Below are 55,414 nucleotides of genomic sequence, written 5' to 3'. Positions count from 1 at the left end.
ACAAGATGGCCCTGGAGATGCCGAATCACGGCGTCTTCGTCGCGGCCAAGCTGCCCGAGCGGGAGAAGCTGTTCAAGTGGGTCGGCCCGATCGGCCCGGACGACTGGGTGATGCTGGCACGGGCCGACAGCACCATCAACCTGATCAGCCTGGAGCAGGCCAAGTCCTACAAGGTCGGCGCCTACAAGGGTGATGCCATCGAGGAGCACCTGCTCAAGCAGGGGCTGCAGCCGATCAGCTCGTTCCGCGACCAGGAGAACGCGCACAAGCTGCAGGCAGGTAAGATCGACCTGTGGGCCACCGGCGACCCCGCCGGCCGCTATCTGGCCAAGCAGGAGGGCGTCACCGGCCTGAAGACCGTACTGCGCTTCGACAGTGCCCAGCTGTACCTGGCGCTGAACCCGGAGACCCCGGACGAGGTGGTTGAGCGTCTGCAGAAGGCGCTCGACGGGCTGCGCGCCAGCGGCCGGGTGGAGCAGATCTTCCAGAGCTACGTGCAGTAAGCGGGCTGCGCAAAGAAGGCCCGGAGGGCAGTGCTGCCGTCCGGGCCCGGTAGCGCTCGTCGGGCTCAGTGCGCGGGCTGGCGCCGGTACTCGGTGGTGGTGATGCCGGCCACACCCCAGTTATCGGTGTCGACCTCCTCGATGACGATATGGGTCAGCTCGGGGCGCTTGTTCAGCACCCGTTGCAGGGTCTCGGTGAACTCGGCGATGACCTGGGCTTTCTGCTCGCGGGTGACGCCGTCCTTGGTGATGCGCAGGCTGATGAAGGGCATGTCGTTGACTCCTGTGGGTTGGGGGAAGGGTTACCAGGCGCCGCTGCTCATACCGCCGTCCACCGGCAGCACGGCGCCGGTGGTGAAGGCGGCCTCGCTGAGGTGCAGCACCGCCTCGGCGATCTCCTGCGGCGTGCCGATGCGTCCGGCCGGCTGCAGGTCGGCGAGGAAGGCATGGCTTTCGGGGGCATGCATGGGCGTGTCGATCAGCCCCGGCGCCACGGCATTGACCTGCACGTTGTGCGGGGCGAGTTCCAGGGCCAGGGCGCGGGTCATCTGGTTGAGGCCGCCCTTGATCAGCACCGGCAGCGCCGCCGGCACCTTGAGCAGGGGCTGCAGGGCGATGCTGGCGGTGATGTTGACGATATGCCCGCTGCGCCGTTCGATCATGTGGGCGGCGACCGCCTGGCTGGCGTACACCACGCCCTTGAGGTTGGTGGCGAGCAGCCGTTCCAGCTCCTCCGCGGCGTAGTCGGCGAAGGGTTTGGCGATGAACACGCCGGCGTTGTTGACCAGCACGTCGATGCGGCCGAAGCGTTGCAACGTGCGCTCGACCAGCAGGTCGGCGGTGGCCGGCTCGGCGATATCGCCGGCGACGCCGAGAAAGCGCTCGCCCAGGCGGGCGGCGGCCTGCTCCAGGCGCATGGCATTGCGCGCGTTGCCGACCACGTTGTAACCGCGGGCCAGGAAGGTTTCGGCGATGGCCAGGCCGATGCCGCTGGAGGCACCGGTGACGATCGCCGTTTTCGCTGTGTCGTGCATGACAGACTCCTCGGGATGGGGCACCGGGGAGCCGGTGCGCTGTCGGGCACTGTATTCAGGACGAAAATGTGGATAAATCTGGCTTAGATCACTTCACTTGATACATGGTGTAATTAATGCAGCGCAGCTTCGACGACATTCAGCTCGGCAGCATCGAGCTGTTCTGCCTGGCGGCGGAACTGGGTGGCTTCACCGCGGCGGCGCGCGCCGCCGGCGTCACGCCGGCCGCCGTCAGCCGCTCGGTGGCGCGGCTGGAGGCGCGCCTGGGCGTGCGCCTGTTCGTGCGCAGCACCCGACACATCCGCCTGACCGAGGGCGGTCGCGGCTACTTCGAGCAGTGCCGCCAGGCGCTGGCGCAACTGGTGGAGGCCGAGCGCCAGGTTAGCGGGCAGCAGCAGGAGGCCCTGGGCACCCTGCGCGTCAGCCTGCCCACCACCTACGGCCACCACCGCGTGCTGCCGCTGTTGCCGCGCTTTCGCCAGCGCTACCCGGGAGTCCAGGTGGAGGTGCACCTGAGCAACCGCAATATCGATTTCATCGAGGAGGGCTACGACCTGGCCGTGCGGGTGCGTGCCCAGCCGGACTCGGGGCTGATCGCCCGCCACCTGGAGCATGCCGCGCTGGTGGTGGTGGCGGCGCCCGACTACCTGCGCCGCGCCGGCGTGCCGAGCGAGCTGGAGCAGCTGGTCGAGCACGAGTGCATCCAGTTCGAGCTGCCCAGCAGCGGCCGGCGCATCCCCTGGCTGTTTCGCGAGCAGGGCCGCGAGCGCGAGCTGTTCACAGCGGGGGGTTACTGCTGCTCCGCCGATGTGCTCGGCGGGGTGACCCTGGCGCGCAGCGGCGCCGGCCTGTTCCAGGCCTATCGTTTCACCGTCGAGCCGCTGCTGGCCAGTGGCGAGCTGGTGGAGGTGCTGCAGCCCTATGCGGGGGCCTCGCGGCCCTTCACCCTGCTCTATCCACATGCCCGTCATGTGCCGATCCGTGTGCGCGTGTTCGTCGACTTCCTGCTCGCCGCCGCGCGTGAGTGGGAGTCTTGAGCGGCGCTGTCCGTGTCGGTCGCCGCCGACACCCGGCGGCGACTTGTGCTTGTCTTTCTCTGCAAGACTCCGAGCTATGGGGGTATTAGACTCCTGACATCACGACAAGGAGATGTGGATGCGCGCAGCGATCTTGCTTGGCCTGCTGCTGGGCGTGGCCTCGCATGTAACCGCCGATCCCCTGCAGGAGGCCATGGCCGAACTGCAGCCCAGTTCATTGAACCAGGCCGCCCAGCGCGCCGAGCTGGCCTGGTTCGCCGAGGCCGGCAAGGCGTTCGCCGGCATGCAGGTGCGGGTGATCAGCGAGCGTATCGACACCCATTGGTACGAGGCCAACGTGCTGGCCCCGCTGTTCGGTCGCCTCACCGGCATCCGTGTGATCCACGAGATCAGCGGCGAGGACGACGTGGTCAACAAGCTGCGCACCCAGCAGGAGACCGGCCTGCCGCTGTACGACGCCTATATCAGCGACAGCGATCTGCTCGGCCAGCACTTCCGTGACGGCCAGGTACTGGTGCTCTCCGACTTCATCGCCGGCGAGGGCGCGAGCGTGACCCTGCCGACCCTCGATCTGGCCGACTTCATCGGCCTGCCCTTCGTCACCGCCCCCGACGGCAAGCTCTATCAGCTGCCGGACCAGCAGTTCGCCAATCTCTACTGGTATCGCCAGGACTGGTTCGAGCGCCCCGAGCTGCGCCGGGATTTCCGCCGCCGCTATGGTTACGAGCTGGACGTGCCGCAGAACTGGAGCGCCTACGAGGACATCGCCGCCTTCTTCACCGAACAGGTGGGCGAGATCGACGGGCAGCGCGTGTACGGTCACATGGACTACGGCGGCTTCGACCCCTCTCTCGGCTGGCGCCTGTCCGACGCCTGGCTGGGCATGGCCGGGGTGGCCGATCCGGGCTTGCCCAACGGCCTGCCGGTGGACGACTGGGGCATCCGCGTGGAAGGCTGTCGCCCGGCCGGCGCCAGCATGGCACGTGGCGGTGCACTGGACAGCCCGGCGGCGGTCTACGCCGTGCAGCGCTATGTCGACTGGCTGCAGCGCTACGCGCCGCCTGAGGCGCAGCGGATGAGCTTCAATCAGGCCGGCAATGTCGCCGCCCAGGGACACATCGCCCAGCAGATCTTCTGGTACACCGCCTTCACCGCCGATTACACCAAGCCGGGCAGCCCGGTGGTGGATGCCGAGGGCAAACCCAGGTGGCGCATCGCGCCCTCGCCGCGCGGCGCTTACTGGCGCGAGGGCATGAAGTCCGGCTACCAGGACGTCGGCGCCTGGACCCTGCTCAAGGCCACGCCCCTGCGCCAGCGCCAGGCCGCCTGGCTGTACGCCCAGTTCGTCACCGCCAAGAGCGTGTCGTTGCGCAAGACCCTGGTCGGGCTGACGCCGATCCGCCGCTCCGACCTGGACTCGCCGGCCCTGCTGGCCGAGGCGCCGCGCCTGGGCGGACTGGTGGAGTTCTACCGCAGCCCGGCGGCGCGGCGCTGGACGCCGACCGGCTCCAATGTGCCGGACTACAGCGGCATGGCCAGCCTTTGGTGGCGCCAGCTGCACCCGGCGGTCTCCGGCCGGCTCAGCGCGGCCCAGGCGCTGAGCAACCTGGCGCAGGCCTTCGACGGTCACCTGGAGCGGCTCGGCCGGCGTCAGGCGCATCCCTGCGCGCCGCGACTGAACTCGCCGCGCGAGGCCGGCTACTGGCTCAGTCAGCCAGGTGCGCCCTGGCCGCAACTGGACGACGAGCGACCGGCGGGGCGTACCCTGCCCTATCAGGAGGCCCTGCGTGCGTGGGATTAGTCTGCTGCTGACACTGTTGTGCAGCCTGCCGCTGGCCGCCGCCGAACTGCGCCTGTACGCCTGGGAGCGCCCGCCGCTGGTGCAGCAGCGCGCGGAGGGGGGCGCCTCGGGACTGGTCGTCGAGCTGACCGCCGAGCTGTTTCGCCGAGCCGATATTCCCTATCGCCTGGAGTTCCTGCCGCTGCAGCGTGCCCTGCTGCATGTGCGTCAGGAGCAGGACAGCTGCGTGCTACTGGTGGAGCGCCAGCAGGAGCGCGAGCCCTACTTCGCCTGGGTCGGCCCGCTGCTGGTATCGCGCCTGGGCCTGTACGCCAAGGCCGACGACGACCTGCAGCTGCGCAGCCTGGCGCAGGCGGGTGGCCTGGGCATTCTCAGTCACCAGGGCTCGGGCGCCGGCGAGTATCTGCAGACGGTAGGCCTGCAGGTGATCTACTCGAACAAGGAGTCGCTCAATCTGAGCATGCTGCAGCGCAGCCGGGCGCGTCTGTGGGCCACCAGCTCGGCGGTGGTCGCCTCGCTCGGGGTCCAGCCGGCGCCGCGCGAGGTGCTACCCTTCCTCACCCTGATGGAAGACATCGCCTGTAACCCCGGGTTGCCGCCCGCCCGCCTGCAGCGCCTGCGCGAGACGCTGCTGCAACTCTATCGTGAGGGCTGGGTGCAGGCGCGCTATCGCCAGCACGGCCTCGACCTGCACTGAGCTGCAGTCAATTCCCCGAGGATGAGCGCAGCTAGGCCTCGTTCGCCAAGTCGCCGGGCGGCGCAGGCAGATCGGTCTGTGTCGCCTGCTCGCGCAGCAGCTCGCACAGGCGCTGCGCGGCGGGCGACAGGCTGTGCCCGGCGCGGCTGACGATGCCGTAGGCGGAGTGCGCGGCCTGTTCCGGCAGCTGCAGTGGCAGCAGGGCCAGGCGGCCGGCGGCGATGTCCTGGGCCACCACGTCCCAGGGCGCCATGCTCAGCGCCGTGCTGTCCGAGACCAGTTCCTTGAGTACCATGAAGTTGTCGCAGGCGATGCTCAGGGGCTGCTCGCGGCCGCTGATCCGACTCAGCATCTCGGCCACCTGCGTGGGCAGCTGGGTGCCGGCCAGGGGATAGTCGAGCAGGTCTTGTGGCTGTAGTTGCCGGCGCTGCAGCAATGGGTGGCGGGGGTGGCAGAACAGCACGCCGGGGTAGCTGGGCAGGGCCTCCACTCGCAGCTGCGGGTCGCCTTGCAGCTCGCGGCAGTCGGCGATGAACAGCTCGACCTCGCCGTTCAGCAGGCGCTCGTGCAGTTGCTGCCAGTTGTCGATCAGCAGTTGCAGATGCACGCCGGGGTGCTGCCTGGCGAAGGCGCCCAGCGCCCTGGGCACCAGGCGCGCGGCTGGGTAGGGGCCGGCGCCGAGGCGCAGCTCGCCGCTGGCCAGGTTGCCCAACTGGCTCACCGCATTGCTCAGCGCCCGGCTGCCGGCGAGCAGGCGCCGGGCATGCTCCAGCACCAGCCGGCCATGGGCGGTGAGGCTGATGCCACGGCTGTGACGATCGACCAGGCGGCATCCGAGGCCGTTCTCCAGCGCCTGGATGCTGCGGCTCAGCGCCGGCTGGCTGAGGTGTACGGCCTCGGCGGCGCGGGCGAAGTGGCCCTGTTCGGCCAGGGCGACGAAGTGACGGAGTTGGCGCAGATCATTCATGCGTTAAGTGCATCTATCCATGAAAAAGAATGCATTGGAATTATTGCACGGGCTGGGTCAGCCTGCGGGCATTCCAACAAGCACAGCGAGCCGCATCATGAACCTGTCCTGCCGTTTCGCCGGGCTGCTGCTGGCCGCCAGCCTGCCGCTCTCGACCACTGCCGCGCTGCCCGAGGAGCGTATCGAGCCGAGCATCCATCCGGAGCTGAAACGGCACAGCGAGCACTTCGCCCAGAAACTGTACAAGGTCGCCGACAACGTCTGGTCGGCGGTCGGCTGGCAGCTCGCCAACGTGGTGGCGATCGAGGCGCCCGAGGGGCTGATCATCGTCGACACCGGCGAGTCGGTGAGCGAGTCGCGCAAGATCATGGAGGAGCTGCGCAGGGTCAGCGACAAGCCGGTCAGGGCGGTGGTCTACACCCATTTCCACCCCGACCACATCAACGGCGTGCAGGCCTTTGCCAGCCCCGAGCAGGTGGCCAGCGGCGAGGTGCGGATCTACGCCCACGAGACCCTGCTGGCCAACGTGGTGGCCCAGGGCGCGCAGGTCGGGCCGATTCTCGGCGTGCGCTCGGCCTACAGCTTCGGCACCTTTCTCGATGCGGCGGACAAGCGCGACATGAACGGCGGCATCGGTCCGCAGGCCAAGGCCGAGCCCTCGACCTTCATCGCCCCGACCCACACCTTCAAGGACCGGCTGGACACCACCATCGCCGGCCTGCCGGTGCAGTTCCTTCATGCGCCCAGCGAGGCGCCGGACGAGATCGTCCTGTACCTGCCGGACAACCGCGTGCTGATCAGCGCCGAGGTCGACCAGGGGCCGACCCTGCCGAACATCCACACCCTGCGTGGCACCAAGTTCCGCGACCCGGTGCAGTGGGTCGCCAGCCTCGACCTGCTGCGCTCGCTGCGGGCCGAGCACATGGTGCCGCTGCACGGGCGCCCGGTGAGCGGTGCGGCGCAGGTCGAGGAGGTGCTGCGCATGACCCGCGACGGCATCGCCTACATCCATGACCAGACCGTGCGCTGGATGAACAAGGGCCTGACCCCGGACGAGCTGGTGGAGAAGGTCAAGCTGCCGCCGCACCTGGCCGGCTACACCCCCTACCTGCGCGAGTACTATGGCACGGTCAAGCACAGCGTGCGGCAGATCTACAACGGCTACCTGGGCTGGTTCCAGGGCGACCCGGTCGATCTCGACCCGGTCCCGCCCAAGGACAAGGCCGAGCGCCTGATCGCCCTGCTGGGTGGGCGCGACAAGCTGCTGCTGGCCGCCGGCGAGGCCTATCTGCAGGGCGATTACCAGTGGGCCGCCGAGCTGGCCGGCTACGCCATTCGCGTGGACAACAGCGATCGTCTGGCCCGCGACATCAAGGCGCGCAGCCTGCGCAAGCTGGGCTACGCCAGCATGAACATCAACTGGCGCAACTGGTACCTGACCAGTGCCATGGAGCTGGAGGGCAAGTTCGACGGTGACGACGTGCGCGCGCAGGCCAAGGTGCTGCGCGGCGTGTTCCTCTCGCCGCAGATGGTGAAGAACTTCACCCCGCAGGCCTTCCTCGGCAACTGGGTGACACGCATCGACCCGGAAAAGTCGGCCGAGGTGCAACTGACCCTGGGCTTCGAGTTTCCCGATGTCGGCGAGCGCTGGGCGTTGGAGGTGCGTCGCGGCGTGGCCCAGCTGCACCGCGGCATTCCCGAGGGTACCGGGCTCAAGCTGAGCATGGACAAGCGCTTCATGGACAGCCTGCTGACCGGTGAGGGCGGTTTGCTCAAGGGCATGCTGCTGGGCGATGTCGAGGTCGAAGGCAACCTGCTGGACATCAAGACCTTCCTCGCCTGCTTCGACTTCGGTGAAGAGCCTTTTGGTTTGACCGTTCGCTGAGCAGTGCCAGGGCGGTAGGGGTGAGTGTGAGGATCAGTACGTCGATGAATAGATGCTTACGACCCCAGCAAGAAGATCGTGGCCTGCTCTTAGCTGCTCTTCTATCTTATCTGCCCAGCCAGCGCGGAATACGCCGCTCCAGATAGAAGTCCGGGCGCCGTGGCGAGCCGCCGATAAAGCCGACATGGCCGCCCCTGGCGTGCAGCTCCAGGCGGGTGCTGGCGGACAGTTCGTGGGCCTCGGGCAGGCTGTGGGGGAAGACGAAGGGGTCGTCGCTGGACTGGATGATCAGGGTGCGGGTGCGGATCTCGCCCAGGTAGAAGCGGCTGGAGGCGCGCCGGTAGTAGTCGTCGACATCGGCGTAGCCGTGCAGTGGCGCGGTGAAGCGGCCGTCGAAGTCCCAGAAGGTGCGCATGCCCTCCAGCGGCCCCAGTTCGCGCAGGGCGGCCAGGCGCTCGTGGTGGCCCTCGTCGGTGAAGCGCTGCTGCTTGTCGCGCACGTAGGCGACCAGCTCGCGCATGAAATGCGCCTGGTAGACCTTGGAGAAGCCGCGGTCGATGCGCTCGGCGCAGTGGTCCAGGCGAAAGGGCACCGACACCGCCACCGCCGCCTGCAGGCCGGAGTCGGCGGCGGTCTCGCCTAGGTACTTGAGCAGCACGTTGCCGCCCAGCGAGTAGCCCACCGCGTACAGCGGCGCCAGCGGCCGCTGCGCCTGCAGATGGCGCAGCACATGCCCGACGTCCTCGCTGACGCCGGAGTGGTAGCCGCGCGGCAGCAGGTTGGGCTCGCCGGAGCAGCCGCGCCAGTTCAGCGCCACGCTGGCCCAGCCGCGCGCCGCCAGCTGCTGCTGCAGGCCGAGCACATAGTGCGAGCTGGACGAGCCGGTCAGCCCGTGCAACACCAGCACCAGCGGCGTGCGCGCCTCGTGCGGGCCGTGCCAGTCGAGGTCGAGGAAGTCGCCATCCTCCAGCCACAGGCGCTCGCGGCGCCGTTCGAGGCGCGGCGGCGTGCGGCACAGCGAGCCGAACAGGGTCTGCAGGTGCGGGCCGGGCAGCCACCAGGCGGGTTGGAAATCGGGCGTCATGCAGGCAAGGATAGCGGGCAAAGCGCCAGGCTAGAGCGTCGGGCGATAAAGCGAAAGCATCATTGGCCGGGCGAATGTGGGGGTTGTTGGAGCGAGCTCTGCCCGCGAAGCTTCTGCGGAGATGGGTTCGCGAGCAGAGCTCGCTCCTGTCTCATGCATCCGGGCTGCGTGAGTGGTTTCAGCGCCGAGGAGTCGCGCGCCATGTCAGCCGCGCTGCCACAGCGAGTAATGCACCTGCCCGGCCTGTTTCTCGCGGTGCAGCCGCCAGTTGCCCGGCGGGCCCAGGGTCGAGGGGGCGGCCTCGCTCTCGCAGTAGATCCAGGCGCGCGGCGCCAGCCAGCCGCGCTCCTCCAGCAGGTGGCAGGCCGGGGCCAGCAGGTTCTGGTGGAAGGGCGGATCGAGGAACACCAGGTCGAAGGGCATAGGCGCCTGGTTCTCCAGGTAGCGCAGGGCGTCGACCTGTTGCACCTGGCCGCTGTCGCAGCGCAGGGTGGCGAGGTGACCGCGCAGGGCGGCCACCGACTGCGGGTTGAGGTCCAGGCCCAGGGCGCCGGCGGCGCCGCGCGACAGCGACTCCAGCAGCATGGCGCCGCTGCCGGCGAAGCAGTCCAGCACGCGGGCGCCTTGCACATGGGGCGCCAGCCAGTTGAACAGGGTCTCGCGTACCCGGTCCGGGGTCGGGCGCAGGCTCGGACCATCGGGGAAGGCGAAGCGCCGCGAGCGCCACTGGCCGGCGATGATGCGCAGCTGGCCGCCGCCTTGCTTGGCCTGGGGGTTGGGTTTGCCGCTGGACTTGCGCATCAGTGCTCCGGAGGGCCGGCGGGGCGCTCGGCGGGCTTGTCGGTGGGGGGCGGCAGCGGCTGCTGGGCGACGCTGGGGCCGGCGCTGACGATCACCAGCTTGTCGGTGTCCAGGTGCTTGGCCATGGCCGTTTTTACCTGCTCGACCGTCAGCCCCTGCAGCTCGGCCATGAAGTCGTCGAGGTAGCTCAGCGGCAGGTCGTAGAAGCCCATGGCGCCGAGTTGGCCGACTATGTCGGCGTTGCTCGCGGTGCTCAGCGGGAAGCTGCCGAGCATCTCGCGCTTGGCCTGGGCCAGCTCCTGCTGGGTCGGGCCATTGGCCAGGTAGTCGCGCAGTATGCCCTGCACCAGCTCTAGGGTGCCCTGGCTCAGCTCGGCGCGGGTCTGCAGGTTGATCATGAACGGCCCGCGCGCCTGCATGGCGCTGAAGCCGGAGTAGACGCCGTAGGTCAGACCGCGCTTCTCGCGCACCTCTTCCATCAGGCGGGTGCCAAAGCCGCCGCCGCCGAGGATCTGGTTGCCCAGGATCAGCGCGGCGTAGTCCGGCTCGCGGCGGTCGACGCCGAGCTGGGCCAGCAGCAGGTGGGTCTGGTTGGAGGGGTACTCGATATGGCTGAGGCCGGCCTCGGGCTGCTCGGGCTGGGCGATGGGCGGCAGCGCCGGGCCCTTGGGCAGGGCGGCGGAGACGCGCGCGGCCATGGCCTCGGCCTCGGCGCGCGAGAGGTCGCCGACCAGGGCGATCACCACATTGCCGGCGGCGTAGGCCTTCTGGTGGAAGGCGCGCAGCTGGGCGCTGTCGATGCCCGGCACCGACTGCTCGTTGCCCTCGCTGGAGTGGGCGTAGGGGTGGTCGCCGTAGAGGCGCTCGAACAGGGCGATGCCGGCCAGCTTGCCGGGGTTCTGCTTCTGGTACTGGAAGCCGGCCAGCAGCTGGTTCTTGATCCGCGCCAGGGCCTCCTCGGGGAAGCTCGGCTGGCCGACCACCTGCTCGAACAGGGCCAGGGCCGCTTCGCGCTGCTGCGCGTCGCTGAGGCTGCGCAGGCTGGCGACGGCCATGTCGCGATAGGCGCCGTTGCCGAACTCGGCGCCCAGGCTCTCGAAGCCCTCGGCGATGGCGGTGGAGTCCTTGCCGGGCACGCCTTCGTTGAGCATGGCATTGGTCAGGGTGGCCAGGCCGGGCACGCCCTCGTCGCGGCTGCTGCCGGCGGCGAAGGTCAGGCGCAGGTCGAACATCGGCAGCTGGCGCGCCTCGACGAACAGCACCTTGGCGCCCTCGGCGGTCTGCCATTGCTGGATGTCCAGTGGGCGCTTGCTCGGCGCCTGGCCGTTGATGGCGGCCAGCGATTCCAGGCCGGTGGCGGGCGGCGGCGCCTGCTCGGTGCGCTGGGCGATCAGCGCCAGCAGGCCGATCAGCAGGATCAGGCCGAGGCCGAGCAGGCCGTGATTGAGGGTGTTGCGCGCGCTCATGGCTGCACTCCTTCTGCGGTCTGTTCGGGCAGGACATGGGCGACGGCCAGGCGCGAGCGGGTGAAGAAGGTCTGCGCGGCCTTCTGGATGTCCGCGGGGGTCACCGCCTCCAGGGCGGCCAGGTCCTGGTCCATCAGGCGCCAGGACAGGCCGACGCTCTCCAGCGAGCCGATGGTGGTGGCCTGGCTGGTGATCGAGTCGCGCTCGTAGACCAGCCCGGCGATCACCTGGGCGCGCACCCGGGCCAGTTCGTCGGCGCTCGGCGGGGTGCGCTGCAGGTCCTCCAGCTCCGCCCACAGGCCGGCCTCGGCCTGCTCCAGGGTCTTGCCCTTCTGCACATTGGGCGTGGCGCTGAGCAGGAACAGGCTGTCGCCGCGCTCGAAGGCGTCGTAGCTGGCCGAGGCGCCGGAGACCAGCTCCCGGCCACGCTCCAGGCGTGCCGGCAGGCGGGCGCTGGAGCCGCCGTCGAGCAGCGCGGCGGTCAGGCGCAGGGCATGCACCTGGCGGGCGTCGGCGCTGGTGGCCAGGCCAGGCACGTTGAAGCCCATCAGCAGGGTCGGCAGCTGGGTCTTCACGTGCAGGCGCAGGCGCCGCTCGCCGGGCTCGGCCAGCTCGCGGGGGGCCTTGGCCGGCGCCACTGGGCGCCGGGCGATGGCGCCGAAGTACTTCTCGGCCAGGGCTTGCACTTCGTCTTTGCTGACGTCGCCGACCACCACCAGGGTGGCGTTGTTCGGCGCGTACCAGGCCTGGTACCAGGCGCGCAGATCCTCGATGGTCATGCGCTCGAGGTCGGCCATCCAGCCGATGGTCGGGGTGTGGTAGCCGCTGGCCGGGTAGGCCATGGCCTTGAAGCGCTCGTAGGCCAGCGACGTCGGCTTGTCGTCGGTGCGCAGGCGGCGCTCCTCCTTGATCACCTCGATCTCGCGGGCGAACTCGTCGGCCGGCAGCTTGAGGCTGGCCAGGCGGTCGGCCTCCAGCTCGAAGGCCACGGCCAGGCGGTCGCGCGACAGCACCTGGTAATAGGCGGTGTAGTCGGCGCTGGTGAAGGCGTTCTCCTCGGCGCCGAGGTCGCGCAGGATGCGCGAGGCCTCGCCGGGGCCGAGCTTGCGGCTGCCCTTGAACATCATGTGCTCGAGGGCGTGGGACAGGCCGGTGGCGCCGGGCGCCTCGTAGCTGGAGCCGACCTTGTACCAGAGCTGGGAGACCACCACCGGGGCGCGGTGATCCTCGCGGACTATGACCTTGAGGCCGTTGTCCAGCTGGAATTCGTGGGTCGGCTGGGGTTCGGCGGCGAGGGCCGCCAGGGGCATGCAGAGCGCAGTGAGGAGCAGGCCGGCGCAGCGGCGGGCAAGTGGTGTCATAAGATGTCTCGACCTGGCGGGCGGCCCGGGCGGTCGTACCGCCGGCGGGCGAAGAGGTGCTAGGATACCGCATCCTTTTCCGGGGCGGCGCGCGACCCGTGCGGTCCCTCTGAGATGCCTTAGACCCATGTTTGGTTCCAACGACGACAAGCAGTCGCCGGAGCAGTCCGGCGAGAAGAAATCCCTGTTCGGCTGGCTGCGCAAGAAGCCGCAGGACGAGCAGGCGACGCCCGAGCAGGCAGCCCCCGCGCCGGCGGTCGAGCCAGTCGGGCCGGCGAGTCCGGTGACGAGCGAAGCTCCGGCCGCGCCCACGGTCGAGCCCGCGCCGGCGCCCGCTGAGGCGGCAGCGGTCCCCGTTGCGCCCACCGAATCGGTAACCGGCGCGCCGCCCGCGCCCGTCGCTTCTGCGGCCAGTGCCGAGCCGGTCGCCGAGGGCCCCGTGGCCCCCGAGACTCGGCCCGAGGTCGCGGCTCAGTCCGAGGCCGAGGCGCCGCGCCCGGCCTTCTCGCGCTTTCGCATCAACGCCGGCAGCGAAGTCACCCATCCGGTGCACGAGCAGCCGCTGCCGGTCGAGGTGCTCCCCGAGCCGCAGCCGCTCGCGGCGGCGCCGGTGCAGGTCGAGCAGAGCAAGCCCGGCGACAACCAGGGCGGCTGGTTCGCCCGCCTCAAGCAGAGCCTGAGCAAGACCAGCGCCAGCCTGGGCGAGGGCATGGCCAGCCTGTTCCTCGGCAAGAAGGCGATCGACGACGAGCTGCTCGAGGAGCTGGAGACCCGCCTGCTGACCGCCGACGTCGGCGTCGAGGCCACCGGCGCCATCATCGGCAGCCTGACCAAGCGCGTGGCGCGCAAGGAGCTGGCCGACAGCGGCGCGCTGTACCTGGCCCTGCAGGAAGAGCTCGGTGGCCTGCTCAAGCCGGTCGAACAGCCGCTGCTGGTCAATGCCGAGAAGCAGCCCTATGTGATCCTGGTGGTCGGGGTGAACGGCGTCGGCAAGACCACCACCATCGGCAAGCTGGCCAAGAAGCTGCAGGGCGAGGGCAAGAAGGTCATGCTCGCCGCCGGCGACACCTTCCGCGCCGCCGCCGTCGAGCAGCTGCAGGTATGGGGCGAGCGCAACCAGATCGCGGTGATCGCCCAGCACACCGGCGCCGACTCCGCCTCGGTGATCTTCGATGCGGTGCAGGCGGCCAAGGCCCGCGGCGTCGACGTGCTGATCGCCGATACGGCCGGGCGCCTGCACACCAAGGACAACCTGATGGAGGAACTGAAGAAGGTCCGTCGGGTGATCGGTAAGCTGGACGAGACCGCGCCGCACGAAGTGCTGCTGGTGCTGGACGCCGGCACCGGGCAGAACGCGATCAACCAGACCAAGCAGTTCAACCAGGCCGTGGCCCTCACCGGCCTGGCCCTGACCAAGCTGGATGGCACCGCCAAGGGCGGGGTGATCTTCGCCCTGGCCAAGCAGTTCGGCCTGCCGATTCGCTACATCGGCGTCGGCGAAGGCATCGACGACCTACGCACCTTCGTCGCCACGGACTTCGTCCAGGCGCTCTTCGCGGAGAAGGAACAGGGATGATTCGATTCGAGCAGGTCGGCAAGCGGTATCCCAATGGCCATGTCGGGTTGCACGAACTGAGTTTCCGCGTGCGCCGCGGCGAGTTCCTCTTCGTCACCGGCCACTCCGGTGCCGGCAAGTCCACCCTGCTGCGCCTGCTGCTGGCGATGGAGCGGCCGACCAGCGGCAAGCTGCTGCTGGCCGGGCAGGACCTGGCGAGCATCACCAGCGCGCAGATTCCCTTCCTGCGCCGGCAGATAGGCGTGGTATTCCAGAACCACCAGCTGCTGTTCGATCGCAGCGTGTTCGACAATGTCGCCCTGCCGCTGCAGATCCTCGGCCTGGCCAAGGCGGATATCGCCAAGCGCGTTGGTGCCGCCTTGGAGCGCGTCTCGCTGTCGGACAAGGCCGAGCAGTTCCCCGCCGACCTGTCCACCGGCCAGCAGCAGCGCGTCGGCATCGCCCGCGCCGTGGTGCATCGCCCGGCCCTGCTGCTGGCGGACGAGCCCACCGGCAACCTCGACCCGCGCCTGGCCGCCGAGATCATGGGCGTGTTCGAGGACATCAACCGCCTCGGCACCACGGTGCTGATCGCCAGCCACGACCTGGCGCTGATCGCGCGCATGCGCCACCGCATGCTCACCCTGCAACGCGGCCGCCTGATCGGCGACGGGGAGGCCGGCTGATGAGCGACAGCCAGCGCAACATCAAGGCCGCCGAGCGGGTCGGCGCCGTGCAGAGCAAGGCCGACAAGCCGATCAAGCAGGGCCCGGACTTCGCCACCCTGTTCCGCGCCTGGGTCGAGAGCCACCGCGCCAGCCTGGTCGACAGCCTCGGCCGCCTGGTCGGCCAGCCGATCGGCAGCTTCTTCACCTGCCTGGTGATGGCCGTGGCGCTGTCGCTGCCCATGGGCCTGGCCCTGCTGCTGGACAACCTCGAGCGGCTCGGCGGCTCCTGGCAGAAGGCCGCGCAGATTTCCCTGTACCTGAAACTGGAGGCCGGCGATGACGCCGGTCTGCAGCTGCGCGACGAGGTCGCCGCCATGGCCGACGTGGCCGAGGCCGAGTTCATCGGCCGTGAGGCCGGCCTGGCGGCGTTCGAGCAGCAGTCCGGCCTCGGCCAGGCGCTGCGCGAGCTGCCGGAGAATCCGCTGCCCGCCGTGGTGGTGGTGACGCCCAAGGAGATCGACAAGCCGAGGCTGGAGGCCCTGCGCCAGCAGCTCGGCGAGATGCCCGGGGTCGACCAGGCGCAGCTCGACCTGCAGTGGGTGGAGCGGCTCTCCGCCATCCTCGGCCTGGGCGACCGTTTCGTCTTCGGCCTGACCCTGCTGCTGGTCATGGCCCTGCTGCTGGTGATCGGCAACACCATTCGCCTGCATATCGAAAACCGCCGCAGCGAGATCGAGGTGATCAAGCTGGTCGGCGGCACCGATGGCTATGTGCGCCGGCCCTTCCTCTATATGGGCGCGTTGTACGGCCTCGGCGCCGGCCTGCTGGCCTGGGGACTGCTGGCCTTCGGCCTGGACTGGCTGAACGACGCGGTGGTGCGTCTGGCCGGGCTGTACGGCAGCGACTTCGCCCTGGCCGGAGTGCCCGGCGCCGATGGTCTGTCGCTACTGTTAGGCGCGGTTTTCCTCGGCTATATTGGCGCCTGGCTGGCCGTGGCGCGGCATCTGAGCGAGCTCGCCCCGCGCTAGCAATTGGTTGATTTGGATCATTTTCTGAGCAACTGTAAGGGAACTTTTCCACAGGTTCCCGGCTCAGAATGGGCGGTGCTAGACTGCACTGCCCCGCAATACCGGAGGTTTCCGATGACCACTGCCCTGCAACCCGTACATGCCTTAGTCCCAGGCGCCAACCTGGAGGCTTATGTGCACGCGGTGAACAGCATTCCGCTGCTGACCGCCGAGCAGGAGCGCGAGCTGGCCGAGAGTCTCTACTACGAGCAGGACCTGGAAGCCGCGCGCCAGCTGGTGCTGGCCCACCTGCGCTTCGTCGTGCATATCGCCCGCAGCTATGCCGGCTACGGCCTGTCCCAGGCCGACCTGATCCAGGAAGGCAACGTCGGCCTGATGAAGGCGGTCAAGCGTTTCAACCCCGAGATGGGGGTACGCCTGGTGTCCTTCGCCGTGCACTGGGTCAAGGCCGAGATCCACGAGTTCATCCTGCGCAACTGGCGCATCGTCAAGGTCGCTACCACCAAGGCGCAGCGCAAGCTGTTCTTCAACCTGCGCAGCCAGAAGAAGCGCCTGGCCTGGCTGAACAATGACGAAGTGCACGCCGTGGCCGAGAGCCTGGGCGTGGAGCCGCACGAAGTGCGCGAGATGGAGAGCCGCCTGACCGGCCACGACATGGCCTTCGACCCGGCAGCCGATGCCGACGACGATGCCGCCTACCAGTCGCCGGCCCACTATCTGGAAGACCATCGCTACGACCCGGCCCGCCAGCTGGAAGACGCCGACTGGAGCGACAGCGCCAACGCCAGCCTGCACGAGGCGCTGGAAGGCCTGGACGAGCGCAGCCGCGACATCCTCTACCAGCGCTGGCTGGCCGAAGAGAAGGCGACCCTGCACGACCTGGCCGCCAAGTACAACGTCTCCGCCGAGCGCATCCGCCAGCTGGAGAAGAACGCCATGAACAAGCTGAAAGGCTCGATTCAGGCCTGATCAGCGCCATTCCGAAAAGCCGCACCCAGGTGCGGCTTTTTTCTGCCCGGAGATTGCCTTGAACCGCCGCCCACCCGCCCTGCTGTTCACCCTGGTGGCCCTGGCCAGCTGCCTGCTCGGCTACTGGTGGCTGGTGCCGCAGCAAGACAAGCCCGCCACGCTGCCTTGGCTGCAGCAGTGGGATGCCGAGGTGCTGCGGCCGCTGGCCGAGGAGCGCCTGAGCCTGGGCCGGCTGCACGAGCGCCTGCCCGATGCCGAGCTGTGGCTGCAGCCGGGGCCGCGCCTGTTGTTGCGTGGCGCGCTGGAGGGCTGGCGGGTGGAGGCCGAGCCGGCGCTGAGCGAGGCGCAGCGCGCCAGCCTGGCCGCGGCCAGCGGCATCGGGCCCGACGAGCCGGAGCGGCCGCAGTCCGCACAGATGCTGGCGCAACTGGCCGACAGGCCCGTCGAGGCGCTCAACCTGCAGCCGCAAGGCAGCGTCTCGGCGACGCTCCTGAGCGCCAGTCTGGGTGCGCCACGCCTGCGCCTGCAATTGCAGGAGGGCGAGGCTTGGGTCTACCCGCAGCAGGGGCTGACCGCGCACATTCAGGATGAGCGCGTGCGGTTGTTGAGGGCCGTGCCCAAGCGCCTGCTGCGCCACTGACGCCTGCGGCCGGCGCTCCTGGCGCGCGGTGCCTGGCCGAGTGCCCGGCCGCGCGGCAGGATCGGCTCTCCGCCCATGGGAGTCCGTCATGCCTGCCAGCCTGCTGCGCCTCTACGCCGTCGCCATCGGCCTCGGCGTGCTCTATCTGCTGCTGTTGCCGCTCAAGCCCTATCCGCTGGGCTGGCTGCTCAAGCCGCTGCCCATGCTGCTGTTCGCCTTCCTCGCCTGGCGCGCCTTCCCGGGTGTCGCCGGGCACTGGCTGGCGCTCGGCTCGGGCGCGGGCGGCCCTGGTTGCTCTGGCGCGGCCTGCCGGTGACGCTCTATGCCCTGGGCATGGCCGCCTGGATGCTGCCGGCCGCGGGCAAATTGCAGATTCCGGTGGCCATCTACCTGAGCTGCCTGCTGGCCATGGCCCTGCTCGCCGGGCGCCTGGAGCGGAGCCCGGGGCCGCTATGGCTGGGCGCCGTGCTGTTCGTGCTGGCCGACTCGCTGATCGGGGTGAACAAGTTCGTCCAGCCCTTCCCCCATGCGGTCGAGGCGATAGTGAGCTGCTACTTCGCCGGCCAGGCGCTGATCGCCTGGGGCCTGCTCAGGGTCTCGGCAGCCACTGCGGCCACCACTGGCTCAGGGGCAGTGGCGCGGGCAACTGGTTGAGGTAGTGACTGCCGCCCAGCTGCTGGCTCTGCCGACGAATCCAGGCGGCGCGGCGTTGCGCGTGGGGGCCGGGGCGGCTGGCGCTCCAGGCGCGGGGGTTGGGCAGCACGGCGGCCAGTTGGCTGGCCTGCTGGCGCGACAGATAGGGTGCGCCGATGCCGAAGTGGTGGCGCGCGGCGGCCTCGGCGCCGAACACGCCGTCGCCCCATTCCACGCTGTTGAGATAGACCTCGAGGATGCGCTGCTTCGGCCAGAGCAGCTCGACCAGGCCGGTGAACCAGGCCTCCAGCGCCTTGCGCGGCCAGCTGCGGCCGGACCAGAGGAACAGGTTCTTGGCCACCTGCTGGCTGATGGTGCTGGCGCCGCGCAGGCGGCCGCCGCCTGCGTTGTGCGCCAGGGCCTGGCGGATGGCGGCGAGGTCGAAGCCCCAGTGCTCGGCGAACTTCTGGTCCTCGCCGGCGATCACCGCGATCTTCAGGTGGTCCGGCAGCTCCTGCCAGGGGCGCCAGCTGTGCTGCAGGTCGATCGGCGTGCCGTCGCTCCAGGACTCGATCTTGCGCTCGACCATCAGCGCCGTGCCGGGCGGGTCGATCCAGCGCAGCGCCAGCACCAGCAGGGCGCTGAGCGCGGCGAACCACAGCAGCAGTTTGGTCAGGCGACGGAGCAGGGTGCGTAGCATGGCTTGGCCCGGTGGGAGAGGGCGGCCATTATAGCGGCCGCTTCGATACGGATCGGGAGTCCATCATGGCGCGTGTCTTCCTGCTGCTGGCCGCCGTGGCCGGCTTCTCCGGCGTGGCCCTGGGCGCCTTCGCCGCGCACGGGCTGAAGAGCCAGCTGAGCACGGAGTATCTGGCGGTGTTCCAGACCGGCGTGCACTACCAGCTGGTGCACGCCCTGGCCCTGTTCGGCGTGGCCCTGCTGGCCGAGCGCCTGCCGGGTCGTCTGCCTAACTTGGCCGGTGGCCTGTTCGCGCTCGGCATCCTGCTGTTCTCCGGCAGCCTCTATGCGCTGAGCCTGAGCGGTCTGGGCAAGCTCGGCATGATCACGCCGCTGGGCGGGCTGAGCTTCCTCGGCGGCTGGTTCTGCCTGGGCCTGGCGGCCTGGCGGGGCGGGCGCTCCGGATAAATGGCATGCCGGCGCCTTGGTCGGCGCTTGCGAACGGGCTAGAATGCCGACCCTTTCAAGTTCTGACCGACCGGCCATGCTTATTCAACTGAACGGTGAAGCCTACGAGTTGCCCGACGGCGCCACGGTCGCCGACCTGTTGCTGCGTCTGGATGCCGCCGGCAAGCGGGTGGCGGTCGAACTCAACCTGGACATAGTGCCGCGCAGCCAGCACGGCGCCACCGTCCTGCACGAGGGCGACCAGCTGGAGGTCGTCCACGCCATCGGCGGCGGCTAGTCGCCCGAGGAATTGCCATGAGTGCCATCATCGACAAGCCCTTCAGCCTGGCCGGCCGTACCTACGAGTCGCGCCTGCTGGTGGGGACCGGCAAGTACAAGGACCTCGAGGAAACCCGCCTGGCCATCGAGGCCAGCGGCGCCGAGATCGTCACCGTGGCGGTGCGCCGGACCAATCTCGGGCAGAACCCGGGCGAGCCCAATCTGCTCGACGTGATCTCGCCGGACAAATACACCATCCTGCCCAACACCGCCGGCTGCTACACCGCCGAGGAAGCGGTGCGCACCTGCCGCCTGGCCCGCGAGCTGCTCGACGGCCACAAGCTGGTCAAGCTGGAGGTGCTGGCCGACCAGAAGACCCTGTTCCCCAACGTGATCGAGACCCTCAAGGCCGCCGAAGTGCTGGTCAAGGAAGGCTTCGACGTGATGGTGTACACCAGCGACGACCCCATCATCGCCCGCCAGCTGGCCGAGATGGGCTGCATCGCGGTGATGCCGCTGGCCGGCCTGATCGGCACCGGGCTGGGCATCTGCAACCCCTACAACCTGCGCATCATCCTCGAAGAGGCGACCGTGCCGGTGCTGGTCGACGCTGGCGTGGGCACCGCCTCCGACGCCACCATCGCCATGGAGCTGGGCTGCGAGGCGGTGCTGATGAACAGCGCCATCGCCCACGCCCAGGACCCGATCCTGATGGGCGCGGCGATGAAACACGCGATCATCGCCGGGCGCATGGCCTACCTGGCCGGGCGCATGCCGAAGAAGCTCTACGCGAGCGCCTCGTCGCCGCTGGACGGCCTGATCAAGTAAGCAAGAGAGTTCCATGAGCGACGATATCCAGCAGGCCGACGCAGGCGCGGCCCAGCGACCCCTGCGCACCATCAAGAGTTTCGTGATGCGCGCCGGGCGCATGACCGAAGGCCAGCAGCGTGGCCTGGAGCAGGGCTGGCCGAAGTTCGGCCTGGAGCTGGCCGACGGCCTGCGCGACTTCGACCAGGTGTTCGGCCGTAGCGCGCCGCGCACCTTCGAGATCGGTTTCGGCATGGGCCATGCCACCCTGGAGATGGCCGCTAGCGCTCCGGAGCAGGACTTCATCGGCGTCGAAGTGCACAAGCCGGGCGTCGGCGCCCTGCTCAACGGCATGCTGACGCAGAACCTGTCCAACATCCGTGTGTACAGCTGCGACGCTCTGGAAGTGCTGCGCGACTGCGTGGCCGACGCCAGCCTGGACCGTGTCCTGCTGTTCTTTCCCGACCCCTGGCACAAGGCCCGCCACCACAAGCGGCGCATCGTCCAGCCGGCCTTCGCCGAGCTGGTGCGCAGCAAGCTGAAGATCGGCGGGGTGCTGCACATGGCCACCGACTGGCAGGCCTACGCCGAACACATGCTGGAGGTCATGTCCGCGGCCCCCGGCTATCGCAACCTGGCCGGCGCGGCCGGTTATGTCGAGCGCCCCGACGAGCGCCCGGTGACCAAGTTCGAGAAGCGCGGCGAGCGCCTCGGCCATGGCGTCTGGGATCTCAAGTTCCAGCGCAGCGAATGATCATGCAAGGCCCGGCAGGATACCGGGCCACACGACCGGGACCACCCGGCGCCAGGACGGCCCCTACCTCACCCAACGGCAATCTGCGAGCGCGACCTACACTGGTCGTACGATAAGAACAGCGGCGCCCGTGGCGTCGCGAGGAGAACGCTGTGCTGAGAATCTTTGCAGTCCTGTCGCTGGCAGCCGCTGTCAGCCTGCCCGCACACGCCCGCGTCGACGCGGCCCAGGCCGCCCGTCTCGGGCAGGACCTGATGCCGCTGGGCGGCGAGCGCGCCGGCAATGCCGCCGGTACCATCCCGTCCTGGGAGGGCGGCCTCGCCACGCCGCCGGCCAACTACCAGGCGGGCATGCACCATCCCGACCCCTACGCCGCCGATGCCGAGCTGTACCGCGTCGGCGCCGGCAACCTGGCGCAGTACCAGGCCCTGCTCAGCCCCGGTTACCAGAAGCTGCTGCAGGACAACCCGGACTACTACCTGCGCGTGCTGCCGACCCGGCGCAGTGCCGCGGCGCCGCAGCGCATCTACGACGCCACCCGCTACAACGCCAGCAATGCCACGCTGATCTCCGGCGGCAACGGCATCGAGGGCACCGCCGCGGGCATCCCCTTCCCGATTCCGCAGAGCGGTCAGGAGGCGATCTGGAATCACATCGCCCGCTATCGTGGCGAGCAGGTGCGGATGACCACCAACCACGCCGCCGTGCTGCAGGGCGGCGACTATGTGCTGGTCAAGCGCGAGCGCGACGTGATGTTCATCTACGGCCGCGAAGGCATGACCCCGGCCGATCTGGACAATACCCTGTTCTTCTACAAGTACGTGATCACCGCGCCGAGCAAGCTGGCCGGCTCCGCCCTGGTGGTGCAGGAGACCCTCGACCAGGTGTTGGCGATTCGCAAGGCCTGGCGCTTCAGCCGCGGCGAGCGGCGCGTGCGCCGTCTGCCGATGCTGGCCTATGACGCCATGCAGCCGGACACCAACGGCATGGCCACCGCCGACGTGGTGGATGCCTACAACGGCGCGCCGGATCGCTACGAGTGGACGCTGGTCGGCAAGCAGGAAATGCTGATGCCCTACAACAGCTACGCGGTGCACCAGAAGGGCATTCCCTACGAGCGGATCCTGCAGAAGCAGCACGTCAATCCCGAGCTGCTGCGCCACGAGCTGCACCGCGTCTGGGTGGTCGAGGCCAAGCTGCGCAAGGGCCACAGCCATCCCTACGGCAAGCGTCGCTTCTATCTGGACGAGGACAGCTGGCAGATCCTCGCCGCCGACCTGTACGACAAGAACGACGCACTGATCGGCCTGCAGGAGGCCCACCCCATCAGCTACTACGACGTGCCGATGTTCGGCAGCACCCTGGAGACCATCTACGACTTCAAGGGGCGTCGCTACTTCGTCGATGGCCTGGACAACAACGAGCCGATGTACGACTTCGGCGTGTCGCTGAAGAAGAGCGACTTCACCGCCGCCGCGCTGCGCCGCGAAGGCATCTGATACGCGTAGGTATCAGCCCCGTAAGAGACAAGGCCCGCAGATGCGGGCCTTGTGCTTTCTCAGTGGTACTTCTTGTGCCACTTGCCCTTCTTGTGGCCGAGGGCGCGGCCGGGGTGGCCGTCATGCTCGTGGTAGTGGCCGTCGCGATAGCGGCGGCCGTCGTGGTCGCGCTCGTTGCCATCGCCGTAGGCGTTGCCCAGCGCGCCGCCGGCGCCGCCGCCGACCGCCGCGCCGATCACGCCGCCGGTGCTGCCGCCGACCTTGCTGCCGATCACCTGGCCACCGGCCGCGCCGATGCCACCGCCGATGGCCGCCTCGGTACGATTGCCCTTGTCGGCGCCCACGGCGCTACCGGCCGCGCCGCCGACGCCGGCGCCGATGGTGGCGCCGGTGCTGCCGCCGATCTGCTCGCCGACCACCGTGCCCAACGCGCCGCCGAGGGCGCCACCGACACCGGCCGAGGTATTGCCGGCCAGGGCGCCGGTGCTGGCCAGGCCGAGCGACAGGAGGAGCACTGAGGAGTACTTCATGGATTCGAGACCTCATTGGGATGAATGGCGCCTATGCTGCCAGCGCCGTTGGCCCGGGCAAGAGGCGTCTGTCGGCCGTGCGAAGGCCGTCACGGGCTGTGCAAAAAATGGCGCAGCCGACGAACCGCGCGGGCTCCGGCGCGGTCGTCGGTGTGCTCAGGCGGGGCCGGTGAGCTGGGCACAGAGCAGTTGGTAGTCCTCGACGGCGGCGAACTCCTCGGTGTCCTTGGCCTGGCCGCGGCTGTCCGGCTGGCGCACCGCCAGCAGATGGCCGATGCCGTAGCGGCGGGCGCTGCGCAGGATCGGCAGGCTGTCGTCGATGAACAGGCTGCGCGCCGCCTCGAAGGGGCAGTCCTGCTGCAGGGCGAACCAGAACTGCTGGTCTTCCTTGGGGAAGCCGTAGTCGTGCGAGCTGATCAGGCGGTCGAAATAGGGCGCCAGCTCGACCTTCTCGAGCTTCAGCGACAGCGAGTCGCGGTGCGCGTTGGTGATCAGCACCACCCGCTTGCCGGCGCCGCGCAGGGCAGCGAGGAAGCTGTCGGCGTGCGGGCGCAGGGCGATAAGGTCGGCCACCTCGCGCTTGAGGTCGCGCACCGAGAGGTTCAGCTCGCGGCTCCAGAAGTCGGTGCAGTACCAGGGCAGGGTGCCGGCGTGGGTGCGGAATAGCGGCAGCAGCTCGGCCTCGGCCGCCGCCCGGCTCACCCCGTGCAGTTCGGCATAGCGCTGCGGCAGGTGCTCCAGCCAGAAGTGATTGTCGAAGTGCAGGTCGAGCAGGGTGCCGTCCATGTCGAGCAGAACGGTGTCGATATCGGCCCAGGGCAACTGATGCATGGCGGAGTCCGGCAGGGGCGGGATGCGAGCGGATACAACATCCCGCACGGATTATTCGAATACGCGGGGTATGATACCGGTTCGAATCGAGGAGCGAGTGATGCGCGAGAAACCCCAGGTGCTGGCCCGCGAGATAGTCGCCAGCAGTCGCCTGTTCCGTGTCGAGGAACTGCAGCTGCGCTTCTCCAACGGCGTGGAGCGCACCTACGAGCGGCTGGTCGGCAAGGGCTCGGGCTACGGCGCGGTGATGGTGGTGGCGCTGCTCGACGCCGAGCACGCGGTGCTGGTCGAGGAGTACTGCGGCGGCACCGACGACTACCAGCTGTCGCTGCCCAAGGGCCTGGTCGAGCCCGGCGAGGACGTGCTGGTGGCGGCCAACCGCGAGCTCAAGGAGGAGGCCGGCTTCGGTGCCGAGCGCCTGGAACCGATCGCCGAGCTGAGCCTGTCGCCGGGCTACATGAGCCAGTCGATCCATGTGGTGCTGGCCCGCGACCTCTACGAGGAGCGCCTGCCCGGCGACGAGCCGGAGCCGCTGCGGGTGGACAAGGTCAACCTGCGCGAGCTCAGCGCACTCGCCCGCCACCCGCAGTTTTCCGAGGGCCGTGCTCTGGCGGCTCTCTACCTGGTCCGTGACCTGCTGATCCAACGTGGAGAATTCAAGTGAGCCATCCCTATCTGCCGACGGTGATCGCCCTGGTGCAGCGCGCCGGTCAGGCCACCCTGGCGCACTGGCGCAGCGGCGTGGAAGTGATCGAGAAGGCCGACGCCTCGCCGGTGACCGCCGCCGACCTGGCCGCCCACGACATCCTCGTCGCCGGCCTGCGCGAGCTGGCGCCCGAGGTTCCGGTGCTGTCCGAGGAGGATGCCGGCATCGCCCTGGCCGAGCGCGCCCGCTGGCAGCGCTGGTGGCTGGTCGACCCGCTGGACGGCACCAAGGAGTTCATCTCCGGCAGCGAGGAGTTCACCGTCAACGTCGCCCTGATCGAACGGGGCCGCGTGGTGTTCGGCGTGGTCGGCGTGCCGGCCAGCGGCCGCTGCTACTATGGCGGCGCCGGTCTCGGCGCCTGGCGCCAGGAGGCCGGCGCCGAGCCGCAAGCCATCGCCGTGCGCCTGGCGCCGGCCGAGGCCTTCACCCTGGTGGCCAGCAAGCGCCACTCCAGCCCGGCCCAGGAGCGCCTGCTGACCGGCCTGACCGAGCGCTTCGGCGATCTGCAGCTGGCCAATATCGGCAGCTCGCTGAAGTTCTGCCTGCTGGCCGAGGGCAACGCCGACTGCTACCCGCGCCTGGCGCCCACCTCGCAGTGGGACACCGCCGCGGCCCAGGGCGTGCTGGAAGGCGCCGGCGGCGAGGTGCTGGATCTGAAGGGCGAGGCGCTGACCTACGAGGCCCGCGACAGCTACCTCAACCCCTCCTTCCTCGGCCTGCCGCAGGCGGCCGAGTGGCGCGCCGAGCTTATCCAGCTGGCCCGTGCCCTGGACTGAGCCCGCACAGGGTCTGCTGCGCGTCGGCCTGGCTGTGTTAAAAGTGGGTTCGGAATGCTCATTTACTGCAAGTAAACCCGAATGCGGGCTCAGTCGCTTCCTCACCCACTTTTGCCTTGCCAGGCTCTAGCTCGCGAGCCCCTGCACGGACTCAGAATATGAATGATGATCGTGCCTACCTGGAGCGCCTGCTGCATCGGGACATCCCGCTGACCCAGGCCATGGACCTCGGCGTGCTGGCCTGGGCAGGCGGCGAGCTGCGCCTGTCCCTGCCGCTGGCGAGCAACTACAACCACAAGAGCAGCATGTTCGGCGGCAGCCTGTACTGCGCCGCCGTGCTGGCCGGCTGGGGCTGGCTGCACCTGAGCCTGCGCGAGGCCGGGGTGGAGGATGGCCATATCGTCATCCAGCAGGGCCAGATCGATTACGCCGAGCCGGTGCTGGGCGATGCCGTGGCGGCCTGCGCCGCTCCGGCGTCGGCCGAGTGGGACAGGTTCCTCGCCCTCTACCGACGCCGTGGCATGGCGCGCCTGAGGCTGCATAGCCGCATCCTCGCCGGCGCGGTCGAGGCGGTGCGGTTCAGCGGGCAGTACGTGCTGCATCGCTGAACGCCCCTCGCCCTCTGGGAGAGGGGGTAGGTTCGAGTGCTACTGCGGCGTCTGCCAAGGTTCTCGCACACCGCCTCAACGCCAGGCCTGGTTGGGCCACCCCTCTCCCATCGGGAGAGGGGCCGGGGGTGAGGGTGCCTGGTGCCGCTCGCCGCTCCCCTTCACTCAAGCTCTCACAGCCAGTAGCCGGTCGTGTAACTTGGCGCCGAAGTGCAATGACGGTTGCAGCGCTGGGTTACGCCGCATGCGGCTAACCCAGCCTACGCCGCTCGGGCCCGTCACAGCATATCGGCGTAGCGTTCGTCCTTGCGGTACAGCAGCGGCTGGGCGAAGCCGGGAATGCGTACCTGCTGGGCGTCGATCTGCAGCTCGCGGTCGTCGATCAGGCCCTGGCCGAAGTGGTAGAGGATGTCGAACTGGCCGCGCAGGGCCTGCTGGTCGTAGCGGGCGGCGGCGGCGCGGGTGCCCTCGCGCTTGTCCTGCCAGGCGGCGATGGCGGCCTCGCCGTGGCGCTTGCGCAGCATGCGCTCGGCCACCTGCGGCGCCAGCAGCACGCCGGTGGCGTTGTTGCCGCCGAAGCCCTTGGAGTTGATGAAGCAGACTTCCATGCCGTCGACAGGGCGGTCGCGGGTCTCCAGGCTGAGGTGGCGGCGGTGCACGTCGTCGGCCACCTTGTCGATGGTCTTCAGTCCCGGCAGCAGGCCGTGGCGGAAGGTGCCGAGGGCGGCGATCAGCTGGTCGCCGCTGGCCGGGGCCAGGGAGTGACCGACGAAGGCCTTGACCGCGGTGACCGGCCAGCTCTCGATGCCGAAGGCCTCGGCCACCCGGTCCAGCAGCTCGGACTCGCTGACCCGGTTGGCCGGGGTGCTGGAGCCGTGGGCGTGGACGAAGCTGCGCCGGCGCACGCCTTCCGCGCCGAGCAGCTGGGTGGCGCTGGCCACGGCCTTGGCCAGGGTCAGGTAGTTGCCCGGGCCGGGCGCGGAGATGGATTTCTTGAAGCCGTCGGCATTGATGAACACGTCCGGCACCGCGCCGTGGATTTCGGCGCCCAGCTCCAGGGCCAGTTCGTCGTCCATCAGCACCACGAACTGCGCCGACTCGGCGAGGGTGAAGCCGCAGTTGTCACCGAACGGGCGGCTGGCGCGGCGGAAGTCCACCTCGTCCCTGCCCTCGATCTTGCGCAGGCCGTCCTCGGTGGCCAGGGCCCCCATGGCGCCGTAGCCGTCGATGAACTCCTGGGTGATCGGCGCCTCGGCGTTGCCCACCAGCACCACGCGGGCCTGGCCGCTGGCGATCTGCTCGATGCCCTTCTGCAGGTTGTAGAGGAAGGTGGCGCAGGCGCCGGTGACGCTGCCGGTGCTGCCGACGCTGCCCAGCACATAGGCGTTGATGAAGTCCGCCGGCATGGTGTTGAGGCCCAGCGGGCACTGCTTGGCGGTGACCCGGCCGCCGCGCAGGCGCGCCTGCAGCATGCCGCCGAAGCCGTTGTCGTCCATCTGGCTCATGCCGCTGCCGGCGAACACCGCCACCTCGTCCGGACGCACCCTGTCCTGGATGGTGCGCCAGTCGATGCCGGTGGAACGCAGCGCGTCGGTGGCGCCGACCACGGTCAGCTGCAGGCCGCGCGGGTGGAAGTGCGAGTGGTACAGCTCGCCCGGCTCGAAGCCGCAAGGCAGCTGGCCGGCGGACTTGACCGGCAGGGCGCGGAAGCTGTCGACCTTGAATTCGCAGGCCTCGTCGAGGGTCACCCGCACCTGCTGCTCGTCCAGTTCCTCCACCCGCCAGCTGGCCGGCAGCGGCTCGGGCAGGTGCTTGCGCAGGGTGGTGAACTGGGCGCTGGCGACGCTCAGGTTCTTCTGCCAGTGCGCCGCATCCACGTCCAGGTGACGCTTCTCGATGCGTCGCACCAGGGTGCCGGCGAGTATCTCGGCGCCATGTAGGGTCTCGATCTCGGCGAGGCTCAGGGACTGGCCGTCGTGGCTGCGGAACTGGCCGTCGAGCACGCGCACCAGCTTCATCATCACGGCCAGGCCGGCCAGGGTCTCCTGGCGGCTGGCGGCGTCCAGCGACTCCTGGACCATGCGTCGGAAGCCATGGTGGAACGAACTTCTGCCGGCGGCGTTATAGCCGCCGAAACCGACGATGACGGGTAGACGAGACATCACGCAAAACTCCTTCGATCGCCCCGGTAAAGGTTGTTGCGGACGATGGCCGTTCCGGCCAGGCGGTAGATACCGGGTGGCGACTCAAAATGAATCGGGATGTCAGGGTGACGCAGGTCGTGACCGTCAGGTCACTGCCTGTCCGTCGGGTTGCGCGTGGAGAGGGCTTTAATATCAGTCTGCTCGGACCGGCGGCGCCGCTCCGGCATGCAGCGCCGAGGCGCCGTTCGTCTCAGTCCTGCTCCTCGCCGCCCCAGTCCAGGCCGTGCTTGCGCAGCTTGTCGTGCAGAGTCTTGCGCGGCAGGCCGAGGGCCTCGGCCAGGCTGCGCAGCGAGCCGTGACCCTTGGCCATCTCGATGGCGATCAGCGCCTTCTCGTAGGCCTCCACCCGTTCGCCCAGGCTATGCCCGGCGGCGTTATCGGCCGCCGCCGCACCCGGCAAATCCAGGCCCAGATCCAGGCCCAGGGCGAAGCGCTCGGCGGCGTTCTGCAACTCGCGCACGTTGCCCGGCCAGGCGTGGCCGAGCAGCTGGGCGCGCTGCCCAGGCTGCAGCTCGCGCGGCGGCAGGCCGTGGCGCTGGGCGGCGGCCTCGGCATGGTGCTGGAACAGCAGCAGGATGTCGCCGTCACGCTCGCGCAGCGGCGGAATGCGCAGCGGCGCGACGTTGAGCCGGTAGTAGAGGTCGGCGCGGAAGCGGCCCTGGTCGGCGGCCTGGCGCAGGTCCTCCTTGGTTGCGGCGATCACGCGGATGTCCAGGGGGATCAGCTGGTTGCCGCCGAGGCGTTCGACCACCCGCTCCTGCAGCAGGCGCAGCAGCTTGACCTGCACCTCCGGGCTCATGCTCTCGATCTCGTCGAGGAACAGGGTGCCGCCGGCGGCGAACTCGAACTTGCCGATGCGCCTTTTGGACGCGCCGGTGAAGGCGCCGGCCTCGTGGCCGAACAGCTCGCTCTCCACCACCGACTCGGGCAGGGCGCCGGCGTTGATCGCGACGAAGGGGCCCTTGCGCCGCGCCGAGAGGTCGTGCAGGGCGCGCGCCACCACCTCCTTGCCGGCGCCGGTCTCGCCGAGGATCAGTACATCGGTGTTGATCGCCGCCAGCGCGCCGACCTGTTCGCGCAGGCGCTGCATGGGCGCGGACTGGCCGATCAGGCGTGCGCCCAGCTCGCTGCGGTCGGCCAGGGCCAGGCGCAGGCTGCGGTTCTCCAGCACCAGGCGGCGCAGCTCCAGGGCGCGGTGCACGCCGTCGAGCAGCGCCTCGCTGGCGAAGGGCTTCTCCAGGAAGTCGTAGGCGCCGGCGCGCATGGCCTGCACCGCCAGCGGCACGTCGCCGTGGCCGGTGATCAGCAGCACCGGCAGATCGGCGTCGCGCTCGCGCAGCTGTTCCAGCAACTGCAGGCCGTCGATGCCGGGCATGCGGATGTCGCTGACCACCACGCCGGGCCAGTCCGCTGCGATGCGCTCGGCCAGGCCGCGGGCGTCGGCCAGGGTCTCGACCCGCAGGCCGGCGAGATCGAGGGTCTGCGCCAGGGCCTGGCGCAGGTGCTCGTCGTCGTCGATCAAAAGAACCTGGGTGCGGGCGTCTGGGCTGCTCATGAAAGCTCCTCGGGCGGTTGCAGGTTGGCGCCGGGCGCGGCGTTGCGCAGGCGTAGGGTGACCCGCGCGCCGCCCTCCGGGTGGTTGGCCAGCAGCAGCTCGCCGCCCAGGGCACGCATCAGCGTATCGCAGATGGCCAGGCCGAGACCGAGGCCCTGGGCGCTGGTCTTGGTGGTGAAGAAGGGCTCGCGGGCATGCTCCAGGGCGGGTGCGGAGAAGCCCGGGCCATTGTCGCGCAGCAACAGGTCGACGCCTTCGGCGCCGAGCTCGGCACTCAGCCACAGGCGTCGCGGCGGGGCCTTCTCGGCCAGGGCGTCGAGGGCGTTGGCCAGCAGGTTGCCGAGCACCTGGCGCAGGCGCGTCTCGCCGGCCTGGACCCACAGGGTGGCGTCCGGCAGGTCGCGGATCAGCTCCACCTCCAGGGCGCGGCGGCGCTTGGCCAGCAGCGCCAGGGCGTCCTCGATGGCCGGCTGCAGGGCCACGCGCTCCGGGGCGTGGCGGTCGCGGCGGGCGAAGGCGCGCAGGTGGGCGATGATCGAGGCCATGCGCGCGGTCAGCTCGCCGATCTGGCGCAGATTGCCGCGGGCGTCGTCGAGGCGCTGGTGGTCGAGCAGCACGCCGGCGTTGTCGGCATAGCTGCGGATGGCCGCCAGCGGCTGGTTCAGCTCGTGGCTGATGCTGGCGCTCATGGTGCCCAGGGCCGAGAGCTTGCCGGCCTGGACCAGTTCGTCCTGGGTGCGCACCAGTTCCTGCTGTGCCCGTTCGCGCTCCAGTACCTCGTCCTTGAGCCGGCTGTTCAGCCTCTCCAGCTCGGCGGTGCGTTCCAGCACGCGGATTTCCAGCTCGCGCTTGGCACGCGCGTCCAGCGCGGCGCGCTCTATATAGTGGCGCCGGCGCTGCAGCAGCAGACCGAGCAGCAGAAGCAGGGCCAGCAGCGCCGCGCCGCCGATGGCCAGGGTGCTGCGCACCGGGCGGTCGACCAGCTGGCGCGGGGCGAGGATGCTGGCGCTGAGCCCGGTGTCCGGCAGCTCCCGGCTCTGGATCAGCCAGGCGCCCTCGTCCAGGCGCAGCGGCGTCGGCGCCTGGGTCGGGTAGGGCTGGTTGGCGGCGATGGCGGCGCGCTCGGCGTTGCCCAGCTCGCGGGTGGCATGGAACAGCCAGTCGCGGCGCGAGGCGATGATCACCACGCCGTTCTCGTCGGTGACCAGCAGTTGTTCGGGCGTCCTGCCCCACAGGGCCTCGGCGCCGTCCAGGTCGACCTTGACCACCAGGATGCCGACGATGTCCGCGCCTTCGCGCACCGGGCTGGAGAAGAAGTAACCGCGCTTGCGCGAGGTGGTGCCGAGACCGAAGAAGCGCCCCTGCTTGCCGGCCATGGCCTCGCGGAAGTAGGGCCGGTAACTGAAGTCGCGGGCGACGAAGCTGTCCGCCTGGTCCCAGTTGGAGGAGGCCAGGGTGATGCCCTGCGGGCTCATCAGGTAGATAACGTCGGCGCCGGTCTCCGCGCGCACCCGCGCCAGCAGGCGGTTGGCGCCGTCCTGCCGGGCGGGCTCGGCGGGGGCGGCGAGCAGGGCGCGCAGCGGCGGCAGGTCGGCGAGTATCGGCGGCAGCACTTCGTAGCGGCTGAGGGTGCCGCGCAGGTTGGCGACGTAGAGGGCCAGGGTCTGGCGGTTCTGCTCGGCCAGTTCGTCCTGGTAGTAGCGCTGCGCCAGGTGCTGCAGCGGCCACAGCAGGGGGGCCAGCAACAGGGCCAGCAGGAGCAGGCTGCGCCAGCGCGGGCGGTGGAGTGGGCTTGGATTCATGCGGGCACCAGTGAGTCCTGGCAATTATGCCTGTGCCTCGGGCGAGCGGGGCAATTCCCTGGCGGGGCTGCTAGCCTGTGCGCGGGAACCACTGAAAGGGAGTTGGCGATGCTGGACTACATCGCGTTGGGAATCTTGTTCTTCGTCGGCATAGTGCTGTTCTACGGGGTGATCGCGATCCACGATATCCCCTACGAGATCGCCGTGCATCGCAATCATCCGCAGCAGGACGCCATTCATGTGGCCGGCTGGATCAGCCTGTTCACCCTGCACGCGATCTGGCCCTTCCTGTGGATCTGGGCCACCCTCTATCGCGAGGACCGCGGCTGGGGCTTCGCCACACCGGTGCCGGATGCGGGCGCGGACGCGCGCCTGGACCAGTTGGCGGCGCAGCTCGCCGAGCTGCAGGCGCGCCTCGATGCGCTGCAGGCCGCCCCTGCTCCTGCGCCCAGCCCCGAGCCGCCCGCGCCCGTCGCGGCCGCCGCGCCGCAGCAGGAGGGTTGAGCAATGGACCTGTTGCTGATCCTCACCTACACCGCCTTCTGCGTCGTCATCTTCAAGGTCTTCAGGATTCCGCTGACCAAGTGGACCGTGCCCACCGCCGTGCTCGGCGGGGTGGTCCTGATCGGCACGCTGATCTTCCTGATGAACTACAACCACCCCTATTCCGAGGTGTCGCGCAGCTACTTCGTCAGCACGCCGATAGTGCCGGCGGTGAGCGGCCAGGTCGTGGACGTGCCGGCCCAGGGCAACCGCATGATGGAAAAGGGCGATGTGCTGTTCCGCATCGACCCGACGCCCTTCGAGAACCGCGTCGAGTCGCTCAAGGCCCAGCTGGTCTCGGCCAGGGCCGATCTGGCGCGGGCCAGCGAGCTGGCCCGGCGCAACGTCGGCAACCGGCGCGACGTCGACATCGCCTCGGCCAGCGTGGCGGACCTGCAGGCGCAGCTCAATATCGCCCGGTTCGAGCTGGACAACACCACGGTGCGCGCGCCGTCCAGGGGCTACGTGACCCAGGTGTCGCTGCGCCCGGGCGTCTACGCGGTGAAGATGCCGCTGCGCCCGGCCATGGTCTTCGTGCCGCAGGAGGACTATGCCTATGTGGCCTGGATGCGGCAGAACAGCCAGCTGCGCCTGAGCGTGGGCGACGAGGCGGAGATCGCCTTCGACGGCATCCCCGGCGAGGTGTTCGCGGCGCGGGTGAAGCAGGTGATGCCGGTGATCGCCGAGGGCCAGGTGCAGCCCAGCGGCAACCTGATCGGCTTCACCGGCTCGCCGCCGCCGGGGCGCGTGCCGGTGGTGCTGGAGGTGACCGATCCCGAGTTCGAGCAGTACCGCGAGCTGATGCCGGGCGGCGCCTATGGCCAGGCCGCGCTGTATTCGGAGCACTTCCACCATGTCGCCATCATGCGCAAGATCCTCCTGCGCATGGCGTCCTGGATGAACTACATCTTCCCCTTCCACTGAGTGCTCTGCGGGCAAGCGGTGCGGATTTCGTGGTCGCCGGGCTGGGCCGGGCCGGGACCTGGGGAGGTGGTCGCCGACGACATCGCGGCGGCCGCCGCCGGGGTGGTGTGCTGTGACGAGATCGAGCCGCTGTCCGACGGCATGCAGGCCTTCTGGGTGTCCAGCCCGGCCGTCATCATCTATCTGGTGTGCTAGGGCTCGGCGTTCTGGTCCTAGGGGCGTTCGGCCCGGCTCAGGCGCCAGCGGCCGCCACGGCGACGAAATAGGCGCTGAACAGCGCAGTGATCACCACCGTGGTGTAGCCGGAGTTGGCGAAGTCGTACATCGCCCAGGACCAGGCCTCCAGGCGCGTCACACCGCGGGCGAGGCTGGCAGACATGGTGTGTTCTCCAGTGGCTGGAGCGGTCAGGCAAGCCTAGCCGCGACGGGCGGCGCAGGCGAGATCGGCCCGGCTATAAGCGCGCCCTGGTTATGGGGGAGGGTTATTATCGCCGCTGCCGGCCAGGGGTTATGGTGAATGAATGTGGGCCGTCCCAACGCCGGCCCAGCGAATGAGGAGTCGCCGATGAGTCGCCTGCCTCATGCCGAGCCGGTCGCCGCCGATAGCGCGGAGACCGCTCAGAAGCTGCTGGACATCGTCCGGCAGACCGTACTGGAGTTGCGCCCGTATGCCGCCGAGGAGGCGGCCATCGGCCTGCACAGCGCCTTCGACCGCGACCTTGGGCTGGACAGCCTGGCCCGGGTCGAGCTGTGGTCGCGCATCGAGCGCGAGTTCGACGTGCGCCTGCCCGAGGCCCTGTTCGCCAGCGCCGACACCCCCCATGACCTGCTCGCGGCCCTCGGCGAGCCGGCTGCGGCGCAGGCCGGCGCCGCGCCGTCGGTGACGGCCGAGGACGCCGTCACCGAGGTCGGTCCGGGCACCCCGGAGCAGGCCCAGACCCTGATGGAGGTGCTCGACTGGCACGTGCGGCGCCATCCGCAGCGTTGCCACGTGCGCCTGCTGGGCGACGCCGAGGCGTGCGAGGAGATCGACTACGCGGCGCTCCAGGCCGGTGCCCGGGCGGTGGCCGTGGGCCTGCAGCAGCGCGGGCTGGAGGCCGGCCAGCGGGTGGCGCTGATGCTGCCGACCGGCCGCGACTTCCTCTTCGCCTTCTTCGGCATCCTCCTGGCCGGCGGTGTGCCGGTGCCGATCTACCCGCCGATGCGCCTGGCGCAGATCGAGGAGCACCTGCGCCGCCAGGCGGCGATCCTCGGCAACGCCGAGGCGCGCATGCTGATCACCGTCAGTGAGGCCAAGCTGCTCACCCACCTGCTGCGCCCGCAGGTGCCGAGCCTGGGCGAGATCCTCGGCGTCGCCGAGCTGGCGGCGGCCAGCGGCAGCCTGCGCGCCCAGCCGCGCCAGGCCGGCGATCTGGCCTTCCTGCAGTACACCTCCGGCAGCACCGGCCAGCCCAAGGGGGTGATGGTCAGCCACGCCAACCTGCTGGCCAACCTGCGGGCCATGGGCAAGGCACTGCGGGTCGACGCCACGGACGTATTCGTCAGCTGGCTGCCGATGTACCACGACATGGGCCTGATCGGCGCCTGGCTCGGCAGCCTGTACTACGGCTTCAACCTGGTGCTGATGTCGCCTTTGGCCTTCCTCGCCCGCCCGGCGCGCTGGCTGCGGACCATTCAGCAGTACCGCGCGACCCTCTCGGCGGCGCCGAACTTCGCCTACGAGCTGTGCCTGAGCCGGCTCGACGCGACCGAGCTGGCGGGCCTCGACCTGAGCAGCTGGCGCCTGGCGCTGAACGGCGCCGAGCCGGTCAACCCCGACACCCTGCGGCGTTTCGCCGAGCGTTTCGCCGCCTACGGCCTGGCGCCGGGCGCGCTGATGCCGGTGTACGGCCTGGCCGAGGGCACTCTGGGGGTGGCCTTCCCGCCGCTGGGGCGCGGGCCGCGCATCGACTGGGTGGCGCGCGCGCCGTTCCAGAGCGGCGGGCGGGCGCGCCCGGTGGCGCCGGATAGCGCCGACGCGCTGCGTTTCGTGTGCTGCGGCGGGCCGCTGCCGGGGCACCAGATCCGCGTGGTCGACGGTCAGGACGTGGAGCTGCCCGAGCGCACCGAGGGCCATGTGCAGTTCCGCGGGCCCTCGACCAGCGCCGGCTACTTCGCCAACCCCGAGGAGAGCGCGCGGGTGCGCCACGGCCCCTGGCTCGACTCCCTGGACCTGGGCTACATGGCCGGCGGCGAGCTGTACCTCAGCGGCCGCGCCAAGGACCTGATCATTCGCGGCGGGCGCAACATCTACCCCTACGACGTGGAGACCGCGGTGGGCAACCTGGATGGCCTGCGCAAGGGCTGCGTGGCGGTGTTCGGCAGCCGCGACGCGGCCGGCGGTAGCGAGCGCCTGGTGGTGCTGGCCGAGACCCATGAGCAGGACCCGGCCGCGCGGCGCGCACTGCAGCAGGCGATCAACCGGGTGTCCTTGGACCTCACCGGGCTGGCGCCGGACGATATCGTCCTGGCGCCGCCACACAGCGTGCTGAAGACTTCCAGCGGCAAGATCCGCCGCGCCGCCAGCCGCGAGCTGTACGAGCGCGGCGAGGTGGGGCGGCCGCGCCGCGCGGTGTGGCGCCAGCTGCTGCGCCTGCTGCAGGCGGCCGCGCGGGCCCAGGCCGGGCGCCTGGCGCGGGCGCTCGGCGCCTTGCTCTACGCCGGCTACTTCTGGGCCCTGCTGCTGACCCTCGCCAGCCTGACCTGGCTGGCGGTGGCGCTGCTGCCGCGACGCAGCTGGTGCCGGCGCCTGGTGCGGCTGGCGGCGCGGGCCTTCCTGCGCCTGGCCGGGGTGCCGCTGAACGTCAGCGGCCTGGGCCAGGTGCGCCTGCCGCAGGTGCGCGTGCTGGTGGCCAACCATGCCAGCTACTTGGACGGCCTGGTGCTGTGCGCGGTGCTGCCGCCGAGCTTCAGTTTCGTCGCCAAGCGCGAGCTGGCCGGACAGTTCGTCGCCGGGCGCTTCCTGCGCCGGCTCGGTACCTGCTTCGTCGAGCGTTTCGACGTGCAGCGTGGCGTCGCCGACGCCGAGGCCCTGGCCCAGACCCTGGCGGCCGGGCAGTCGCTGGTGTTCTTCCCCGAGGGTACCCTGAGCCGCGAGCCGGGCCTGCAGGCGTTCCGCATGGGCGCCTTCGTCCTCGCCGCGCGGGCCGACGTGCCGCTATTGCCGGTGGCCCTGGGCGGCACGCGCATGGTGCTGCGCGACGGCCAGTGGTTCCCCCATCGCGGCGAGGTGCGGGTCAAGCTCTGCGGGCAACTGCTGGCCGACGGCCACGACTGGCTGGATGCGATCAAGCTGCGCGACAAGGCGCGGGCGGTGCTGCAGCAGCAGCTGGACGAGCCGGACCGCCTGCGCCTGGCCGGCTGAGGCGAGTTCGCAGAAACGCGAAAGCCCTGTAGGGAGGGTCACCTGCCCCGCGCTGGTCGGGGCTCACCATCACGCCGCGTCGGGTGGAATGACGGCGAGGTGGCACGGGTGGGGGGCGATACATCGCTCGGCGGGTTACGCCTTCGGCTAACCCGCCCTACGTCTGACTCCCGCTGAGTGCTCTGCGGGCAGGCGAGTAGGGTGGGTTAGCCGCAGCGCGGCGTAACCCACCGGTGCGGGGGAGTGGGCTTTCCGCTTCTCGCGGACAAAAAAAGAGGCCTCCCGAAGGAGGCCTCTCTCGTGTCGCGCTACCGGCTTAGACGCTGTAGTACAGGTCGTATTCCAGCGGGTGCACGAAGGTGCGCACCTTGATCTCTTCCTCGGACTTCAGGGCGATGTAGGCATCGATGAAGTCGTCGGAGAACACGCCGCCCTTGGTCAGGAAGGCGCGGCCCTTGTCCAGCTCTTCCAGGGCTTCCTTCAGGCTGCCGCAAACCTGCGGGATTTCCTTGGCCTCTTCCGGCGGCAGGTCATACAGGTTCTTGTCGGCGGCATCGCCCGGGTGGATCTTGTTCTGGATACCGTCCAGACCGGCCATCAGCAGGGCAGCGAAGGCCAGGTAGGGGTTGGCAGCCGGATCCGGGAAGCGCGCCTCGATGCGGCGGGCTTTCGGGCTGGAAACGTACGGAATACGGATCGAGGCGGAACGGTTGCGAGCCGAGTAGGCCAGCATGACCGGAGCTTCGAAGCCCGGGACCAGACGCTTGTAAGAGTTGGTCGACGGGTTGGTGAAGCCGTTCAGGGCCTTGCCGTGCTTGATGATGCCGCCGATGAAGTACAGGGCGGTATCGGACAGGCCGGCATAGCCTTCGCCAGCGAAGGTGTTCTTGCCATCTTTGGAGATGGACATGTGCACGTGCATGCCCGAGCCGTTGTCGCCGTACAGCGGCTTCGGCATGAAGGTCACGGTCTTGCCGTAGGCGTCGGCGACGTTGTGCACGCAGTACTTCAGGGTCTGCACTTCGTCGGCCTTGGCGACCAGGGTGTTGAACTTCACGCCGATCTCGTTCTGGCCGGCAGTGGCCACTTCGTGGTGGTGCACTTCGACGACCAGGCCCATCTCTTCCAGGGCGTTGCACATGGCGGTGCGGATTTCGTGGTCGTGGTCGACGGGCGGAACCGGGAAGTAGCCGCCCTTGACGCCCGGGCGGTGGCCCTTGTTGCCGGACTCGATGTCGGCGTCGGTGTTCCAGGAGGCCTGCTCGGAGAAGATCTTGAACATCGAGCCGGAGATGTCGGACTTGAACTTCACTTCGTCGAAGATGAAGAACTCCGGCTCCGGGCCGACGAATACGGTGTCACCGATACCGGTGGACTTCAGGTATTCCTCGGCGCGCTTGGCGATGGCGCGCGGGTCGCGGTCGTAGCCCTGCATGGTGGAGGGCTCGATGATGTCGCAGACCAGGATCAGGGTCGGCTCTTCGGTGAAGGGGTCCAGCACGGCGGTGCTGTCGTCCGGCATCAGGATCATGTCGGAGGCTTCGATGCCTTTCCAGCCGGCGATGGAGGAGCCGTCGAACATCTTGCCGACTTCGAAGAAGTCGTCGTCGGCGTCACGTGCCGGCATGGTCACGTGCTGTTGCTTGCCTTTGGTGTCGGTGAAGCGAAGATCAATCCACTTCACGTCGTGTTCTTTAATCAGTTGAAGCGACTTCGACATGGTGTCCTCCAGGTGGAAGGAGACTGGTTCCAGCCAGTCTCCGGAATCGGTGCAAAGTCGGGCGGGATAGTCCGCCAGACCCGACTGCCTCACAAGGGAGCAATTAGCGTGCCAGTGCCCCGGAATGGGCTGTGCGCCCGAAACTCAGGCATTCCGGGGTGCGGGGCGGAATTCGCGATTGATTTAAGCACCATATCGGTGCGGTGTTTTCGCGCAGCGCACTTTTTTGGTGCCTTGCGCTTTTTTGGTCAAAGCTTGAGCAATTTCCGCTATAATCCGCGCCCCTGTTTTTCGGCCTCCCGCCCGGCGCGCGTTTTTTCATGAAACTCATCGTCAAACCCTTCGCGGAAATCACCATCAAGAGCCGGCCGGTGCGCAAGCAGTTCATCCGCCAGCTGGCCAAGAACATCCGCACGGTGCTGCGCGACCTGGATCCCGAACTGGAGGTGCAGGGCGAATGGGACAACCTCGATCTGATCAGCCGGGTCAGCGAGCGCAAGACCCAGCAGGAGATGTTCGAGCGCCTGCGCAACACGCCGGGCATCGCCCACTTCCTCGAAGTGCACGAATATCCCTACGTCGATTTCGATGACACTTTCGAGAAATGCCGCGCGCATTTTGGCGAGCAGATCGCCGGCAAGGTGTTCGCCGTGCGCTGCAAGCGCGCCGGCAACACCCACGACTTCACCTCGATGGAACTGGCCACCCATGTTGGCAGCCGCCTGCGCCGCGAGTGCGGGGCCGCCGGCATCGATCTCAGGCAGCCCGAGGTCGAGGCGCGCTTCGAAGTGCGCTACGACCGCCTGCTGATCATCCATGCCCAGCATGAGGGGCTCGGTGGCTATCCGCTGGGCTCCATCGAGCAGACTCTGGTGCTGATGAGCGGCGGCTTCGACTCCACGGTCGCCGCCTACCAGATGATGCGTCGCGGCCTGCTCACCCACTTCTGCTTCTTCAACCTCGGCGGCCGCGCCCACGAGCTGGGCGTGATGGAAGTGGCCCACCACCTGTGGCAGAAGTTCGGCAGCTCGCACCGCGTGCTGTTTATCAGCGTGCCGTTCGAGGAAGTGGTCGGCGAGATCCTCTCCAAGGTCGACAACAGCCAGATGGGCGTGGTGCTCAAGCGCATGATGCTGCGCGCTGCCAGCCGCATCGCCGAGGAGCTGCATATCGACGCGCTGGTCACCGGCGAGGCGATCAGCCAGGTGTCCAGCCAGACACTGCCCAACCTCTCGGTGATCGACTCGGTCACCGACACCCTGGTGCTGCGCCCGCTGATCGCCGCGCACAAGCAGGACATCATCGACACCGCCTCGGCCATCGGCACCGCCGAGTTCGCCAAGAACATGCCCGAGTACTGCGGGGTGATCTCGGTCAACCCGACCACCCGCGCCAAGCGCGGGCGCGTCGAGCACGAGGAGGCGCAGTTCGACATGGCCGTGCTCGAGCGCGCCCTGGAGCGCGCACGGCGGGTGACGGTGGACAAGGTCATCGACGAGATGGGCCAGGACCTGCAGGTCGAGGAAGTGGCCGAGGCCCTGGCCGGGCAGATCGTCATCGACATCCGCCACCCGGATGCCGCCGAGGACGAGCCGCTGCAGCTGCCCGGCATCGAGGTGCAGGCCCTGCCGTTCTACGCGCTGAACAACAGATTCAAGGAACTGGATGAGACCCGCCAGTACCTGCTGTATTGCGACAAGGGCGTGATGAGCCGCCTGCATGCCCACCATCTGCTCAGCGAGGGGCATGCCAATGTGCGGGTCTACCGACCCGCACAGCCGCAAGCTGCAAGCCACAAGCGGCAAGGCAAGGGCGAACAGTCATGAGAACCTGCCACATTCGGCGCAGCGCTCGACGCCGCCGTCATCCCCCCGACCGGCTTTCCAACGCTTTTACTTGCAGCTTGCGGCTTGAAGCTTGCCGCTGCCCTTAATGCTTTCACTTGCAGCTTGCGGCTCGAAACTTGCCGCTCTCTTTTAGGAAAAAATCGTGATCGAAAAACTGCGCAATATCGCCATCATCGCCCACGTCGACCATGGCAAGACCACCCTGGTAGACAAACTGCTGAAGCTCTCCGGCACCCTCGACCGCAAAGAAGCGGAAAACGAGCGGGTGATGGACTCCAACGACCAGGAAAAAGAGCGCGGCATCACCATTTTGGCGAAGAACACCGCCATCAAGTGGAACGGCTACAACATCAACATCGTCGACACCCCCGGCCACGCCGACTTCGGCGGTGAAGTGGAGCGCGTGATGTCCATGGTCGACTCCGTGCTGCTGGTGGTCGACGCCCAGGACGGCCCCATGCCGCAGACCCGCTTCGTGACCCAGAAGGCGTTCAAGGCCGGCCTGCGTCCGATCGTGGTGGTGAACAAGATCGACCGTCCCGGCGCGCGTCCGGACTGGGTCATCGACCAGATCTTCGACCTGTTCGACAACCTTGGCGCCACCGACGAGCAGCTGGACTTCCCGATCGTCTACGCCAGCGCCCTGAACGGCATCGCCGGCATGGACCACGAGAACATGGACGACAACATGGACGCCCTGTTCCAGGCCATCATCGACCACGTGCCGGCGCCCAAGGTGGATGTCGACGGCCCGTTCCAGATGCAGATCTCCCAGCTGGACTACAACAGCTTCCTCGGCGTGATCGGCATCGGCCGCATCGCCCGCGGCAAAATCAAGACCAACACCCCGGTGGTGGCCATCAGCGACGACGGCAGCAAGCGCAACGGCCGCGTGCTGAAGATCATGGGCCACTCCGGCCTGCAGCGCGTGGAAGTGGCCGAGGCCGAGGCCGGCGACATCGTCTGCGTCAGCGGCATGGAAGAGCTGTTCATCTCCGACACCCTGTGTGATCCGCAGCATGTCGAGGCGCGCCCGCCGCTGACCGTCGACCAGCCGACCGTGAGCATGACCTTCCAGGTCAACGACTCGCCGTTCGCCGGCAAGGAAGGCAAGTTCGTCACCAGCCGCAACATCAAGGACCGTCTGGACAAGGAACTGCTGCACAACGTGGCCCTGCGCGTCGAGCCGGGTGATTCGGCCGAGAAGTTCAAGGTCTCCGGCCGTGGCGAGCTGCACCTGTCGGTACTGATCGAAACCATGCGCCGCGAAGGCTTCGAGCTGGCCGTGGGCCGCCCGGAAGTAGTGATCATCGAGAAGGACGGCGAGAAGCAGGAGCCCTACGAGAACGTCACCATCGACATCGAGGAGCAGCACCAGGGCCCGGTGATGGAGCAGATGGGTCTGCGTAAGGGCGACATGACCAACATGGTGCCGGACGGCAAGGGCCGTATCCGCCTGGAATACGTGATCCCGGCCCGCGGCCTGATCGGTTTCCGTAACGCCTTCCTGACCATGACCTCGGGCACCGGCATCCTCACCTCGACCTTCGACCACTACGGTCCGGTCAAGGCCGGCGACGTCGCCCACCGCCAGAACGGCGTGCTGGTGTCGATGGCCACCGGCACCGCGCTGACCTACTCCCTGGAGACCCTGCAGGACCGCGGCAAGCTGTTCCTGAGCCCGGGCGACGAAGTCTACGAAGGCCAGCTGGCCGGCATCCACAGCCGCGACAACGACCTGGTGATCAACCCGACCAAGGCCAAGAAGCTCGACAACATGCGCGCTTCCGGCAAGGACGAGACCATCCAGCTGACCCCGGCGCTGAAGTTCACCCTGGAGCAGGCGCTGGAGTTCATCGACGAAGACGAGCTGGTGGAAGTGACGCCGAAGTCGATCCGTCTGCGCAAGAAGCTGCTCAACGAGAACGACCGCAAGCGCTACGAGCGCAGCAAGGTCTGAGGCGTAGCAGCTGCAAGCGGCAAGCCTCGAGCCGCAAGTGAATGAAAAGCCCCCGGCGGAGCGATCCGCCGGGGGCTTTTTCGTCAGGGGCGCGCGGCCGGCAGGGCCGCGGCCGGGCTGGGTTGGGGCAGCTGGCTCAGCCACACGCTGCCCACCACTATGGCCATGCCCAGCAGTTGCGCGGGGCTCAGGCTCTGCTCCAGCAACAGCCAGCCCAGAACCACGGCGCTGAGCGGGCTGAGGAAGCCCAGCGAGGACACCGCAGCCGGCTCCAGGCGGGCCACGCCGCGGAACCAGATGATGTAGGTCAGCGCCGCGCCGATCAGGCCCAGGTAGGCGATGCCGGCGACGTTCAGCGCATCCATGCTGGGCGGCTCCGGCTCCAGCAGCAGGGCGGCCGGCAGGAGCAGCAGCCCGCCGGCGACCAGTTGCCAGGCGGTGAAGGTGAGTGCCGTGGTCGGCGGCTGCCAGCGCCGGCTGAGCACGGTACCCAGGGCCATGGAGGCGGCGCCCGCCAGCCCGGCGGCGACGCCGAGTGGGTCCAGCGTGGCCTGGGGCGTCAGCACCAGCAGGGCGACGCCGAGCATGCCGGCCATTGAGCCCAGCAGCGCCAGCGGGCGAATCGGCGAGCCCAGGGCCAGGCGTGCCAGCAGTATGACGAACAGCGGCTGGATCGCCCCCAGGGTGGCGGCGACGCCGCCCGGCAGGCGGTAGGCGGCGACGAACAGCATGGCCCAGAACAGCGAGAAGTTGAGCGCGCCGAGCAGGAAGATGCGCGCCCACCAGCGCCCCCGGGGCAGCTGGCGCACCAGCAGGAGCAGCAGCAGGCCCGCCGGCAGGGCGCGCAGCATGGCCATGGTCAGCGGATAGTCGGCGGGCAGCATCAGGGTGGTCACCACATAGGTGCTGCCCCAGATGGCAGGAGCCAGGGCGGTGATCAGCAGGTCGGCGTGGCGCTTCATGGCGGCTCCTCAGGCGAGTTCGAGAATCTGTTGCAGCGGGCGACGCGGCTTCTGCGGCCAGTTGCCGGGCAGGGCGTGGCCCATGGCGACCAGCAGCACGGGAATCTCCTCCGCGGCCAGGGCGAAGGCCTCGCTCACCCCGACGGAGTCGAAGCCGGTCATCGGGCAGGCGCCCAGGCCCAGCGCCTGGCCGGCCTGCATCAGGGTGCTGGCGCCCAGGCTGGCGCTGCGCACGGCCTCGTCGCGGCGGGTCTGCGGCGACTCCGCGTACAGCCGCTCGGCGGAGCGCTGCCAGCTGTGCGGCATGTCGGCCGGCATGAAGCCGGCACTCACCGAGGGTTGCAGGCGCTCCGCCAGCCACTCGGCGCGGGGCAGCACGCCGCAGACGATGAAGGTCACCGCCGCCTCGCTGACCTTGGGCTGGCCAAACGCCAGGTTGCGCAGGCGTTGCTTGCCCGCGGCGCTGCGCACGGCGATGTAGCGCCAGTTCTGCAGGTTGAAGGCGCTGGGCGCGCGGCCGGCCCAGCCGATCAGGGCGCGAATGCTCTCGTCGTCCAGGCTGCGCGAGGGGTCGAAGTCGTTGAGCGAGGCGCGTTGGACGATGGCTTCGAGTATGGGATGCATCTGGAGTGACTCCTGTCGATGGGCTATGGGCGCTAGATTAATGCAGGGGTAGTTGGTTGATAATTAAGGCTATGATCACTTAACTATTTACTAATGGTGTTCAATACATGGATCGTTTCACCGCGCTCAACGTGTTCCGCCAGGTCGTCGACCTCGGCAGCTTCGCTGCCGCCGCGCGCCACCTGGGCCTGTCGCCGGCCGCCGTGAGCAAGAACATCCACGAGCTGGAGGCGCATCTCTCGGTGCGCCTGCTGCATCGCACCACGCGGCGCATGAGCCTGACCGAGGCCGGCTGCCGCTATCACGAGCAGGTGGTGCGCATTCTCGACGATCTGCAGGAAGCGGACGGCTCCCTGGGCCCCCTGCAGACCGCGCCACGCGGCACTCTGCGGGTCAGCGCGCCGATGTCCTTCAGCCTGATCCGCCTGGCCCAGGCCATTCCGCGCTTTCTCGAGCGCTATCCCGAGCTGTCCCTGGACCTGCAGCTGGAGGACCGCCGCGTCGACATCGTCAAGGATGGCTTCGACCTGGTCCTGCGCGGCAGCGATCGCCTGGAGGATTCGAGCCTGGTGGCGCGCGAGCTGATGACCCTGCACCACGTGCTCTGCGGTGCGCCGGAGTATTTCGCGCGCCACGGCGTGCCCGAGGACCCGGACGATCTGCGGCGCCTGGAGTGCGTGCAGTTCACCCTGTCCGGCCATGCCGGCGAGTGGAGCTTCCAGCGCGCCGGCCAGCAGCGCCGGGTACCGGTGCGCGGGCGCTATAAGGTCAACTCCAGCCTGGCCCTGTGCGCGGCGCTGCGCGCCGGCCACGGCGTCAGCCTGGTACCGGAAATCTATGTGCGCGAGGATCTGGCCCAGGGGCGCCTGCAGGCGGTGCTGGGCGACTGGGCGCCGCCCGAGACCCGGTTGTATGCCGTCTACCCCTCGCGTCGGCATCTGCAGGCCAAGGTGCGGGCCTTCATGGATTTCCTGGTGCAGGAGTTGGGCGCCGACTCCCTAGGATAGGCCCGCTACAGCAGGCCTATCCGGCAGGTGCTCAGAGCAGGGTCGGGCAACGCACGCCGACCGCGGCGAAGGCGGCGATGGCGTCGCTGCTGCCGTAGCTGCGGTTCTGCGCCGACTGGATCACGCCGCAGGCGCCCTGGTCGAAGCCGCTGGTCTCGGTCCAGTAGAAGCGGTTGGCGTCGACGAACACCTCGAAGGCCTTGCGCGTGTTCCAGCCGATCGAGTTGGCCAGCAGGTAGAAGGCGCGGTTGTACACCCCGCTGGAGTGGTGCACGTCGATGCCGTCATGGTACTGGCTGGCATGCTCGATCGAGGCGCCGTCGCGGCTGGGCTGGTCCATGTAGCGCAGCGCGCCGCTGGCCTTGAAGATGTCGGCGCCGACCTTCCAGTCGTTGCTGCCCTTCATGAAGTACTCGGCGGCCTCGCCGGCCATGTCCGAGAAGGCCTCGTTGATGCCGCCGGACTGACCCTCGTAGACCAGACCCGAGTTCAGCTCGGTGAAGCCGTGGCTGACCTCGTGGGCCGAGACGTCCAGCGATACCAGCGGATAGAAGCGGTTGCGGCCGTCGCCGAAGGTCATCGCCTGGCCGTCCCAGAAGGCGTTCTCGTAGCCGTTGCCGTAGTGCACCTTCATGTACAGCTTGCGCTCGTTCAGCGGGCGCAGGCCGCCGAACCAGCTGCCGTACATGCGGAACACCAGGTTGCCGAAGTAGTGCGCGTCGTTCAGCGGCGCGAAGGCGCCGTTGATGGCCTTGTAGTCGTTGTACGGGCAGGCGAAGCGGAACGGCGTGATGCTGGCGTTGTTGTAGCTGTGGTTGAGGTTGACGGTGATCACGTCGCCGCTGTTCATCTGGCAGCGGTTGTTGACGATCAGCGGGCCGTACTGGGTGCCGTAGAGGTACTGCCCGGTCTTGGCGTTGCCGCCCGGGCCGCTGGCCTCGGCGTGGGTCAGGCCTTCCCAGCGCTGCAGCAGCTCGCCGCTGTTGGCCTCGATCATGAAGTGCGGGCGCGACGGCTTGGCGCCGCCGAGAAAGAAGGACACCACGTAGGCCAGCTGGGCCTGGCCCTGTTCGTTCTGGCGTACCACCAGCTCGCTCTGCTCGTTGCGCGTCGGCCGGCTGCCGTCCACCAGGCCCTTGGCCTGTTGCAGGGCCTGCTCCTTGCTCAGGGTCGGGGTCGTGTCGCGCACCAGATCCTGCTCGATGCCGACCAGCATGCGCCCGCTGCGCTGGGTGCGGGCGCCCTGGGTCTCGGTGATGGCCTCGCCCCACACCCGCACGCCCTTGTAGAACTGTTGGTAGCGAGTGACGCGGGTGCCGTTCGGCAGGCGGGTGCTGGCGTCCGCGCCGAGCTCGTCCTGGTTCAGGCCGAGGTCGGCGCGAATGTCGCCGGCGGCGATTCCCGCGCGGGCGCTCGGCAGCTTGGCGATATCGACCAGCTGTGCGGCGCTGGCGAGGGTGGGTGCGCTCAGGGTGGCGAGCAGCAGCGAACGGTGGATCAACTTCCTTTGCATGGCGTTCTCCTGGATGGGCGGAGGGGTGCTCCGAGGGTTGGGTTCCGGCCGCCTTGTGGGCGGCGCGGAGTGTTCACCGCCGCCGCTGGCGGATAGCCAGAGCATTGGCGATGAAAGGGGCGCCCGCCGCCGCGCCAGGATGCGGCAGTGCGGCGGGCCTGTTCAGGCGAAGCGCAGGGTCACGCGGCGGTTGTGCCGGCTCTTCTTCTCGATCTTGTCGCAGACCACCGCGCCCACTTCGGCGGTGTTGCGCACGTGGGTGCCGCCGCAGGGCTGCATGTCCACGCCGGGGATGTCGATCACCCGCACCATGCCTTGGGTCGTGGGCGGCGGGACGCGGGTGCGGGTCATTTCGAGCAGGCTGCCGTACTCGCCGGCCGGCAGCTCGTGCGCGCGCACGTCCAGGCCGGCGGCGATCAGCTCGTTGAGCTGGTGGGTGATTCGCTCCTTGTCCAGGGTCGACTCGGGCAGGTCGAAATCCAGGCGACCCTTGTCGGCGGCGATGCTGCAGCCGGTGACCGGCGCATCGATGATCGCGCACAGCAGGTGCAGGCAGGTGTGCATGCGCATGTGGCGGTGGCGGCGCTCCCAGTCCAGGCAGCCCTGCACCTCCATGCCCACCTGCACGCCGGCGCCGCCGTCCTCCAGCCGGTGCCAGATGATCGCGCGCAGCAGCGGGTCGCGCTGGGTGTCGAGCACCGTCACGGCCGAGCCGTCCGGCAGCAGCAGGTGGCCCTGGTCGCCGGGCTGGCCACCGCCGGTGGGGTAGAACAGCGTCTGGTCGAGGGCCACGCCCTGTTCGCTCACGGCCACCACGCGGGCGGTGAAGCAGTGTTGGTAGGGCGCTTGGTCGAACAGGGCGCGGGTCTGTAGGGTCAACGCCGACATGGGTCAGCCTCCTATGCTCAGCAGGTGGGGTTTGAGAACCGCGCGCACCAGGTTGCTCAGGCCGGGCGGGTCCAGCAGGGTCACTTCCTGGGGCAGGCCGCCGACCCACAGGTGCAGCGGGTAGCGCGGCGCGGGCACCAGGGCGTCGAGGTTGCGCAGGCGGTACTGGCGGTGATGGCGCTCGCGCACCGTGCACTCCAGGGCCAGGCAGTCGAGCGGGTTGTGCTCGGCGTCGAGCACGCAGACCTCGTCGCTCTCCGGCAGCTCGCCGACCAGGTGCAGGCGCTCGCCGAGGGCGAAGGCGGCGAGGAAGCCGCGGCTGCCGGCGGCGCTGTCGCGCTGCATCTGCAACTGGTTGACGATGCTGACCCGGGTGTTGGCCGGCACGTCGCGGGTGACCACGCAGGCGGGGCTGATGAAGGCGTGATCGCCGATGCTCACCGCGCCGAGGATGCGCGCGCCGGCGCCGACCTCGACGCCGTTGCCCAGCTGCGGGTGGCGTTTGCCGCCGGGGTTGTCGGCGATGCCCGCGGCGCCCAGGGTCACGCCGCTGAGCAGGTAGCAGTCGTCGCCGATCTCGCTGGTTTCGCCGATCACCGTGCCGAAGCCGTGATCCAGCACGAAGCGCCGGCCGATCCGCGCCGCCGGGTGGATCTCCACGCCGGACTGCAGCTTGCCGGCGTTGGCCAGGCGGTGGGCGATGCGCTCGCGCTCGCTCAGGCCGCCGTGCAGCCAGACCTGATGCGCCAGGCGATGGAACAGCACGGCCTTGAACGAGGCGTAGGTGTCGAGGATCAGCTCGCTGCGCCCGCAGGAGGCCGGATCGCGCTCGGCGTAGGCCTGCAGGTCCTCGCTCACCTGCTGCACGGCGCGGTCCATGATGGTCTCCAGATAGGGCATCAACAGACCCATGTCCTCGGCGCTGAGCGCGTGCACCAGCTGATCGAGCAGTGCGTCGTACAACTTCAAGCTGTCGAGATAGCCTCGCATCCGTCGTTCTCCGCGGCGCTTCAGTCGAAATGAGGGAGGTAGCTGTCGACGCCGTCGTAGACCAGCGTCAGGACCCGCGTGCCACGCGGCAGCTCGCCGGCCAGCTGGGCGATGGCCACCAGGTTGGCCGCCGAGGACAGGCCTAGGCTGACACCGTCGCCGCGCATGGTGCGGCGCACCCGCTCCAGGCAGGCCTGCTTGGTGACCTTGAGCATGCCGTCGAGCACGTCGAGGTTGAGGATGGCCGGCACCAGGCCGATGGACAGGCCCTGGATCTCGTGTGGGGCATGGCGGTCGGCGAGCAGGTCGCACTGCTCGGGCTCCACGCCGAACACCCGCAGCTGCGGCCAGCGCGCCTTGAGCGTCTCGCCCAGGCCGGTGACGTGGCCGCCGGTGCCGATGCCGGCCACCAGGCAGTCCGGCGGCAGCTCGGCGAAGTCGCGGAGGATCTCCTGGGCGGTGGTGCGCCGGTGGATCTCCGGGTTGGCCGGGTTGCGCTGCTGGTTGAGCATCACGTAGCTCGGGTTCTCCAGCTGCAGCTCCATGGCCAGCTCGCCGTGCGAGTTGTTGCCGCGGCGGCTGTCGGACAGCACCACCTCGGCGCCGTACAGGCGCAGCAGCTTCTGCTTCTCCGGGCTGTAGTTGTCGGGGATCACCAGCAGCACGCGGTAGCCGAGGATATTGCCGGCGATGGCCAGGCCGATGCCGGTGTTGCCGCCGCTCGGCTCGATGATGGTCTGGCCGCTGCCCGGCACCAGGATGCCGCGGGCCTCGGCGTCGCGCACCATGGCCAGGGCGATGCGCGCCTTGTGGCTGCCGCCGGGGTTGAGCGATTCCAGCTTGGCGTACACCTCCAGGCCGGTCTCGGCGCTGAAGGCGGCCAGGCGCACCACCGGCGTCTCGCCTATGGCCTGCAGCAGGGAGTCGTGGATCATCGTCCGCTCCTCAGTACAGCGGCATGTCGGGGTCGATGTCGCGGGCCCAGGCCTTGAGCCCGCCCTTGAGCACCTGTACGCGGCTGAAGCCGGCCTCCAGCAACTGGCGCGCGGCGCGCTCGGCGCGCGGACCTCCGTAGCAGATCAGGCACAGCGGGCGGTCGCGCTCCAGCTCGGCCAGGCGCTCGCCCAGCTGGCCCAGCGGAATGTTGCGCGCCGCGGGCAGGAGGCAGACCTCCAGCTCGTTGGGCTCGCGCACGTCGAGCAGCTGCAGTTCCACGCCCAGGTTGAGGCCGAGCTGCAGCTCGTGCGGGGTGACGAAGAAATCCGCCGGCAGCGAGTCGCCGGCGGCCTGCTCGGCGGCGCACTGGGTCGGCGCCTCGACCTGCAGGCTGCGGTCGCTGCGCGCCGGCGAGCAGCTGGGACAGTCGGGGCGGCGCTTGAAGCGCACCTCGGCGAACTTCATCGCCAGGGCGTCGAAGCGCAGCAGGCGGCCGACCAGCGATTCGCCGATGCCGAGGATCAGCTTGATCGCCTCGGTGGCCTGGAGCAGGCCGACCACGCCGGGCAGCACGCCGATCACTCCGCCGGCGTTGCAGTTGGGCGCCAGCTCGGCGGGCGGGCTCTTCGGATAGAGGCAGCGGTAGCAGGGGCCGTCCTGGTGGTTGAACAGGCTGACCTGGCCGTCGAAGCGATGCAGTGCGCCATACACCAGCGGGCGGCCTAGCAGCACGCAGGCGTCGTTGAGCAGGTAGCGGGTGGCGAAGTTGTCGGTGCCGTCGATCACCAGGTCGTAGTCGCCGACCAGCTGCAGGGCATTGTCCGGGGTCAGCGCGCAGTCGTGGGCGTCGATGCGGATGCCCGGGTTGAGATCTTCCAGGCGGCGGCGCGCCGACTCCACCTTGGCCAGGCCGAGGGTGGCGGTGCCGTGCACCACCTGGCGCTGCAGGTTGCTGCTCTCGACCCGGTCGAAGTCGACCAGGCCGAGGGTGCCGATGCCGGCGGCGGCCAGGTACAGGCTGACCGGCGAGCCCAAGCCGCCGGTGCCGATGATCAGCACGCGGGCGTTCTTCAGGCGCAGCTGGCCGGCGCGGCCGACGTCCGGCAGGGTGATGTGGCGCACGTAGCGGCGCACCTCGTCGTTGCTCAGTTCGTCGCAGTCCAGGCCGCCCGAGGTGGCCAGCAGGATGTCCAGCTCGGCGTCTTCCGCCAGCGGGCTGTCGGCATCCAGCAGCTCGCCGCCGGCGGTCAGCAGGAAGTGTTCCTTGAACTGGGCGTTGCCGTAGAACAGGTGTTCGCGCAGCCCGGCGTGGCGGGCGCAGACGTCATCCACCAGTTCGCGCACCGTGCGCCCCGCGCCTTCCAGCCGGGCGGCCGGCAATCGGGCGACGCGCGCCAGCACTTCCGGGAAAATCACCACACTCATAGCCAAACTCCTTTTGATACAGGCCATTAAGGTGAGCCGGGGAACTCCCGGCTGCAGACGAATGCTTCTCCGCTCCACTCGAACAGCTTGGCGCCCAGCGCCTCGCCGGCGCGCACGTCGACCACCAGGTAGGCCACCGGGTGGATGGGCTGGCCCATGAACAGCGCCTTGTCCTCGTCCTCGCGGCTGAAGTAGGCACCGACGTCCGGGTGCGAGTGGTAGATGACCCGCACCGGGTTGTCGCCGCGCAGGCTGCGGTTGAGCAGCAGGGTGTCGGCCACGGCGAAGGTGTAGCCGTTGGCGGCGCTGCGCCGGTACACCTCGGGGTCGAGCCGGTTGAGCTGGTTCTGGATGTTCTGGCCCGGGTGCACCCGGGCATCGGCGAAGACGAAGCCGCAGCATTCCTCGGGGTAGGTCTCGGCGGCGTGGCGGTAGATGGCCTGCAGGGCCTGCTGGTCGAGGACGTCCTGGTGGCTCATGGCTCAGTCCCTCTTCGCCAGGAGTTTTTCCACCGGCACCTTGGTGATGGCGAAGCCGGCCAGCAGCAGGGCGGAGTACAGGGCCAGGTCGCGGGAGATCGGCTGGCCCTCGTACCAGGAGCCGACGATCACCGCGAACACCGGGAAGATGATGAAGACGAAGGACAGGATCACCGGGCTCAGGCGCTTGAGCAGGAAGAAGTAGACGATGAAACCGCCCACCGAGGCGCACAGCCCGAGGTAGGCCAGCGCCGACCAGGAGCGCGCGCTGATGGCGGCGAAGTCCGGGCTTTCCACGCCCAGGCCGACGAGGAACAGCAGCAGGCCGGCGATGCCGATGGGCAGGGTGTTGTAAGTGATCACGCTGATCTCGGCGCCCTGCTTCTTGGTCACCACGTAGCACAGCGCGTGCATCACCGCCGCGGCGAGGATGGCCAGCACCCCGGCGAACTCGTCGTGGGCCAGGCTCAGGCCCTGGCTGCGCAGGATCATGAACAGGCTGGCGAAGCCGATGGCGATGCCCGTCACCTGCGACAGGTAGATGCGCTCGCGCAGGAACAGCGCGGAGAAGATCAGGATGAACACCGGCATGCAGCTGAACAGCAGGGCGGTGAGGCCCGAGGAGACATGGGTCTCACCGTAGTTGAGCAGGTAGTAAGGCAGGCTGAAGTAGCCCAGGGTGACGAAGACGAAGAAGCCCAGCTGGCTGCGCGGGAAGAAGATCGAGTCGCCGCGCACCAGGGCGAAGACCAGGAACAGCGGGAAGGCGATGAGGAAGCGCAGGCCGGAGGCGGTCAGCGGCGGCACGCTTTCCACGGCGATCTTGATCCCCAGCCAGGTGGTGCCCCAGCTGAGGCACACGGTGAGGAACAGCAGCGAGGTGACGAGCGCCGCCAGCCACTGCTGTCTGGATTTGCCGGAGTTTTCAATTACCGCTGACATTGGCATGATGACAATCCTTCGCTTCTGCTAAATTGAACCCTTATAATTCGGTATCAATCGCGATTGATACTGGTCAATCAGGCTATTTGGACGAAAAATGGCTGTCAAACCAATTATTGACACGGTGTCAATGCTGCGGGGTGCGCTGGAATCCGGGCAGGGCGCCAAGTACAAGCGTCTCGCCGACGCCATGGAAATCAGGATTCTCGAGGGTAGCCTCGAAGGCGGGGCGAAACTGCCGCCGCACCGCAGCCTGGCCGATCGCCTCGGGGTGACCATAGGCACGGTCAGCCGCGCCTACGCCGAGCTGGAACGCATGGGCCTGGTGGTGGCGCGGGTCGGCGACGGCACCTTCGTCCGCCAGCGCGACCTGGAGCGCAGGCGCGATGCCGGCTTCAGCAATTTCGTCGAGGAGCGTGCCGAGCAGTACGACATGAGCCGCAACATGCACATCCCCGGCATGGAGACCGAGCTGCTGGCGCAGAGCCTGCAGGACCTGGCCAGGGACCCGCGCACCCTCGGCGAGCTGGCGCTCTACACCCCGGACTTCGGTCTGCCGCGCTATCGCCGGGCCGGTGCGCTCTGGCTCGCCCATGGCGAGTTCCAGCCGCAGGCCGAGCAGGTGCTGTGCGTCAACGGCGGTCAGCACGGCCTGCTCTGCACCCTGATGGCGCTGCTGCGCGCCGGCGACAGCCTGGTGACCGAGCAGCTCACCTACCCGGGGCTGATCACCGCCGCGCGCATGCTCGGCATCAAGCTGCTGGGCGCGGCGATGGACGCCGAGGGGCTGATCCCCGAATCCCTCGACGAACTGTGCCGCTACAACAGGGTCAGCGCCATCTACTGCAGCCCCACGCTGCAGAACCCGACCACCGGGGTGCTCTCCGCCCGGCGCCGCGAGGCCCTGGTCAAGGTCTGCCGCGAGCACAACCTGCTGATCATCGAGGACGAGGCGCACGCCGTGCTGGTGGCCGACCGGCCGTTGCCGCTGAGCCACTACGCTCCGGAGCGCAGCGTGCTGATCGCCAGCCTGAGCAAGGCGGTGGCCGCCGGCCTGCGGGTCGGCTACCTGCACGCGCCGGCGCCGCTGGTCAGCCGCATCGCCGCCGGCCTGCGCGCCAGCTGCTGGATGGCCACGCCGCTGGCCATGGAGCTGGCCTCCCGCTGGATCGAGGACGGCATCGCCGGCACCCTGCTGGAGCAGCAGATCGCCGAGATCGGCCGGCGCAAGGCGCTGGTCCAGGGGCTGCTGGAGGGGCTCAACTACCGGACCCATCCGCAGTGCCCGCACTTCTGGATCGAGGTGCCCGAGCCCTGGCGGGCCTCGGATGTGGCGGCCGATCTGAAGCTGAAGAACTACCTGATCGCCACTGCGGAAGCCTTCGCCGTCGGCCGGGCGGCGGTGCCGCAGTTCGTCCGCGCCAGCGTCAGCAACGCCTCGCACGACGATCTGCTGTTGCTGCAGGGCTTCCAGACCCTGGGCAACAGCCTGCGCCAGGGCAACGAGCCGTTCGCCGAGTGAGCGGCGGCGGGAGCTGCGTGGCGCTTTTTCGCACGCCGATGGCGCATTGCCTTCTATCGTTTAACTCATGAAGTCGACGAGGCTTCCGATAATTGAGGATGGCCTCGAGGCGACGGAGGCGTGGCTCGGCATTTGCCAAGCCAGGACTTCGCGGTTTCGTCCGATCAAGGAGTTCGACGATGAATGCACTGCTAAAGCCCGGGGTGAGCGCGCTGGAAAGGTTCAGCTTCGCCCGCAAGTTCCAACTGCTGGCCCTGCTGTTCATCCTGCCGCTGGCCTATGCCGCCTGGTCCATCGGCGACAACTATCTGGGCAAGTTGCGGGTGGTCGACGAGGAGCACTCCGGGGTGCTGCAGCTGCAGGCCCTTGACCGCGTCGAGCTGGTGCTGGTGCGCCAGCGCAACCTCACCGCGCGCTGGAAGGCCACCGAGCGCAACCGCCAGGCCTCGGCCGAGACCCAGGCCGCCATGGCCCTCATGCAGCAGAGCGAAGCCGACTTGGAGCAGGCGCTGCAGCGTCTGCAGCAGACCCTGCACGACGAGGGCGCTGGCAAGCAGAGCCTGGCCGCTTTGCAGAACCTGCAGGGCCTGCGCAATGGCCTGCGCGCCCAGGCCCTGGACGACCTCGGCTGGTGGCCGGACGCCTACGACAGGTTCACCCAGGCCCTGCAGCAGCTGGGCAGCCTGCGCGAGCAGATCACCACCGAGAGCGGCCTGATCCTCGACCCCTGGCTGGAGACCTACCTGCTGATGCAGGTCGGCACCCAGGGCGCGCCGCGTCTGCAGCAGCAGCTCGGCGTGCTGGCCAGCGTCGGCCAGGGCGCGGTGGCGGCCGGCCAGTTCAGCCTGCAGAGCCGCCTGCAGCTGCGCGAGATCCGCGCCGCCACCGGCGAGTCGCGGCAGCAGCTGGGCAAGCTCGGCGAGCGCCTGGAGCAGGAACTGCCGAAGGCGCTGGCGGGCTGGAACCAGACCTACGCGCGGAGCATGGCCGGGCTGGATGCCTGGATCGCGCAGCTGGATCAGAAAATGTACGGCGACGGCGGCATCCAGCTCGACCTGGCCGCCTTCGAGCGCGGCATGGACGCCGCCCACCAGCAGGTCGAGGAGCTGCAGCGGGCGACCCTGGAGGCCCTCGACAGCCGCCTCGGCCAGTACCGGGCCAAGGCCCTGCGCGCCTTGATCGTCACCCTCGGCGCCTTCGGCCTGCTGGTGGCGCTGGCGCTCTACGCCCTGCTCTGCCTGCAGGTGTCGATCCGTGGCAGCAGCTGGCGCATCACCTCCCTGGCGCAGTCGCTGCGCGATGGCGACCTGCGCACCCGGGTCACCGTGCACGGCCAGGACGAGCTGGCGCTGATCGGCGCCGCGCTGAACGATGCGGTCGCGCAGCTGCGCGGCTCGCTGCAGGGGGTCAACCGCGAGAGCGCCGAGCTCAACGACACCGTGCGGGTGCTCGGCGACGAGGCGCGCCGCGCCCTCGGCGCGGTGGAACAGCAACAGCAGCAGGTCAGCCAGATCGCCGCCGCCGCCACGCAGATGGCCGCCACCGCGCAGAGCGTGGCGGAGAACTGCGAGCTGGCGGCGCAGGATGCCAACCAGACCCGGCATATCGCCGAGCAGAGCAACCAGCGCAGCCAGCAGACCACCGCCAGCATGCGCCAGCTCACCGCGCGCCTGGGCGACACCGCCGCCGCGCTGGGCGAGCTGCGCCAGCAGGCGCAGCAGATCGACCGGGTGGTGGACGTGATCAAGGGCATCGCCGAGCAGACCAACCTGCTGGCGCTCAACGCCGCCATCGAAGCGGCGCGGGCCGGCGAGGCCGGGCGCGGTTTCGCCGTGGTGGCCGACGAGGTGCGCTCGCTGTCGCAGCGTACCCAGGAGTCGACCCGCGAGATCAGCGCCACGGTCGAGGCCCTGCAGCGCGTGGTGCTGGAGTCGGTGGAGCTGATGCAGACGGCCTGCGGCCAGGCGGATGCCGAGGCCGGAGCGGTCACCGAGCTGGGCGATCACCTGGGCGAGATCGCCGGCGCCGTGCAGCGGGTCAGCGACATGCTGACCCAGATCGCCGCCGCCGTGGAGCAGCAGGCGGCCACGGCCGAGGAGGTCAGCGGCAATATCCAGCGGGTCG

Annotated in this window: 50 protein-coding genes and 2 pseudogenes (2 of these 52 only partly in view); 29 read left to right on the top strand and 23 right to left on the bottom strand. The window is 69.0% G+C overall.

Annotated features, from left to right (window positions below; translation table 11 throughout):
• A protein-coding gene (locus AAFN46_RS17695) for an ABC transporter substrate-binding protein (protein ID WP_347810012.1) crosses the window boundary here: on the top strand, positions 1-503 show its 3' portion. The gene continues 259 nt to the left of window position 1, outside the view; 503 of the gene's 762 nt are visible here — the last part of the coding sequence; the start codon falls outside the window, past its left edge; its stop codon occupies positions 501-503.
• A gap of 65 nt (positions 504-568) precedes the next feature.
• Here the strand turns inward: AAFN46_RS17695 and AAFN46_RS17690 are convergent, their stop codons facing one another.
• Positions 569-775 (bottom strand): 4-oxalocrotonate tautomerase family protein, encoded by a 207-nt coding sequence (locus tag AAFN46_RS17690; protein ID WP_347810011.1) that lies wholly within the window; start codon positions 773-775, stop codon positions 569-571.
• A 30-nt stretch (positions 776-805) separates the two neighbouring features.
• Positions 806-1,537: an SDR family oxidoreductase gene (locus AAFN46_RS17685; RefSeq protein ID WP_347810010.1), complete on the bottom strand. Its 732-nt coding sequence runs from the start codon at positions 1,535-1,537 to the stop codon at positions 806-808.
• A 116-nt stretch (positions 1,538-1,653) separates the two neighbouring features.
• Between AAFN46_RS17685 and AAFN46_RS17680 the strand changes: the two genes are divergently transcribed.
• The 3 genes from AAFN46_RS17680 (at position 1,654) to AAFN46_RS17670 (ending at position 5,072) form a co-directional block, all read left to right on the top strand.
• Positions 1,654-2,574 (top strand): LysR family transcriptional regulator, encoded by a 921-nt coding sequence (locus AAFN46_RS17680; protein WP_347810009.1) that lies wholly within the window; start codon positions 1,654-1,656, stop codon positions 2,572-2,574.
• Positions 2,575-2,692: 118 nt separating this feature from the next.
• The gene (locus AAFN46_RS17675; protein ID WP_347810008.1) at positions 2,693-4,375 is read left to right on the top strand and encodes an ABC transporter substrate-binding protein; all 1,683 of its coding nucleotides are present in this window, start codon (positions 2,693-2,695) and stop codon (positions 4,373-4,375) included.
• Positions 4,362-5,072: a hypothetical protein gene (locus AAFN46_RS17670; protein ID WP_347810007.1), complete on the top strand. Its 711-nt coding sequence runs from the start codon at positions 4,362-4,364 to the stop codon at positions 5,070-5,072. Before AAFN46_RS17675 ends, AAFN46_RS17670 begins: the two co-directional genes overlap by 14 nt.
• 31 nt (positions 5,073-5,103) lie before the next feature.
• On the opposite strand, the gene AAFN46_RS17665 is transcribed toward AAFN46_RS17670, so the two are convergent.
• The gene (locus AAFN46_RS17665) at positions 5,104-6,039 is read right to left on the bottom strand and encodes a LysR family transcriptional regulator (protein ID WP_347810006.1); all 936 of its coding nucleotides are present in this window, start codon (positions 6,037-6,039) and stop codon (positions 5,104-5,106) included.
• Positions 6,040-6,136: 97 nt separating this feature from the next.
• On the opposite strand from AAFN46_RS17665, the gene AAFN46_RS17660 reads away from it, so the two are divergent.
• Positions 6,137-7,924: an alkyl sulfatase dimerization domain-containing protein gene (locus AAFN46_RS17660; RefSeq protein ID WP_347810005.1), complete on the top strand. Its 1,788-nt coding sequence runs from the start codon at positions 6,137-6,139 to the stop codon at positions 7,922-7,924.
• Positions 7,925-8,030: 106 nt separating this feature from the next.
• On the opposite strand, the gene AAFN46_RS17655 is transcribed toward AAFN46_RS17660, so the two are convergent.
• The 4 genes and pseudogenes from AAFN46_RS17655 to AAFN46_RS17640 all read right to left on the bottom strand — a co-directional run.
• On the bottom strand, positions 8,031-9,008 hold the full coding sequence (locus AAFN46_RS17655) for a hydrolase (RefSeq protein ID WP_347810004.1): 978 nt from the start codon (positions 9,006-9,008) through the stop codon (positions 8,031-8,033).
• 204 nt (positions 9,009-9,212) lie between these two features.
• Positions 9,213-9,809 carry a 16S rRNA (guanine(966)-N(2))-methyltransferase RsmD gene (gene rsmD / locus AAFN46_RS17650; RefSeq protein WP_347810032.1) on the bottom strand — a complete coding sequence of 199 codons (597 nt, stop codon included), beginning with the start codon at positions 9,807-9,809 and terminating at the stop codon, positions 9,213-9,215.
• A complete protein-coding gene (locus tag AAFN46_RS17645; RefSeq protein WP_347810003.1) occupies positions 9,809-11,275 on the bottom strand; it encodes a pitrilysin family protein in 1,467 nt (488 codons plus the stop codon). Before AAFN46_RS17645 ends, rsmD begins: the two co-directional genes overlap by 1 nt.
• Positions 11,271-12,636: pseudogene (locus tag AAFN46_RS17640) on the bottom strand (pitrilysin family protein); the annotation flags it as partial. The gene AAFN46_RS17645 and the pseudogene AAFN46_RS17640, both read right to left, overlap by 5 nt.
• Positions 12,637-12,763: 127 nt before the next feature.
• Between AAFN46_RS17640 and ftsY the strand changes: the two are divergent.
• From ftsY to AAFN46_RS17605, 7 genes are all read left to right on the top strand, one after another.
• Complete coding sequence (ftsY, locus tag AAFN46_RS17635; protein WP_347810002.1) at positions 12,764-14,212, top strand: signal recognition particle-docking protein FtsY; 1,449 nt, start codon at positions 12,764-12,766, stop codon at positions 14,210-14,212.
• Positions 14,209-14,877, top strand: a complete 669-nt coding sequence (ftsE, locus tag AAFN46_RS17630) for a cell division ATP-binding protein FtsE (protein WP_347810001.1) — start codon at positions 14,209-14,211, stop codon at positions 14,875-14,877. Before ftsY ends, ftsE begins: the two co-directional genes overlap by 4 nt.
• The gene (gene ftsX / locus AAFN46_RS17625; protein ID WP_347810000.1) at positions 14,877-15,887 is read left to right on the top strand and encodes a permease-like cell division protein FtsX; all 1,011 of its coding nucleotides are present in this window, start codon (positions 14,877-14,879) and stop codon (positions 15,885-15,887) included. The genes ftsE and ftsX overlap by 1 nt, the downstream gene beginning before the upstream one ends.
• Before the next feature lie 114 nt (positions 15,888-16,001).
• Entirely contained in the window at positions 16,002-16,856 is an 855-nt protein-coding gene (gene rpoH, locus AAFN46_RS17620; RefSeq protein ID WP_347809999.1) for an RNA polymerase sigma factor RpoH, read from the top strand.
• A 58-nt stretch (positions 16,857-16,914) separates the two neighbouring features.
• Complete coding sequence (locus AAFN46_RS17615) at positions 16,915-17,496, top strand: hypothetical protein (protein WP_347809998.1); 582 nt, start codon at positions 16,915-16,917, stop codon at positions 17,494-17,496.
• A gap of 88 nt (positions 17,497-17,584) precedes the next feature.
• Positions 17,585-17,812, top strand: coding sequence for a hypothetical protein (locus tag AAFN46_RS17610; RefSeq protein ID WP_347809997.1), 228 nt, complete (start codon positions 17,585-17,587; stop codon positions 17,810-17,812).
• On the top strand, positions 17,788-18,150 hold the full coding sequence (locus AAFN46_RS17605; protein ID WP_347809996.1) for a lysoplasmalogenase family protein: 363 nt from the start codon (positions 17,788-17,790) through the stop codon (positions 18,148-18,150). The genes AAFN46_RS17610 and AAFN46_RS17605 overlap by 25 nt, the downstream gene beginning before the upstream one ends.
• Here the strand turns inward: AAFN46_RS17605 and mtgA are convergent.
• The gene (mtgA, locus tag AAFN46_RS17600; RefSeq protein WP_347809995.1) at positions 18,086-18,829 is read right to left on the bottom strand and encodes a monofunctional biosynthetic peptidoglycan transglycosylase; all 744 of its coding nucleotides are present in this window, start codon (positions 18,827-18,829) and stop codon (positions 18,086-18,088) included. The two genes, AAFN46_RS17605 and mtgA, sit on opposite strands and share 65 nt — an antisense overlap.
• Positions 18,830-18,894: 65 nt before the next feature.
• Here mtgA and AAFN46_RS17595 point away from each other — a divergent pair, with 65 nt between their 5' ends.
• From AAFN46_RS17595 to AAFN46_RS17575, 5 genes are all read left to right on the top strand, one after another.
• On the top strand, positions 18,895-19,275 hold the full coding sequence (locus AAFN46_RS17595) for a DUF423 domain-containing protein (RefSeq protein ID WP_347809994.1): 381 nt from the start codon (positions 18,895-18,897) through the stop codon (positions 19,273-19,275).
• A 76-nt stretch (positions 19,276-19,351) separates the two neighbouring features.
• Positions 19,352-19,552 (top strand): sulfur carrier protein ThiS, encoded by a 201-nt coding sequence (gene thiS, locus AAFN46_RS17590; RefSeq protein WP_347809993.1) that lies wholly within the window; start codon positions 19,352-19,354, stop codon positions 19,550-19,552.
• Between the two features lie 11 nt (positions 19,553-19,563).
• Positions 19,564-20,361 carry a thiazole synthase gene (locus AAFN46_RS17585; RefSeq protein WP_347810031.1) on the top strand — a complete coding sequence of 266 codons (798 nt, stop codon included), beginning with the start codon at positions 19,564-19,566 and terminating at the stop codon, positions 20,359-20,361.
• 61 nt (positions 20,362-20,422) lie between these two features.
• Complete coding sequence (gene trmB, locus AAFN46_RS17580; protein ID WP_347810030.1) at positions 20,423-21,094, top strand: tRNA (guanosine(46)-N7)-methyltransferase TrmB; 672 nt, start codon at positions 20,423-20,425, stop codon at positions 21,092-21,094.
• A 152-nt stretch (positions 21,095-21,246) separates the two neighbouring features.
• On the top strand, positions 21,247-22,593 hold the full coding sequence (locus AAFN46_RS17575) for a DUF1329 domain-containing protein (RefSeq protein WP_347809992.1): 1,347 nt from the start codon (positions 21,247-21,249) through the stop codon (positions 22,591-22,593).
• Between the two features lie 59 nt (positions 22,594-22,652).
• On the opposite strand, the gene AAFN46_RS17570 is transcribed toward AAFN46_RS17575, so the two are convergent.
• Positions 22,653-23,123: a hypothetical protein gene (locus AAFN46_RS17570; RefSeq protein ID WP_347809991.1), complete on the bottom strand. Its 471-nt coding sequence runs from the start codon at positions 23,121-23,123 to the stop codon at positions 22,653-22,655.
• A 156-nt stretch (positions 23,124-23,279) separates the two neighbouring features.
• Positions 23,280-23,954, bottom strand: coding sequence for a GMP/IMP nucleotidase (gene yrfG, locus AAFN46_RS17565; RefSeq protein WP_347809990.1), 675 nt, complete (start codon positions 23,952-23,954; stop codon positions 23,280-23,282).
• A gap of 100 nt (positions 23,955-24,054) precedes the next feature.
• Between yrfG and nudE the strand changes: the two genes are divergently transcribed.
• The 3 genes from nudE (at position 24,055) to AAFN46_RS17550 (ending at position 26,044) form a co-directional block, all read left to right on the top strand.
• On the top strand, positions 24,055-24,618 hold the full coding sequence (gene nudE / locus AAFN46_RS17560; protein ID WP_347809989.1) for an ADP compounds hydrolase NudE: 564 nt from the start codon (positions 24,055-24,057) through the stop codon (positions 24,616-24,618).
• Positions 24,615-25,436, top strand: a complete 822-nt coding sequence (cysQ, locus tag AAFN46_RS17555) for a 3'(2'),5'-bisphosphate nucleotidase CysQ (RefSeq protein ID WP_347809988.1) — start codon at positions 24,615-24,617, stop codon at positions 25,434-25,436. The genes nudE and cysQ overlap by 4 nt, the downstream gene beginning before the upstream one ends.
• 158 nt (positions 25,437-25,594) lie before the next feature.
• Complete coding sequence (locus AAFN46_RS17550; protein ID WP_347809987.1) at positions 25,595-26,044, top strand: YiiD C-terminal domain-containing protein; 450 nt, start codon at positions 25,595-25,597, stop codon at positions 26,042-26,044.
• A 278-nt stretch (positions 26,045-26,322) separates the two neighbouring features.
• On the opposite strand, the gene AAFN46_RS17545 is transcribed toward AAFN46_RS17550, so the two are convergent.
• From AAFN46_RS17545 to AAFN46_RS17535, 3 genes are all read right to left on the bottom strand, one after another.
• Positions 26,323-28,206 carry a beta-ketoacyl synthase gene (locus AAFN46_RS17545; RefSeq protein WP_347809986.1) on the bottom strand — a complete coding sequence of 628 codons (1,884 nt, stop codon included), beginning with the start codon at positions 28,204-28,206 and terminating at the stop codon, positions 26,323-26,325.
• Between the two features lie 232 nt (positions 28,207-28,438).
• Complete coding sequence (locus tag AAFN46_RS17540; RefSeq protein WP_347809985.1) at positions 28,439-29,803, bottom strand: sigma-54 dependent transcriptional regulator; 1,365 nt, start codon at positions 29,801-29,803, stop codon at positions 28,439-28,441.
• Positions 29,800-31,605, bottom strand: a complete 1,806-nt coding sequence (locus AAFN46_RS17535) for an ATP-binding protein (protein WP_347809984.1) — start codon at positions 31,603-31,605, stop codon at positions 29,800-29,802. Before AAFN46_RS17535 ends, AAFN46_RS17540 begins: the two co-directional genes overlap by 4 nt.
• Before the next feature lie 108 nt (positions 31,606-31,713).
• Here AAFN46_RS17535 and AAFN46_RS17530 point away from each other — a divergent pair, with 108 nt between their 5' ends.
• The 3 genes from AAFN46_RS17530 (at position 31,714) to AAFN46_RS17520 (ending at position 33,267) form a co-directional block, all read left to right on the top strand.
• Positions 31,714-32,109, top strand: coding sequence for a DUF3302 domain-containing protein (locus tag AAFN46_RS17530; RefSeq protein WP_347809983.1), 396 nt, complete (start codon positions 31,714-31,716; stop codon positions 32,107-32,109).
• A gap of 3 nt (positions 32,110-32,112) precedes the next feature.
• On the top strand, positions 32,113-33,072 hold the full coding sequence (locus tag AAFN46_RS17525; protein ID WP_347809982.1) for a biotin/lipoyl-binding protein: 960 nt from the start codon (positions 32,113-32,115) through the stop codon (positions 33,070-33,072).
• Between the two features lie 66 nt (positions 33,073-33,138).
• Entirely contained in the window at positions 33,139-33,267 is a 129-nt protein-coding gene (locus AAFN46_RS17520; RefSeq protein WP_347809981.1) for a hypothetical protein, read from the top strand.
• A 37-nt stretch (positions 33,268-33,304) separates the two neighbouring features.
• On the opposite strand, the gene AAFN46_RS17515 is transcribed toward AAFN46_RS17520, so the two are convergent.
• Positions 33,305-33,451 carry a hypothetical protein gene (locus tag AAFN46_RS17515; protein WP_347809980.1) on the bottom strand — a complete coding sequence of 49 codons (147 nt, stop codon included), beginning with the start codon at positions 33,449-33,451 and terminating at the stop codon, positions 33,305-33,307.
• Between the two features lie 186 nt (positions 33,452-33,637).
• Between AAFN46_RS17515 and AAFN46_RS17510 the strand changes: the two genes are divergently transcribed.
• Positions 33,638-36,475, top strand: coding sequence for an AMP-binding protein (locus AAFN46_RS17510; protein WP_347809979.1), 2,838 nt, complete (start codon positions 33,638-33,640; stop codon positions 36,473-36,475).
• A 316-nt stretch (positions 36,476-36,791) separates the two neighbouring features.
• On the opposite strand, the gene glnA is transcribed toward AAFN46_RS17510, so the two are convergent.
• On the bottom strand, positions 36,792-38,195 hold the full coding sequence (glnA, locus tag AAFN46_RS17505; RefSeq protein WP_347809978.1) for a glutamate--ammonia ligase: 1,404 nt from the start codon (positions 38,193-38,195) through the stop codon (positions 36,792-36,794).
• 320 nt (positions 38,196-38,515) lie between these two features.
• Between glnA and thiI the strand changes: the two genes are divergently transcribed.
• Positions 38,516-40,021, top strand: a complete 1,506-nt coding sequence (gene thiI / locus AAFN46_RS17500; RefSeq protein ID WP_347809977.1) for a tRNA uracil 4-sulfurtransferase ThiI — start codon at positions 38,516-38,518, stop codon at positions 40,019-40,021.
• A 163-nt stretch (positions 40,022-40,184) separates the two neighbouring features.
• Entirely contained in the window at positions 40,185-42,002 is a 1,818-nt protein-coding gene (typA, locus tag AAFN46_RS17495) for a translational GTPase TypA (protein WP_347809976.1), read from the top strand.
• Between the two features lie 83 nt (positions 42,003-42,085).
• On the opposite strand, the gene AAFN46_RS17490 is transcribed toward typA, so the two are convergent.
• Both AAFN46_RS17490 and AAFN46_RS17485 read right to left on the bottom strand, forming a co-directional pair.
• Positions 42,086-42,964 carry an EamA family transporter gene (locus AAFN46_RS17490; protein WP_347809975.1) on the bottom strand — a complete coding sequence of 293 codons (879 nt, stop codon included), beginning with the start codon at positions 42,962-42,964 and terminating at the stop codon, positions 42,086-42,088.
• Between the two features lie 9 nt (positions 42,965-42,973).
• A complete protein-coding gene (locus AAFN46_RS17485) occupies positions 42,974-43,588 on the bottom strand; it encodes a nitroreductase family protein (protein ID WP_347809974.1) in 615 nt (204 codons plus the stop codon).
• Positions 43,589-43,695: 107 nt separating this feature from the next.
• On the opposite strand from AAFN46_RS17485, the gene AAFN46_RS17480 reads away from it, so the two are divergent.
• Positions 43,696-44,595: a LysR family transcriptional regulator gene (locus AAFN46_RS17480; protein WP_347809973.1), complete on the top strand. Its 900-nt coding sequence runs from the start codon at positions 43,696-43,698 to the stop codon at positions 44,593-44,595.
• Between the two features lie 31 nt (positions 44,596-44,626).
• On the opposite strand, the gene AAFN46_RS17475 is transcribed toward AAFN46_RS17480, so the two are convergent.
• The 6 genes and pseudogenes from AAFN46_RS17475 to AAFN46_RS17450 all read right to left on the bottom strand — a co-directional run bounded on the left by AAFN46_RS17475 (position 44,627) and on the right by AAFN46_RS17450 (position 51,723).
• The gene (locus AAFN46_RS17475; RefSeq protein ID WP_347809972.1) at positions 44,627-46,108 is read right to left on the bottom strand and encodes a M4 family metallopeptidase; all 1,482 of its coding nucleotides are present in this window, start codon (positions 46,106-46,108) and stop codon (positions 44,627-44,629) included.
• 162 nt (positions 46,109-46,270) lie between these two features.
• Positions 46,271-46,996, bottom strand: coding sequence for an alanyl-tRNA editing protein (locus AAFN46_RS17470; RefSeq protein ID WP_347809971.1), 726 nt, complete (start codon positions 46,994-46,996; stop codon positions 46,271-46,273).
• 3 nt (positions 46,997-46,999) lie between these two features.
• Positions 47,000-47,986: a serine O-acetyltransferase gene (locus tag AAFN46_RS17465; RefSeq protein WP_347809970.1), complete on the bottom strand. Its 987-nt coding sequence runs from the start codon at positions 47,984-47,986 to the stop codon at positions 47,000-47,002.
• A 20-nt stretch (positions 47,987-48,006) separates the two neighbouring features.
• Complete coding sequence (locus tag AAFN46_RS17460) at positions 48,007-48,921, bottom strand: PLP-dependent cysteine synthase family protein (protein ID WP_347809969.1); 915 nt, start codon at positions 48,919-48,921, stop codon at positions 48,007-48,009.
• Positions 48,922-48,931: 10 nt separating this feature from the next.
• Positions 48,932-50,826, bottom strand: a pseudogene (moeB, locus tag AAFN46_RS17455) (molybdopterin-synthase adenylyltransferase MoeB).
• Between the two features lie 3 nt (positions 50,827-50,829).
• Positions 50,830-51,723 (bottom strand): DMT family transporter, encoded by an 894-nt coding sequence (locus AAFN46_RS17450; protein ID WP_347810029.1) that lies wholly within the window; start codon positions 51,721-51,723, stop codon positions 50,830-50,832.
• 142 nt (positions 51,724-51,865) lie between these two features.
• On the opposite strand from AAFN46_RS17450, the gene AAFN46_RS17445 reads away from it, so the two are divergent.
• Both AAFN46_RS17445 and AAFN46_RS17440 read left to right on the top strand, forming a co-directional pair.
• The gene (locus AAFN46_RS17445) at positions 51,866-53,290 is read left to right on the top strand and encodes a PLP-dependent aminotransferase family protein (protein ID WP_347809968.1); all 1,425 of its coding nucleotides are present in this window, start codon (positions 51,866-51,868) and stop codon (positions 53,288-53,290) included.
• Between the two features lie 179 nt (positions 53,291-53,469).
• Positions 53,470-55,414 carry the 5' portion of a HAMP domain-containing methyl-accepting chemotaxis protein gene (locus AAFN46_RS17440; RefSeq protein ID WP_347809967.1) on the top strand. The gene runs 116 nt beyond the window's last position, so only the first 1,945 of its 2,061 coding nucleotides appear in the window; it begins with the start codon at positions 53,470-53,472; the stop codon falls past the right edge of the window.

This window comes from Pseudomonas sp. CAU 1711 (assembly GCF_039888625.1).
Taxonomy (GTDB): Bacteria; Pseudomonadota; Gammaproteobacteria; order Pseudomonadales; family Pseudomonadaceae; genus Aquipseudomonas.
Note: the sequence above shows the minus strand (reverse complement) of the source record. Positions and strands in the feature narration are given on the sequence as shown.

What these genes read in the sequence shown, in the direction of transcription:
- AAFN46_RS17690 (WP_347810011.1), bottom strand. Translation starts at nt 775, where the DNA reads ATGCCCTTCATCAGCCTGCGCATCACCAAGGACGGCGTCACCCGCGAG.
- AAFN46_RS17685 (WP_347810010.1), bottom strand. Translation starts at nt 1,537, where the DNA reads ATGCACGACACAGCGAAAACGGCGATCGTCACCGGTGCCTCCAGCGGC.
- AAFN46_RS17680 (WP_347810009.1), top strand. Translation starts at nt 1,654, where the DNA reads ATGCAGCGCAGCTTCGACGACATTCAGCTCGGCAGCATCGAGCTGTTC.
- AAFN46_RS17675 (WP_347810008.1), top strand. Translation starts at nt 2,693, where the DNA reads ATGCGCGCAGCGATCTTGCTTGGCCTGCTGCTGGGCGTGGCCTCGCAT.
- AAFN46_RS17665 (WP_347810006.1), bottom strand. Translation starts at nt 6,039, where the DNA reads ATGAATGATCTGCGCCAACTCCGTCACTTCGTCGCCCTGGCCGAACAG.
- AAFN46_RS17660 (WP_347810005.1), top strand. Translation starts at nt 6,137, where the DNA reads ATGAACCTGTCCTGCCGTTTCGCCGGGCTGCTGCTGGCCGCCAGCCTG.
- AAFN46_RS17655 (WP_347810004.1), bottom strand. Translation starts at nt 9,008, where the DNA reads ATGACGCCCGATTTCCAACCCGCCTGGTGGCTGCCCGGCCCGCACCTG.
- rsmD (WP_347810032.1), bottom strand. Translation starts at nt 9,809, where the DNA reads ATGCGCAAGTCCAGCGGCAAACCCAACCCCCAGGCCAAGCAAGGCGGC.
- AAFN46_RS17645 (WP_347810003.1), bottom strand. Translation starts at nt 11,275, where the DNA reads ATGAGCGCGCGCAACACCCTCAATCACGGCCTGCTCGGCCTCGGCCTG.
- ftsY (WP_347810002.1), top strand. Translation starts at nt 12,764, where the DNA reads ATGTTTGGTTCCAACGACGACAAGCAGTCGCCGGAGCAGTCCGGCGAG.
- ftsE (WP_347810001.1), top strand. Translation starts at nt 14,209, where the DNA reads ATGATTCGATTCGAGCAGGTCGGCAAGCGGTATCCCAATGGCCATGTC.
- ftsX (WP_347810000.1), top strand. Translation starts at nt 14,877, where the DNA reads ATGAGCGACAGCCAGCGCAACATCAAGGCCGCCGAGCGGGTCGGCGCC.
- rpoH (WP_347809999.1), top strand. Translation starts at nt 16,002, where the DNA reads ATGACCACTGCCCTGCAACCCGTACATGCCTTAGTCCCAGGCGCCAAC.
- AAFN46_RS17610 (WP_347809997.1), top strand. Translation starts at nt 17,585, where the DNA reads ATGCCTGCCAGCCTGCTGCGCCTCTACGCCGTCGCCATCGGCCTCGGC.
- mtgA (WP_347809995.1), bottom strand. Translation starts at nt 18,829, where the DNA reads ATGCTACGCACCCTGCTCCGTCGCCTGACCAAACTGCTGCTGTGGTTC.
- AAFN46_RS17595 (WP_347809994.1), top strand. Translation starts at nt 18,895, where the DNA reads ATGGCGCGTGTCTTCCTGCTGCTGGCCGCCGTGGCCGGCTTCTCCGGC.
- thiS (WP_347809993.1), top strand. Translation starts at nt 19,352, where the DNA reads ATGCTTATTCAACTGAACGGTGAAGCCTACGAGTTGCCCGACGGCGCC.
- AAFN46_RS17570 (WP_347809991.1), bottom strand. Translation starts at nt 23,123, where the DNA reads ATGAAGTACTCCTCAGTGCTCCTCCTGTCGCTCGGCCTGGCCAGCACC.
- yrfG (WP_347809990.1), bottom strand. Translation starts at nt 23,954, where the DNA reads ATGCATCAGTTGCCCTGGGCCGATATCGACACCGTTCTGCTCGACATG.
- nudE (WP_347809989.1), top strand. Translation starts at nt 24,055, where the DNA reads ATGCGCGAGAAACCCCAGGTGCTGGCCCGCGAGATAGTCGCCAGCAGT.
- AAFN46_RS17550 (WP_347809987.1), top strand. Translation starts at nt 25,595, where the DNA reads ATGAATGATGATCGTGCCTACCTGGAGCGCCTGCTGCATCGGGACATC.
- AAFN46_RS17545 (WP_347809986.1), bottom strand. Translation starts at nt 28,206, where the DNA reads ATGTCTCGTCTACCCGTCATCGTCGGTTTCGGCGGCTATAACGCCGCC.
- AAFN46_RS17540 (WP_347809985.1), bottom strand. Translation starts at nt 29,803, where the DNA reads ATGAGCAGCCCAGACGCCCGCACCCAGGTTCTTTTGATCGACGACGAC.
- AAFN46_RS17535 (WP_347809984.1), bottom strand. Translation starts at nt 31,605, where the DNA reads ATGAATCCAAGCCCACTCCACCGCCCGCGCTGGCGCAGCCTGCTCCTG.
- AAFN46_RS17530 (WP_347809983.1), top strand. Translation starts at nt 31,714, where the DNA reads ATGCTGGACTACATCGCGTTGGGAATCTTGTTCTTCGTCGGCATAGTG.
- AAFN46_RS17525 (WP_347809982.1), top strand. Translation starts at nt 32,113, where the DNA reads ATGGACCTGTTGCTGATCCTCACCTACACCGCCTTCTGCGTCGTCATC.
- AAFN46_RS17515 (WP_347809980.1), bottom strand. Translation starts at nt 33,451, where the DNA reads ATGTCTGCCAGCCTCGCCCGCGGTGTGACGCGCCTGGAGGCCTGGTCC.
- AAFN46_RS17510 (WP_347809979.1), top strand. Translation starts at nt 33,638, where the DNA reads ATGAGTCGCCTGCCTCATGCCGAGCCGGTCGCCGCCGATAGCGCGGAG.
- glnA (WP_347809978.1), bottom strand. Translation starts at nt 38,195, where the DNA reads ATGTCGAAGTCGCTTCAACTGATTAAAGAACACGACGTGAAGTGGATT.
- thiI (WP_347809977.1), top strand. Translation starts at nt 38,516, where the DNA reads ATGAAACTCATCGTCAAACCCTTCGCGGAAATCACCATCAAGAGCCGG.
- AAFN46_RS17490 (WP_347809975.1), bottom strand. Translation starts at nt 42,964, where the DNA reads ATGAAGCGCCACGCCGACCTGCTGATCACCGCCCTGGCTCCTGCCATC.
- AAFN46_RS17485 (WP_347809974.1), bottom strand. Translation starts at nt 43,588, where the DNA reads ATGCATCCCATACTCGAAGCCATCGTCCAACGCGCCTCGCTCAACGAC.
- AAFN46_RS17480 (WP_347809973.1), top strand. Translation starts at nt 43,696, where the DNA reads ATGGATCGTTTCACCGCGCTCAACGTGTTCCGCCAGGTCGTCGACCTC.
- AAFN46_RS17475 (WP_347809972.1), bottom strand. Translation starts at nt 46,108, where the DNA reads ATGCAAAGGAAGTTGATCCACCGTTCGCTGCTGCTCGCCACCCTGAGC.
- AAFN46_RS17470 (WP_347809971.1), bottom strand. Translation starts at nt 46,996, where the DNA reads ATGTCGGCGTTGACCCTACAGACCCGCGCCCTGTTCGACCAAGCGCCC.
- AAFN46_RS17465 (WP_347809970.1), bottom strand. Translation starts at nt 47,986, where the DNA reads ATGCGAGGCTATCTCGACAGCTTGAAGTTGTACGACGCACTGCTCGAT.
- AAFN46_RS17460 (WP_347809969.1), bottom strand. Translation starts at nt 48,921, where the DNA reads ATGATCCACGACTCCCTGCTGCAGGCCATAGGCGAGACGCCGGTGGTG.
- AAFN46_RS17445 (WP_347809968.1), top strand. Translation starts at nt 51,866, where the DNA reads ATGGCTGTCAAACCAATTATTGACACGGTGTCAATGCTGCGGGGTGCG.